Below are 57,671 nucleotides of genomic sequence, written 5' to 3' on the forward strand. Positions count from 1 at the left end.
GACAGCACCTTGTTCAGGCGGGAAACTTCGTTGTAGAAGTCGCCAGGAGGATCTTTCTTGTCATTTGCCGCAAAGGGGCTCGTAGTGATGCAAAGAGCCGAAAGACCGGCTACAAGGAGGGTTCGAAAATTCAGCGTATTGAAATTCATGCCTTAAAAATACAATTTCATTTGTTTGCCGGGACGCCAAAAACGGAAAAAACCGGTCAAAAAGACCGGTTTTTTTAATTATAAGGAGAGAGAGAAAAAAAGGTCAAAATTAGGCGGCGTCGTTCAGAACGCGGGCGAGCTGTTCATTCCGGAGCTTTTCAAGAGCGGAATCCTTGAGCTGGCGGGTGCGTTCCTTGGAAAGGCCGACCATGGGGGCGATTTCTTTCAGGTTCAGGTCGGAATCCATCTTGAAGCCGAAATAGAGCTTGATGATTTCCTTTTCCTGAGCGGAAAGGCTATTGTTCATCGCCTTGTCAAAAAGCTTGGTGCGGTTGTTCTTTTCGGCGAGTTCGTCGGTGCGGAATTCCTTGGCCGCAATGGTGTCGCCGAGAGTCATGTCGCCATCTTCGCCAACAGGGGTGTCCAAAGAGGTAGACTTGTTGCCCATCATCAAGATCTTTTCGATGTCGTCGGCTTTGTACTTGCTGACGCCTTCGAGGCTCTTGGGGTCGAGCATAAGGCCACCGCCCACAACCTGGTGCATTTGGCCACCCTTTTTGGCGAAGCGACGGAGAATCAATTCCTTTTCTGCGCTGATGCGGACCAAACGGCCGCGTTCAGCGATGGCGCGGGTGATGTTCTGGCGAACCCACCAGACTGCGTAGCTGATAAACTTGATTTTCTGGGAGTGGTCAAAGCGGCGAGCGGCTTCGATAAGGCCCATATTGCCTTCGTTGATGAGCTCGTTCACGTCGATGCCCTGACCCTTGTAAAGGTTTGCAATGTTCACTACAAAGCGGAGGTTGCTTTTGACCAGCAGGTCCATGGCTTCGCGGCTGCCTTCGCGGACTTTGGCGAGAACAACCTTTTCCTGTTCCTTGGTAAGCAGCGGATATTTAGAAATATCGTTCAGGTACTGGAAATAAACATCCCTGTCATCACGAACGTGTGTATTCTTAATCATATCATCCTCGTTGCTTGTTGTTTCGTTTACATCCGTAAATCTACCTCCATTTTCAATTTGAAGTGTCACAGATTAAGCTTTAGTTCGCAAAAGTTGTTTATGAATTTCGTCAAGGAAAACCCGACTTTTGTCACGTTTTTGTCATAAACCCCTTTTTTTTGCCAAAATAAGACCTATTTTTGTGTCTGCGAGAGGAAAATCATGACAACTAAATATGCAAAATCCGCTTTTAGGGCCTTTTTACGCCGCAATTATGAACGTTTTGCGGAGTTGCAGGAGGCCCAATTTGAAAAAAATGAGCGGGAATTGATCGAAATCATGGGCGACGAGAACGATGTCCAGTATCCGATTCCGACTATTGCGTTGATGATCCTGATTTGGATGTTTGTTTTGTTATTCCCGCTGATATTGTTGCTTGATCCGACATATCCGATGACGCAGGTGTCATTTATCAACCTTGCTACTTACTATTTGCCGCTTTTGGCAACTTTCTTGACATTCTTAGTGAACCAGCGTTACCTTGTTCCTAAGTGCTTTTTTAGAAAACGCTACGTGGTGTTCTTTTTCGGTAACGCCCTGTTGCTATTTATTTCGTTGCTTGGTCGCGAAGTTTTTTATTTCTTGATTCAGCGCAAGGCGGGCGAAGGTATCGTTGAGTTCTTTAGCAACTATTGCTTTAGTGCTGGGGCCGTGCGTGGGCATTTTTCTGTTTGGACGGTGCTGGTGTTTGTGATAGTGCTTGCGCTAATCTGCTTTGTGTGCATTTTGATTTCAATGTTCACGAGGCTGATTATCAGGGCGTTTATCTTGCGCGAAAAGAAACGTTCGACATTGGAATACGAACTTAAATTCTTGAAGAACCAGCTTTCATCGCACTTTTTGTTCAACACCTTGAACAATATTACCAGTTTGATCCGCATAGACCCCGACCTTGCGGAAACCAGCATGACAAAACTTTCGCAACTGATTCGCGTGATGCTTTACCAGACCAGCGACAAGTATATTTCGCTTAAGGAAGAAGTGGGCATTCTGGAAAAGTATGCGGAACTTGAAAAGCTGAGACATGACGATTCCTTCGACTTCAAGTTTGAATACGAACTTGAAAATCCTGATTGCCAGGTGGAACCCTTGTTGATGATGCCCCTGATGGAAAACGCCATGAAGCATTGCGTGAACCCCGACGGAAAAAGTTTTGCTCATATCAGGATTGTGCAAAAGGGCGATGAGCTTAGCTTTGTGAGCGAGAACAGCAACTTTCCGCGCAAGGCGAAGCCGAATGCTAGCGGCCTTGGACTTTCTACTTTCAAGAAACGCCTGGAACTTATGTATAGCGGGCGCTACCAGTATAAGGCTGGCGTAGAGGGCGATGCCTATAAGACGGAATTGAAGATTGTGTTGAAAAAGGATTCCGTGTAAACGCTGTATACACTTTCTTCAGAAAATCTTGCGGGTTGTCTTTACAAGAAAAATATCATTATCTATAATTCCCCGCGGAGCAATAAATAGTTTTTAGATACATCTGTTAACCACAGGTGTATTTTTTTATCTGTTTTGCGCTTCTGTTTTTATATGGCTTTTTATATCCTGCCTGGCGAACGCTAGGGAGCATCATAAACATCATTTAATTTGGAGGTCCTATGAAAAGTAGGATGTCAAGGTGTGCAGCCTTGATCGGGACCGTATTGTCCCTTTCGAGCTTTGCACAGGTATGTAACGATGTTTCGCTGTATAAAAATGGCGAAGCAGGTAAAATGGAAACTGCTGGCATGACGTTCCCGGAAGCGCCGGAATGGAGCGCCAACTGGGGAGAATTTCAACAGGGCGGAAATGTCCCGGGCGAAATGGAGGCGCTTACCCCGCCTTATATCCGATGGTCTGGCATGAAGGACAAGGCGGGGGACTGGACGGGTATGCTGGTCCTGAACAAGATGCCGGTAACCGTCCAGGGCGGGAACCTAGCTTTCAAGGTGCGCACTACGCAGAAAGGCAAGTTCGGTATTTGGCTCGCAGGAACGTTCGGCAATAGCGCTGCCAAGTTCTTTGATCTTGAAGCCAACAAGACCTATTCGCTGAAAGTGCCGGTAGAAGAACTTGTCGGCGGGTCCGCGAAAACGGTTGAAAAAATCGGTATCGGCCTCTTTGACGTTCCTGCCCGCCAGTATACGACGCTCCTTGTTGACGACGTTTCTTTTAGCTGTGCCACGTCAGGTCAAATTTCCTCTGTTGAAGAAGAGCGGTACCCCTACAGCGATTTGAACCCTAAGGCATCGCATAGAAACGGCAAGTTCCTGGAGACGCCTACGGCTATGACTTCTGCGGCCTATTCCGAAGAAATGCGACGCAAGATGGCGGCTTCTACACAGGTCGACTTTGTTCTGAGCGAAAATGAACATCGCCAGATTGAAGCGTTTACGGGCCGGACAGACTTGACTCCGCAAAAGTCCCGGAATGGTTGGTTCCGCAACATGTATCTTGTTGACAGGAACCGCCTGCGGGATAGCGTTATTGCCAATCCGAAGGGTCTGTTTTACGAGGCGGGGGAGGCTGCCGCCGAAATGGATAAGCGGGAAATGCCCCTGTTGATTGGCAATGTGGACTACGCCTACCGTATGTGTAACGACAGCGCATGCAATAGCGCGCAGCTGGTGAATGCAAGAATCTTGCAGGCGGGGCTCCCGTCGGCAAGTGTGAACGGGTCCCTGTTAAAGATTTTCTATGATCCCTATTTTGTTTCCACAAACAGGGATGTTCTACCCAAGGTTGAGATCTTTGCAAATAAGAAATGGCAGACTCTCGAGCCGAAATCTGAATTGCTGGTTGAGTTTGAATCGGCTGGGGTTCAACCCATAAACATTCGGCTTTTTGAAGGTGGCGTAAACATTAACCAGACTTTATATGTGGAGGTGAAGTAATGAAATATCTGTCATTTTTCTTGGCACTGTTGGTGGGCGCGTCGGTTTCTGCTGCAAGGGAACATACGGATATGTTCTTTTCTAAGGGAAAGGAACAGAATGCAGAAAACTTGTGCATTGTAACGGTGGTTAGGAATTCTTTGGCGTATGTGGATGCGACAGGCAAGAGTTGCTCCCCTGTACAGGGTAAGGCCCGTCTCAGGGTATTGAATCCCCAGATAGACGAATCCCAAAGGCTTGGATTCAATCTGGTTCGCCCGTTCTTGATTATAGACGGTATTTACCTTGGCACGGACGAGGCTCGTTCTTTGGGGGATCTGGAAGAAGAAGTGGAACGCTTCGGTATCGTTGATCCGCTTGTAGAATTGGGCTATACGCCGATTCTTGTACAGTTTGCGGAGACGGTGAAGATGTCCTTGCAAGAGAATGCGAAGACGCTGGCCTCAATTTTGCGGATTATGAACTCGAATGCACTTTTCGGTTTTGAAAACAAGCTGACCGATGGCATTGTGGTGTTGGGCGTGAGCCAGGGCGGTATTCTGGGGCGCTATGCATCGTACTTGTACGATAGCAAGCGCAATAAGAAGACCGATGCCCCCATCCGTCTGTATGCATCCTTGGATTCTCCGCACCAGGGAGCGATTATGCCGCTATCTCTGTACTATACGATTAATTTCTGGGCCGAGGAAGGTGGCTCTGCCGATGCGGAAGCCTTTAAGGACTTGATTGACGGTCCGGGTGCAAGCGGCCTGTTGCTGCACCAGAAAAAGTGTGAAGATTCAAAGTGCAAAAAGTACACGTACGAAGTCGATACGTCTACAAAGCGATTCCTTTTTGGCGAATACCGCAAGTCTGCTGAATATAAAGGATTTCCGTCGGTACTTGTGGCCCAGGGACAGCTAAAGGGTAAAAGTCCGACGCATTCGAACACCTATTTTAAGTTGAATAGGTATGCTAAAAAATACGGCTCTATATTTGGCCGAGCCGAAAGCATGCTCTATTCCTATGCCGACGGCAAAAAGGAAATAGCCAAGAATAGGGTGTATCAGTTCCCTGGAGATATTGAAGAAGAAAAGCCCAGTGGCGCCGCAACGTATGACTTTGTTCAGGGGAGTACCTATCCTTTTGCCGAAACCATGTACAATGGCTTGCGAGAAGGGATGCTTGATGCCATGCCTAATGGCATGACTGAAAAGATTGCTTTTATTCCGATAGACCTTTCCACGGGTTGGGACGAAGACACCCTGATGCAAAAGAACAGTACCTTTATTCCGACGGCAAGCGCCATGGACTTGAATTGTAATGGAAAACTCGCCATGACGGACAATTGCGCTTTTACGCAGAGCCAATCCGGTTTCCCGTTTACTAATCCAGGTTCCAAGAGTTCTGCCAATGCAGCTTATGCCGTAGATGCGACTCACCCGCGTTACAAGGAATCCATTAGCGGTAGGCATATTGAATTGCCGGCGGCCAAGACGCTTAAATCGGATTCCTTGATTGTGGGCGGTTTGCAGGTTGACATGTGGCGAGTTCTTTGTGAATTGGCCAATTATGACTACGATGATTCTAGAAAGGGGTTCCGCAATGAAAATCTTTCCTGGTATTTTACACCGGGAACCAATTGCATGGACCAGACGAAAATGCCGAAATTCTTGAGAAAGGACGGCTATGTCCAAAAGAAGTATTTTGCCTACGGTCGCTACGACTATAAGGCGGATGCTACTGAACAGAGCAAAAACGTGACTTTCGATGTGCCGGCGGGTTGGCATAAGGTGGCTGTTTTCGACTATGGTGAACAGCTGCCGGAAGGCTCTGATTTCCAGGTGGACATTAAGGTTAACAAGTCCAATGGAAATTGGATGAAGGCTGAACTTCTCCTGATGAAGTCCAAGTCCGGTGCAGGCCAGTTGCAGCTGCAGGAAATTCCGGTTACGGTAGACGGTAAGAACAATCATCTCCATTGGAAGTTCCCTGCAGGCGAGGGGGCGCTTAAAAGCTATCGCTGGATCCGTTTGGTGCTCAATTCGGATGGCGGCAATGTGACCGTTTCTAAGCCGGTGATGACGAAAACCGTTGAAAATACGAACAAGAAGTTCGATACCCTTCAAGAAAACCTGTACCCCAATATCCGTAATACGTTTGTTCCTTGGACCTCTTCGACGTCTGCGACTCCTTATACGGATGCGCTGGGCTCTGGCATGGCCCTGGATTACAGGAACATCAATGGCGGTGTTTATCTGGACCTGGATGGAGAAAAAAGTGCAGATTCTTACACCAAGTTGCGTGTCTACTATTGGCCCGGAACTTGCCAAGGCACGGGTATTTATTTTGATTCCTATGCGACATCGATGCAGCTGTTGAGCGAAAATCCGGTGTTTGACGGACAGTTCCTTATAAAGGAGGTCCCTATTTCAGACATTATAAACACGGGAGTATCCCATAATCATCGAAAGATCGTCTCTAGGCTGGTGTTCAGGAGCCTTGGAGGCAATGAAAAGTGTCTTGTGTACAGAATTTTGGCAAAATAGTTTCCTTTTTCTACAAGATAATCGTATTTTTGCGGTATGAGTTGGTCATACCGCTTTTTAGGAGTAATGATATGAAGAAAGAATTGATTCTGTTGGCAGCCATGTCGTTGGCGCTTACGGGATGTCTCCAACCGAATGCCCGTTCAATGGGGGCTACGTTGATGTCTGCTCCACTCATGCACCGCAGTTCTCCTGACAGTACTTCCCAGGAAGTTTCGGTGGCTGCGTCCGGTTTTTATGGACATACCGGTGATGCCTACAATGTGGAGGACTTGAATGCGGGTGGCGGAAACGTGAGTGTGACCTACCGCTTGGGTGGAGTGTATTCACCATTGTTTATGAATGTAGCTGTTGCGGCATTGGGCGGTTCGCTTCGGTTTGGCTGCGATAGGGACAGCGACTGCGATAAAAACAGTCCGGTTGACAAAAAGTATATCGATTGGCTAGAATCTGATGAAGGCTCGGAAAGCTATAGTTTCTGGAATGGCCAACAACGACTCCTTGTGGGCGTCGACTTGAGCTTTGGCTATGCGATTGTCGGAGCCGGTGCGGGCGTTCAGCTGTTCCAGGGCGGTTCCGATTATGACGACATGCGTGAAAAGCTGGATGAAGCCGGCCTTGTCGACAATCTTGACAATGAGAGCGGATTCGGTGTTGTTTCTTCCGTATGGCTTGGCTCGTACCTAGGGTGCCATGGCCAATATGGAAACCTGGTTGCCGAGATGAATGTCTTGAACAAGGGCGGATTCAACAATTGGGTGTCGTCTATCAAGTGGACCTATACTCACCCGACCGGATTCTTCGGCGGGGCAGCCTACGGGAACTTGATGGAGATGACCTTGTTCGCGGGAAAAGAATTCGTGTTCTAGATTCCGCCTAAAGGTGGCCATGCGCACTAGGCAACAAGTTGCCATGTGCTGTCCGCCGGGGCAAGCCCGGGATGGCAAGAAACTGCGTCTGTTGACATGAAAAAAGAGCCCCGGCGATTTGCCGGAGGCTCTTCTTAATTTGTTTTGAACAAATTACTTGAGGGTCTGAACCTGCACGTCCCAGCTCTGGTTGCCAAGAGCGATACGGTAGGTGCTTGCAGCGCCGGCCTTCATGTTCTTGGTGTCCACTGCCGGAGCAGCATTCGGGTCCTTCTTCGGCACGCCAATGTGGCGGTTGCCCTTGAGGAATTCGATACCCTTGTTGCCAGCCTTCGTCTGGAGGCAGCCCGTGATGAAGATGGTTTCGTCGGTAACCGGCAGACCATTTTCTTCGAGGAGAGCCTTGGCCTTCGGAATGCCCGGTTCGAGAATTTCTTCTGCGCACTGGACGCCCGGATAGGCTTCCTTGAACGGCTTCATGTTGAACTGGTCGGCAGCGATCTTCACGAGTTCCGGATCCGGTTCGCAAGGAGTCTTGCCCTGGTAACCGAGGAGCATCTTGCCGTAGCCTTCGGTCATCTTGAACCAAGTACCGCGACCGGCAGCCTGGTTCAGGGTGTTCATGTAAGCCTGCTGGAAGTAGAACTGAGAAACCGGCGTCACGGAAGAAGCAAAGCCACCGCGGCGGACGCATTCACTCATGTTCTCGATAACCTTCGGGAACAGGTGGAAGGTCTTGGTTTCACGCATCATGAGGGTGTTGGCGGTAAGAGCGCCACCCGGCATGGGGCTGAAGATCACGTCGGTAGTGATCTGACGAGCTTCAGGCGGGAAGTTGTAGTCCTTGAGGCATTCAACGGCGACGTTGTTGGCTTCCATGAGTTCCGGAATGTGATCATCGACGATGCTGTCTTCACCGAGGGCGAGCTTGTAGTCCGTACCCTTGAGGGCGTGGAACATGGAGAACAGGTCGGGCTGAGCCGTACCGCCGGAAAGCGGCTTGCGGCCGAGGTCGACGCCATCAGCGCCACCTTCGATAGCAGCCTTGTACTGGGCCACACCGGTACCGCAAGTGTCATGGCTATGAATGCGGAGTTCCACATTGTCGCCGAGGAGCTTACGGGCGCGCTTGAAGGTTTCATAAACCTTGGTCGGGTTCGTGGTACCGGAAGCGTCCTTGAAGCAGACGGAGGCGAACGGAACACCTGCGTCCAGGATGCTGCGGAGAATGCGTTCGTAGAATTCCGGGTTGTGGGCGGCGTTGAGGTCGCATCCCGGAGGAAGTTCCATCATGGTCACGACGACTTCGTGTTCAAGTCCTGCGTCGTGAATGCACTTACCGGAGTAAATGAGGTTGTTGACGTCGTTGAGTGCGTCGAAGTTACGAATACGGGTCATGCCGTGCTTCTTGAACATGTCGGCATGGAGCTTGATCATATCGCGCGGCTGCGGGGCGAGGGCCACCACGTTGATACCGCGGGCGAGGGTCTGCAGACGGACGTTCGGGCCCACCACGCGGCGGAATTCGTCCATCATGTCGAATGCGTCTTCACCGCAGTTCTGGTAAAGGGCCTGGAAACGGGCGCCGCCACCAGCTTCAAAGTGGGTGATGCCGGCCTTGCAGGCAGCTTCGACAGCGGGCATAAAGTCCTTAGCGAAGACACGAGCACCGAAAATAGATTGGAAACCATCGCGGAACGAGGTATCCTGGAACTTGATCTTTTTCATAGTGTTTTCCTGTGGGATAAATCCCTTGTTTTTTACTGTACAATAAAATACGGGCGTAAAGATAGTAAAAGGCGAATGCCGCGACAAAGCAATTTGTTGCTTTAGCATGGCTGAGCCGTACTATCGGCGCTCTGTAAGAGCGCCAAATCGAAAAAACGGGGAAATACCCCTTTTTTTATCTATTAGAGGTTATCCAGCGGTCTAAAAACTGCATTTGTTCGTCCGTATGGAACCAGTGCTCGCCGCCGTTCATCACGGTTATGGTTGCCCCGACCTTGTTCGCGAATTCCTGCATGGTTTCCAAGGACGTTAGGTTGTCCGTTGAACCGTAAAGAATCTGCGTCGGGATTTTCCACTCGATGGAATTTTCGCGTACGTAGCAAAGGTATTCCCACGATAGGGTTTCGCCGAAATCCGTGGCGATTTCTTTCTTTTCGCGGAGGGTGTCTTCGGAGATGCCAGCCCACATCATCATGTTGCAAATCAGCTTTTCCAAGTTGACCATGGGCGAGATAAAGTAGGCCTTTTTGAAGGGCTTTTGGCTGAGCGCGTTCATCGAAAAGAATGCGCCGATGCTGTTGGCGATGAGGCAGACTTCGTCGTAGCCGTTTGCGACAGAATTGAAATAGTCGGAGAATTCTTTCTTTGCGTCCCAAGGGGTGTTTGACTTGTAATCAAAACCGATGACGTCGCAATCAGGGAACAGGCTTTTATAATGCAGCGCTTCGTCTGCGTTGCCGCCTTTCCCGTGAATATAAATGATAAGGCTTTTCATGCTGAACACTCCGAAGGGAAAGATAGAAAAGTATTTGCCTCTTGACTTTATGTCAAATCTGATATATATTTTGTTAAGGAGTTGTATATGGAAAAGGCGAAAAAAGAAAAGCTACAGAAGAAAGGCTGGAAAGTCGGTGATATTGATGAATACCTAGGGCTGAGTCCGGCTGAAATGGCGATTGTTGAAATGAAAGTCGCTTTGGCGAAGGCTTTGGTCGAAAAACGAAAGGCTTGTGGTGAAACGCAGGTCTCTGCTGCGATTTTGGCAAAGACTAGTCAATCGCGGTATGCGAAAGTGGAACATGCTGATTCCAGTGTTTCTCTAGAATTGATGATTAAGATGTTCTTTGCCTTGGGCGCGAATAAGAAAGAATTGATTAAAGTTCTTGCGGATTGATGTGCTGCTTCGGATCAAAATGGTTAATCAACGGAGACTTTTATCCATTCTGTGATCTGGTTTGCTATTGAGCGGACTTCGTCAATGGTAAGACATTCTTTTGTATTTGCAAAAAACTTTGGGAAACTATTTTCATTTAAAATCCAATAATTGGAAAATTCATTTTGAGGGTTTTCAATGTAAGCGCCGATGATAATCGCTACTTTCTGAATGGGGTAGTCGCGTCCACAAAGTGCGTTCAATTTTTCATGAATGAAATTGGCTTCACCGTCCATTTGGTTTAAAAGTGTTGCGCATTGATGTCCGTTAAACATTAATTTGCCGTTTTGAAATAAGAACTTATATCCCTTCTTTCGGTCGTAATGTTTGGTCTCAATAGTGAAAATGCCTTTGGTACTAATAATAAGATGGTCTACATTGAAACAATCTCCGCATATGTCGTGGAAAACTCTAATGGAGTCGTTGCTCAATTTGTTCAGCATTTCTCCGACGAGCCTTTCGCCTTCCATTCCTTTATAGCAATTACGGATGTGCCTTAATAATTTGATGGACTTACGAATGCCGTAAATGAAAATTATACTTGTAACTATGGAAAATGTTATGGCCATGGCCATAGTTATTTCCCATACTTTGAAATAGAAAAGCCAAACATATAGAGTTAAAACAAAGAATGCAATAAACATTCCCCAAATGGTGAAATATTTCTCGTAGTCGGCATCGATTTTCTTTTGGAGAGATTCTCCTTGGACATGTGTACGAAATTTCTTTCCCATTAGAATTTCCTATGGTTTATACATCTGTGTTTTCTTTATTCAAATTTTACTTCGGAGTCTCTTTTCTTTGGGCGAACAACGACTGTTCCTGCTATTTTATCGTGCCATCCCTGTTTTCTAGAATCGAATGCGACCCAAATGAAACCTAAACACAACGGTATGGTTGATAAGAAATACGCAAGATATCGGATGATGCATTGACCAATAGAAGGTTCGCCGCCTGTTTTTGCGTCAACAATTTTAGCGGAAATAGCGAACTTTCCTGGCGTAGCTTGCTTCATAAGCCAAAAGGCAATTATTGCAACCATCGGGAAAATATAAGTTAATAGAAAATCCATTGGACCTTCAACTATGTTTTCGCTCTCCCAATACGCAGTTCCGTAAAAAGCTGTGAGAATAGGGAATATGATAATCAGAATTAATATACTGTCAATTATTGTTGCTCCAACACGAGCCCAAAAACCAACGTATTCTAGTTTTTCTTGAACTTCTGCCATGATTCTATTCCTTTTTTACTTTTAATGGATTGTACAATTTGATCCATGAACACCGATTATGTTGCCGCCATCAACAATTGTGCAGTCAACAGCGAGGCGTTGCCCTTTATTTAATGCAGCCAATTTGTTCTTCTGATGTCCGGGAAATTCTGCTATAACATAATCAAGATCTAGTAAACCTCCGCAAGAATTTATGGATACGGTCAAAACTCCAAAAGAGTTGTCTATGTCTGCTGCACAACCGAGGATTGTAATTCGCTTGCCGTTATATTTTTCTCCTGCACGAATTTCGTTGTTCTTGAATTCGCTTAAAATTTGAGATGCTGCTACTTGTATAGAAGCCTTTTGTGGTTCTTTGTTGGAATAGTTAAAATCTCTGTTGTTGCCTAATTGATGGCTATTTGATGGTTTTTCAAGTAGAGCAGTGATTACTACAGCTAGTACAACAAGAACCAAAGCTCCAGTGACAAACACAGTTTTTGATGAGTTGCTATTTGGAGAAGGTGTATATTCTTGTTTTTGCGATTTGTTTTGTGGCGTTCCGCAATATGGACAATAATCATGCCCTTCTCCAATTTCTTTAGCACATCTTATACAATACTTCATTACTAGTCTCCTTCTGTCTCCGATTTGAGTATGGGATAACCATCGTTTACATCGGCGTCGTATATGAATTCATCGCCCAGGAGTTCTGTGAACTTTTCGGATTTCATTTCTTTGGATGATTTGGGTGTGGCAACTCCGCCGCCGTTGTTCAGACCGAATGGTTCTTGTTCGCCTTGTTCAAGGTAGTAGTAATCGGCCATGGTGGTATTGTAGTTGTAACCAATCATCAAGCCAACTAAAGAATCTCCGTCAACTTTGCCGGTGCTATAGGCTGCGCTGGTGACACCTTCTTTATTGTAGCTGAATATTCCGCCGACATAATTTCCCCCATAAATATTGCCGGTGTTATAAATATTGGCTGAGGTGATATACGCGACTGAACCGATGATGCCTGCTGTTCCATATACTCCTTCTATGTCTGCAATGTTGCTTAGAGAGGAAATTGTTCCTGAACATGCCATCCCAGAAATTCCTCCTACATAATCTTTACCTGTAACTCTTCCTTGATTATGAGAATTTGTAAAGGATCCACAGTTAAAAGAATTTTTTGAACATGAATAGGAACTGCTTCCATTACTATAAAGTAAAGCGTTTCCTCCGCAATGTCCTGATATTCCGCCTACAAAATGCGTACCATTGATGTTTCCAGTGTTTCTTAAGTTTTTAACATCATTTTTTGAAGTTGAACCGATGCCTCCAAATATTCCGCCGACATGGTCGTTACCCTCAATAGAAGCTGAATTTTCTGCGCCGTCTACGGTTACATAGGTTGCACAACCGGCGACACCACCGACATTCTTGTTGCCGATAATGATTCCTTCGTTTACAGCTTTTTTTACGACAGAATTACTTTTGTAATCCTTTTGGTTGGAACTTCCCATCACACCGCCAATACAATCTTCTTTTCCTGATACACTAGCGAGGTTGGTTAGATTTTCTACCGTGCCGACGTTGTAGCCGATGATTCCCCCAGTATATTTTCCGCCATAAACCCAAGCGTTACTTAGAGTCAAATTTTGAATTATTCCACGACTATTTCCAAACAGACCGTTGTTGCTGCTTGTTGTATTGATGAACATTCCACTGATGGAGTGGTTGTCGCCGTCAAATGTACCGTCAAAGGCGACACTTGAATTTCCTATAGGAGTCCACTTGTGAAGCTTGGCAGAGTCTGCTACAAAGCCGCCTTTGTCATCAATGATTTTACCTTTGTTGAGAAGGATGTCGGCGCCTAATTTAAAGTATTTGCCTTTGTAGTCCTTGTCGTTTGATCCCACAATAAAAGAAAGGTATGCGAGTTGCTCGGCTGTTAAAATCATATAGGGGCTTAGTTTGGTTCCGCTTCCGCAAGCAAATGATTTTGCGGTTGTACCATCCCAAGGATTGCCGCTTTCTCCAGAGCATTCTTCTTCGGATTCATTAACAGAACTACTGGATTTTCCTTTTTTGGAAGTGCTGCTGGAACTGATTTTTTTGTTGGAAATGTTTTTTTCAGAGATGATTTCGTCATCGTCTGAGGAAACTGTACTGGAACAGGCTCCTAAAAGTGCGGCACAACCCAAAGCTACAATATATTTCGCCAAAATCATTATGAACCTCAAACAAATTTCGTTACAAATATATCCTCTTTTGAAAGAAAAAAGAAGTCTTTTCGCCAAAAATGGCCCGAATTAAAATAGTGGTGGTCAAAAATTAGGCTATAAAAAATGCTTTTGCAAAATTTCTATATTATGGGCATGAGTTTGATTAATACCATAGTCGTTGCAGGTGGTACCCACGGTAACGAGCGGACTGGCGTTCGCCTTGTCCAGAAATGGATGGAACACCCAGAGTGTTATAATTCGCTCTGTAGCGCCAAGGTGGATTTGGTGCTTGCAAACCCCGAAGCGGTGCGCCTGAATCGCCGCTATCGCGATCATGACCTGAATCGCGCTTTTTCGCAGACTTGTTTGGATGTGACTGTTGATTCGCGCTTGTACGAATTCCGCCGCGCGAAGGAACTGAATGCTTTGTATGGCCCGAAGGGTGCGAACACCAAGACGGATTTGATTCTGGATGTGCACAATACGGGTTCGAATATGGGCTATTGCCTGATTCTGTCGACGCGTGACCCGTTTACGATGCGCGCCTCGGCGGTGTTGACTCAAGAATTCAAGAACGCCTGGATTTACTACCAACCCGAAGAACGTTCGGCGTCGCCTTATTTTGGAACGGTGGCGAAGGCGGATGTTTGCATCGAGATTGGCCCGCAACAGCACGGGACAATTGATGCTGCGATTTTCGAAGAATCGGAACGCCTGGTGAAGCGTTATTTGGAATTGGCCGAGGAATGGAACCGTGGCGAATTGCAGAAACGCCCGCTGATCAAGGTGGAAGTATACACGCAGTTCAAGGATTTGGGTTACCCCAAGCCGCAGGGCGGTGGCCCGATTCAGGCGATGATTCATCCGGATTTGATGGGTCGCGACTATCGCGAGCTCAAGGATGGCGACAAGTTGTTCCGCACGTTCGATGGCGAAGACATTTTGTACCATGGCGAATCTCCGGTGTATCCGATTTTCATTAGCGAGCCTGCGTACTACGAAAAGGATATCGCGATGAGCCTCACCAAGAAAACAGTGGAGGAGTGGTAAGTATGGCAGACGAAAATGAAGAATTGAAGGAAATCTCGGGCGAAGAACGCCTGAAGAATTTCATGGAACTGGTGCAGAACCAGAAGAACGAACCTTGGGATTCCAGACTTTCGGATATTCTGGATGCGTTCGAGGACTTTTTGACGCTCCGTCCGGAACCGCCGCAGGAATGGCAGGATACTTACGCCAAGAGCGGTAAGGAATTCGACTATTACCAGGTGGTGCTGCCTCAGGATTTCCAGGATCCATATGAAGACGACTTGGGCAATATCCGCAGACTCCGCAACGAATTCGAGCGTACGCCTTCGACGATGGCGCTTGAACACGAGCTGGTGAGCCGCAACTACTTTATTTTTGAAAATGGCCACGCTGAACCGATTCCGGCTCCGCGCCCGATGCTGATGCTTGAAAGCAAGGACCGCGAAGACGACGAAGAGGAACAGGAAGGCGACATTACATGGGATTGCTGCATTTCGATTTTCCCGGACGGCAGCTACATTGCCTACAACTTGAATCACGATGACGAAGAAGAATTGGGCGAAGACTTTAAGGCCGAATTCGACAAGCATATCGATGTTCTTTCGAAGTTGCAGTTGGTGATTCCGGTGGAAGGCCGCGACTACGGTATTTTGAATAGCCGCTGCTAGCCCTAATGGAAGCTTTAGAGACTGAAATCTATCTGCGATATAAGCAGGTGCTGAAGGAGCAGGGGGCGAGCGTTCCGCAACCCTCTTCTTGTGATGTCCGCGAGGGGGGCGAGTCGCCTGCGCCGCGTTACACGCACATGGAAGATTTGCTGGACCGTTACGATGCGTTTTGCTTTGACGGATACGGCACGCTTTATAACCGCGGGAGCTTTGTTTACGACGGGGCGCAGGATTGGTATACAATGCTGCGCGCCGCGGGCAAGCAGATGCGCCTGATTACGAATGCCGCGTCTGATGTGGATTCGGTGCTGGCGGCTGATGCGGCGAAGCGAGGCTTCGCGTTTAGCGAGGCCGAGACGATTTCTTCGGGAAGCTTGCTGAAGGATTTGTGCGTTGAATTGCGCAGCCGCAAGATTGGGGCTGGTCTTGGCACGCATCGGGATTTGCGAGAAGTCTATTACATCGGTCGCGAAACGGGTAAGCATGTGCTTGAAAGTTGCGGCATTAAGGCTGTGGCTCCGGCGGCAGAACCTGTGGAGCCGATTGTGGCGATTTCGTCGGCGAAGGATACGCCTGAAACTTATGAGCAGGCGGTTAAGATTCTGAAGCGCCCGGGAGCGATTCTTCTGGTGCTGAATTCCGATGCGTGGGCACCCAAGATTCCGGGTGACGATGGCGTGACGGTTCGCGAGCCGGTATCGGGTGCTTTGAGCGAGCGCTTGCGGCGCGATTCTGTTTGCGAGGCGAACGGAATGGCGGGCTGCGAGACTTTTTATTTGGGCAAGCCTTTCCCCGCGATTTGGGATAAGGTGAAGTCGACGCTTGCGCCGGATGCCCGCGTGCTGATGGTGGGCGATACCTTGGGCACGGATGTGCTGGGAGCCCGTGTGGCCGGGTTTGATTCAGCCCTTGTGGTGGGTAGGAATGTGCCGGCGGATGAACTCGAGGCGGACGAGAAGGCTTTGGGAATTAGGCCGGATTGGTATTTATAGGGATTTAAAGAATAGGGTTTGTGTGAACGAGAAAAGGGTTTGTTTAATCGCAATATTCCTTGCTTGCGCAAGGTTGCGATTAAACCCTCCGGGCTTGCACTCGCTGCGCTCGTGTCAAGCTCATAATTTGTCCCTTCGCGCTTTGCGCATGGGGCAAATTATGTCGAACCCTCTTCGAGGGTTCTAGAAACCCATCTCCTTCTCTTGTAAAACAAAAAGACCAGACTGTTAGTCTGGTCCTTTTGTTTTAGAGCGGGAAAAGGGTTTCGAACCCTCGACATCGACCTTGGGAAGGTCGCGCTCTACCAACTGAGCTACTCCCGCGATGGGTTGTAATTTAGAAAAAATGCGGTGTTTGTAAAGGGGCAGGGGGCTTTGTGTGTGTTCTTTTGCCTGATTTTTCTATCATTGTGGCATGCTTAAGTTTAAATTGATGATTGCGTGCGCGGTGACTGTGCTTGTTTCTGCAGGATATGCCGAAGAAAAATCTACATGGCAAAAGTTTGTAGAATTCTTCAGTCCTTCGTCGTCTGTGGAGGGCGAGGGGCCGCTGTACGATCAGGTTCGTGAACTGGACCGCAAGATCAATCGCGTAGAAGGCAAGTATGCCCGTGAACGTCGTCCGATGACTAAGGACCGCTACAAGAAAGAGCTTATTCAGTTGCGCGAAGAACGCGAAGCCTTGATGAAAAAGATTGAGGCGGAAGAAAAGAACAAGGGTAAATCCTCGGCTGTAGCAAAGTCCAGTTCTTCTGTGAAGGTCGCAAGTTCGTCTTCCCAGGCTGCTTCTTCTGCGGCTCAGTCTTCTTCAAGTGTTGCAAGCTCGGCGTCTGAGATAATCGCTGTTGATGGCTGCAAGCCGGATACGGTTTATGTCCGCGACACAGTGGTGGTGCATGACACGCTGTATGTGATGCTTGCGCCGAAGCCGGAATCTGCTCCGAAAGCGGATTCTAGCGCCGCCCCAGAAAAGAAGTAATCATGCGTTACGCCAATATCGTTAAGGGACGGTTTATTTCTCGGCCAAACCGTTTTATTGCACATGTAGAAATCGATGGCGTCGATACGGTTGTCCATGTCAAGAACACGGGCCGATGCAAGGAACTGTTGGTGCCTGGGTGTACGGTGTATTTGGAAAAATCGACGAATCCGGCCCGCAAGACCCCTTACGATTTAATAACGGTAGAAAAGAAGATTAAACGCAATGGCCGCATCAAGTCGATGCTGGTCAATATGGACAGCCAAGCTCCCAACAAGGTGGCGGGGGAGTGGATTCGAGCACACGAGGAATTGTTCCCGAAGCTGTCTGTTGTAAAGCCGGAATACACCTTCGGAAATTCCCGTTTCGACTTTTATATCGAGTTCGGAAAACACAAGATGTTCATCGAAGTGAAGGGGTGTACCTTGGAATTCGATGGCCATGCCTATTTTCCGGATGCTCCTACGGAACGTGGGGTGAAACACCTGACGGAACTGACGGAAATTCTGCGGGAAAAACGTTGTGCCGATGACGGGACTCCCTATGAATGCGGCATTCTGTTCTTGATCCAGATGAAGGAATGCCACTCGTTTTCTCCTTACGATGCGGCTCAGCCGGAATTTGGCGAAGCCTTGCGCAAGGCACGAGATGCCGGTGTCAAGGTGTTTGTTTATGACTGCAAAGTAACGCCCCGGACATTGATTGCCGACGCGCCTGTAGCACAGGAATTGTAGTTCCCGTTAATTGTTGATTGTAAAGCCCCGGCGGAAATTCTCGATGAGGCAACAGCTGATGCTGACATCGGTTTCGTATTCGGGAATGTCTTCGCGCTTGACCCACATGGCTTCGGAAAGTTCTTCTTGCTGCATGCGGATGGTGTCGTCGCCGTCGAGTTCTGCGGTAAAGCCTGCGATGAGTGAATCGCTGAAGGGCCACGGTTGCGAACCGAAATAGCGGATGTTTTTCACGCGCAGGCCGGCTTCTTCCATGACTTCGCGGTGCACGGCTTGCTCCAGGCTTTCACCGACTTCGACAAATCCGGAAATCAAGAAGAGTCTCGGGTTCGGATTGTCAATGTTGTGGGCCATCAAGAGCTTGTCGCCGTTATGCACGGCCACAATGACTACGGGCGAAATTCTCGGATATACCACGTTGCCGCACTTGGGGCAAATGATGGAACGTTCGTGATCGCTGCGAATGGTGACGTTCCCACAGCGGCCACAGAACTTGTTCAAGGATTCCCAGTGGGCAATGTGGACTGCCGTAGCGCCACCCATACGTTCTACGGGATTCATGCCGCGGAAGGTGCGACTGCCCATGAATTCGTAGCCTTCGGGAGCTTCTACGGTGCGATTGTCCAAGAAAAATGCGGTATCGTCGATGCAGAAAAGGTAATGGCCTTCAAAGTCATCGAGAGACTTCCCTTGGAGTTCAAGCAGTTCGCCTACGCGAGGAATCGCGTAGCCGTCGCCACTCTTTTTGAGGAGTGTCTTGGAACCGTCGTAACAGATTAAAAAGTCTGTTGGCTTCGGGTCGCAAACCTTGAATTCGTTGTTTAACTTATGAGGCAGAATCTCGTGAATCATAGGACTGGATTGCTTCACCCCTTTCGGGGTTCGCAATGACGTTTACGTTACTCTAGGTAAGTATACCCGTACAGGCCGCCGCGATAGATGTTCAAGAATTCTTTGCCTTCTTGCAGGGTAATCTTGCCTTCCTTCACGGAGCGGGAAACCCAGTTTTCCATGGTGCGCACAAGAGCCTTGTCGCTGAAGTTCACGTAGTCGAGCACGTCTTCCACGGATTCACCATCAATCACCTTGTCGATTTCGTAGCCGCCCTTGTCGTTGCAAACGATATGGACTGCATTGGTATCGCCAAAGAGGTTGTGCAAGTCGCCGAGGATTTCCTGGTAGGCACCCACGAGGTAGACTGCAATGTAATACGGTTCTCCGTTCTTGAGTTCATGCAACGGGAGCGTGCGGCTTACATCGCCACCGCGAACGAACATGTCGATTTTACCGTCGGAGTCGCAAGTGACATCCTGCAGTGTGGTTTCGACAGTCGGCTCTTCGTTCAGACGCTGAATCGGCATGAGGGGGAAGACTTGGTCTACGCCCCAGCTGTCCGGCAGACTCTGGAACAAACTGAAGTTGCAGAAATACTTCTGGGCCAAAAGGCGCGGAAGTTCGCTCAGTTCATAAGGCGGATGGCGAAGGTCCTTGGCGAGCAAGTCAACCTTGCGCACGATGCTCCAGAACAAGCGTTCGCACATGGCGCGAGTGGGCAAGTCGTAATCGCCCACCTTGAAACCGTTGAGCACGTCGTCGTTCAGCTGAATGGCATCGTGCCAGCTTTCCAGCAGGTTCTTGGGAGTGAGTCCCTTGTAGATGCCGTAAAGGTCCTTCAGTGCATCAGGAGCGTCGTCGTCGATTTCGTGAATGTTTTCGTCGAAGAAAGCCTGGCCGGCAGTTTCAAGAACGTTGAACACCAGGATGGAATGGTGTGCTGCGAGCGCACGGCCAGATTCCGCGATGATATTCGGGTGTTCGACTCCGCCGTTTTCGCAAGCTTCGAACATGGCGTAAACCACGTCGTTGGCGTATTCCTGAATGGAGTAGTTCACCGAGCTGGCGTTAGAGCTGCGGGTGCCGTCGTAATCGACGCCGAGACCGCCGCCCACGTCTACGAATTCCAGGGCCATGCCCATCTTCTTAATTTGCACGTAGAACTGCGAAACTTCGCGAAGGCCGCTCTTGATGTGGCGAATGTTGGTAATCTGGCTACCCAGGTGGAAATGGATGAGCTTCATGCAGTCTTCCATTTTCTCTTCCTTGATGTAGTCCAGGGCTTCCAACAATTCGGAACTGTTCAGACCGAACTTGCTGTGGTATCCGCCGGATTCTTCCCACTTGCCGCTACCGGAGCTGGCCAGCTTGATGCGGATGCCAATGTTCGGGCGCACGCCGATGCGACGGGAAAGTTCCACCACCAGGTGGAGTTCGTTCATCTTTTCGACGACGATGAAAATCTTCTTGCCCATCTTCTGTGCAAGGAGAGCCAGTTCGATAAAGTCTTCGTCCTTGTAGCCGTTGCAGATAATCAGCGAATCCGGATTGTCCATGTTCGCAAGTACGGCATGGAGTTCCGGCTTGGAACCGGCTTCGAGACCGATGTTGTACTTTTTACCGTGGCTGACGATTTCTTCCAAGACCGCGCGCTGCTGGTTCACCTTGATGGGGAAGATGCTGTAATAGCTTCCGTTGAAACCATATTCCTTGCGGGACTTGTTGAAGCATTCGTTGATCTTTTCGATGCGGCTGTCCAGGATGTCCGGGAAACGCAGCAGCATAGGAGTCGAAACATCGCGGAGCGAAAGTTCCTGCACCAGTTCGTAAAGGTCGATGTCCGGACCGCCATCCTTGAGCGGATGTACGGTGGCATGACCCTTTTCGTTGATGTCAAAGTAGTTTACGCCCCAACCCTTGACGTTGTACAAGTCACGGGAGTCGTCAATGCGCCATTTTTTCATTTCAGGTCTCTCTAGTCAACGAGGACGGGATTGAAGTTTTCCTGCCAGGGGAGGCCGTACTTGGTGAGGGCTTCCATGAACGGATCCGGGTCGAATTCTTCGACGGTATGCACGCCCGGCTTGTTCCACTTGCCAGTAAGCACCATCATGGCGCCGCACATAGCGGGCACGCCGGTGGTGTAGGCGATAGCCTGGCTGCCGAGTTCCTTGTAGCATTCCTGGTGGTCGCAAACGTTGTACAGATAGTAGGTCTTGTCCTTGCCGTCCTTCTTGCCCTTGAAAATGCAACCGATGTTGGTCTTGCCAACGGTGCGGGGACCGAGGCTTGCCGGGTCCGGAAGGAGAGCCTTGAGGAACTGGATAGGAACGATGTCCTGACCCTGGAACTTGATGGGCTGGGTGCTGAGCATGCCCACGTCTTCGAGGCAGCGCATGTGGTCGAGGTAGCTCTGACCAAAGGTCATGAAGAAGCGGATGCGCTTCACGCCCGGAATGTTCTGGGCGAGGGATTCAATTTCTTCGTGGTGCAAGAGGTACATGTCCTTCTGACCGACCTGGTCGAAGTTGTACACGCGCTTGATGCTCATAGCCGGAATTTCAACCCAGTGACCCTTGCCGTTTTCGTCGGTGTCCCAGTAGCTACCCGGAGCAGAGACTTCGCGGAGGTTGATTTCGGGGTTGAAGTTGGTTGCGAACTTGTAACCGTGATCGCCACCGTTGCAGTCGAGAATGTCGATTTCTTCGATGGTGTCGAACTGGTGCTTCAAAGCATAGGCGCAGTATGCCTGAGATACACCCGGGTCAAAGCCCGAACCGAGCAGAGCCGTGAGACCGGCCTTTTCAAACTTTTCTTTGTATGCCCACTGCCAGCTGTAGTCGAAGTAGGCGCTGAAACCCTGTTCCTTGCAGCGCTTGTCGTAGACCTTGCGCCACTGCGGATCGTCAATGTTTTCGGGTTCGTAGTTTGCCGTGTCCATGTAGTTCACGCCGCATTCCAGACAGGCATCCATAATGGCCAAGTCCTGGTAGGGGAGTGCGATGTTCATCACGAGGTCCGGCTTGTATTCCTTGATGAGAGCAGAGACATTCTCGGCCTTGTCGGCGTCAACGGCTGCAGTCGTAATGACCGTCTTTGTGTTCGGGCGGAGTTCCTGGGCCAGCTTTTCGCAGTTTTCGCGATGGCGGCTTGCGATACAGATTTCGCTAAAAACTTCGCTGCAGGTGCAGCACTTCTTGATAGCAACTGTGGCAACGGCGCCACAACCGATAATCAATGCTCTTGCCATTTTTTGTTTGTTCCTCATTTGTTGAGAGTTAATCCATCGGGATGGCGATCCCGGTAGAGTATGTTGATACCATAAATGTAGTAAAAGACGAGTGCTGCAAAAATGAGCTTGCTCATTTTTATAGTCGAGTCAAACTACATGCACACCCGAAGGGTGTGCCAATTTAGGAACTTTTGCGTAAGGTGAGTGAAACAAAAAAAATTCACTTGGAAAAAATCCCTAAATTGCATTTAAACGGAATTTTTTTTATTATATTTGGCTTGCACGGAGCTTTAGCTCAATTGGTTAGAGCAGCGGACTCATAACCCGCGGGTTCCGGGTTCAAGTCCCGGAGGCTCCACGAAAGCCCTTGGTTTAAAGCCAAGGGCTTTTTCGTATTTACTATTATTTTGCTATTCGGAAAGGAGATTTTATATGGAACAGCAAGCTGTAGAAGCGGCGTCCTACTTTCATGGAACTTTTTGGGCGTTGGTTCCTTCACTAGTGGCTATTGTCCTTGCTCTTATCACCAAGGAGGCTTATTCGTCTCTGTTTGTGGGTGTCTTGATTGGCGGGCTCTTTATAAGCCAGGGGAATTTTTCTGGATTCTTGGATGCGGTTTTTAAAAACGGCATGGTCAAGCAGGTGTCCGATCCATGGAATGTGGGCATATTGTTTTTCTTGGTAATGCTTGGGACGATGGTTGCCCTGATGAATAAATCGGGTGGCGCAGCGGCCTTTGGTAACTGGGCGAAAAAGCACATCAAGTCTAAGGTTGGGGCACAGCTGGTGACTATTGTGCTTGGCATTTTGATTTTTGTGGATGACTACTTTAACTGCCTTACGGTGGGTAGCGTGATGCGCCCTGTTACAGACAAGTTTAAAATCAGCCATGAAAAGCTCGCTTATTTGATTGATGCGACTGCGGCCCCTATTTGCATTATTGCTCCGGTCAGTTCATGGGCGGCTGCTGTGACGGGCTTTGTCGAAGGCGAAGATGGCTTGGGGCTTTTCATGAAGGCAATCCCCTTTAATTTTTATGCATTGTTGACGATTGTTGCCCTTTTTGCGTTGGTGCTTTTGAAGGTGGATTTTGGGCCGATGAAAAAGTACGAATCTGTTGCGGACATGATTAGTGCAAAGACGCAGAAAGTGAATGTGGAAAATGATCGTGGAACGGTGCTGGATTTGGTATTCCCCATTGTGGCGCTGATTTTCTTTTGCGTGTTGAGCTTGGTTTATACAGGTGGCTTCTTTGCGAGCGGAGAGGCGCATAAGGGTTTTGTGGATGCCTTTGGTGGAAGTGACGCTTCTGTCGGCCTTGTTCTCGGTAGCTTTGCCGCCTTTATTGCGACTGTAATTTGGTATTTGGGCCGTCGAGTCCTGAAACTGCGCAAGTGTCTAGAATGCTTGCCCGAGGGCTTTAAAGCGATGGTCCCTGCAATTATTATTCTGGTGCTTGCCTGGAGCCTGAAGGGAGTTACCGATACCCTTGGCGCGAAGGATTTTGTGGCGGGCCTTGTTTCTGGAAGCGCTACGAGCTTGATGAATTTTATGCCGGCACTTATTTTCTTGGTTGGAGTTGGTCTTGCTTTTGCGACGGGAACCTCTTGGGGAACCTTTGGCATTCTGATTCCGATTGTGGTGGCTGCGTTCTCGAGTATCGATCCGAACTTGATGATTATTTCGATTTCGGCTTGCATGGCGGGAGCTGTTTGTGGCGACCACATTTCGCCGATTTCGGATACGACGGTTATGGCAAGTGCCGGTGCCGAGTGTAACCACGTGAACCATGTGAATACTCAGCTGCCGTATGCCTTGTATGTGGCATCCATCAGTTTTGTGAGCTACATTATTGCGGGCACAACGCGCAGTGCGCTGCTTTCGCTTTTTGTTGGAATCATTCTAGTTGTGGGTGGTCTTCTGTTTATCAAGAAACGGAAACCATTTATGAGAAAGCGTAGAAAAGTGAAAATTAGTTAGGCTTGATTTGCGCGGCGATAATCGCCGTCATCATAATAGCACAGCCAAGCAATTCGCGGGTGGAAAGCTGTTCTCCTAAAACGGCCCACCCGGCAAATACGGCGAAAACTGATTCAAGGCTCATCGTTAGCGACGCTATGGTGGGCCTTACTTTGTCTTGGGCGACAATTTGCAATGTGTAGGCTATTCCGCTGGAGCAGAATGCGGCAAAGCAGAGTCCTGCAATTGCCCGCGGGTTTGTAAAAGCGGCTGCGATGGTGCTGAAATCCATTGCCGGAAATTTAAGGTCGAAAATAATCATCAGGGGTGCTGTCAGTACGCCGATGGTCAAAAACTGGATGCTTGAAACTCGAATGGGGTCCACATAGTTCACGAATTTATCAATGACCAGGATGTGGATCGAAAAGGCGAGTGCGCAAAGGAGTGAAACGCCGTCCGAAAGTTCAAGCGAAAATCCGTCCTTGATGCAGAGCAGGTAAAGGCCGATGGTAGTGATGAATACGCAAATCCAGGTCTTTGCCGAAATGCGGTGGCCAAGTATCAATCTTACGACGGGAACAAGCACGATATAGCATGCTGTCAAGAAACCCGATTTCCCGGCAGAGGTGCCGAGATACATTCCGACTTGCTGCAAGTTCATGGCGATAAACAAGGCGAGCCCGCAAAAGAATCCGGCTTTCCAAAGGAGTCTTGTTTCGGCGGGGGTATGTGGCCTGCGTGGGCTTTTTCCGAAAAAATCAAGCAGCTTGAAAATTAGGGCAAGAAATCCGGCTGCTATAAAACAGCGAATGGTCGAAAATGCGAATGGACCGAAAGCGTTGCCTTCGATTTGCGCAACAAAACCTGAACCCCAGATGAATGCGGTGAAAACGAGTAAAAGACTGTAACCGAGACTAGCCATAGGACGATATATAGAAAACTTTTTCTATCTTTTTTTACGTGAAAAAGAATTTGAAAAAGTCGGATACGTTCTCGTTTGTGGTAGATGTGGGCAATACCCACACGGTTTTGGGCATTTTTAAGGGCGACAAGGTGGTAGACCACTGGAGGCTCACGACCCGCAAAGAAACCACCAGTGACGAAGTGATGAACCGCATCGGCGGTCTCGTCCGTTTTTCCGATATCAAGCCTTCGGATATTACCCATGTGGGTCTTTCTACGGTGGTACCCGTTCTGGAACGTCCGTGGATCAAGGCTTTGCAGACCCTTTTGAAGCGCCCGGTGCAGGTGGTGAGCTCCAAGAACTGCCTGGATTGCCCGATTGCCTACCCGAACCCAGCGACGCTGGGTGCCGACCGTTTGTGCAACGTGATCGCCATGCGCGACCTTGGCTACAAAGATGCCATTGTCGTGGATATGGGGACGGCGACCACGTTCGATGTCATGAAAGACGGCGGTTTTGCAGGCGGTGTCATTATCCCGGGCATTAGTGCCAGTTTGGACGTGTTGACCGAAAAGGCCGCGCGTCTTTTGCCGGTGAGCATTGAATGGCCTGACCATGTGATTGCCAATAATACCGACGATGCTATTCGTGCGGGTCTGTTGTATGGTTTCTTGGCTCAGCTGGATTTCTTGATTGGAAAGATTAAAAAGGAAATGGGCCGTAAAGACATGCCTGTTTATGCGACTGGTGGTTGGGGAAGAACCATCGCTCGCAGAACATCCTTGATAGACAAGTATGACCCATTCTTGACCCTGCGAGGGATTCGGCTTGTGGCTGTGAACGGAACCGCAACTACAGCCTACGGCGAGGAATCGAGAGATTCAGAAGAAGAATAAATTTTCTCAATTAAGAAGGGGAAAAATAAATGGAAAAAAATCTTCTAAATATGCTCTCGGAGCATAAGACCTTAATTTTCTTAATTATGTGTCTGTGCGTTCACGTTTTTAACGTGTTCCTCTTTTGGGAATTTGGACTGTATCCATTGGTAATTCTGAATGCCCTTAGCTCTGTGGTGTATGTGATATTCTTGACACTTTTTAAGAACGAGAACCTCAGAATTTCATTCGCCTACTTCGAAATTATTCTTTTCTCCGCCGCAACAGAATTGATTTCTGGCGGCCATTTTGGTACTTTGAATTTCGTCATTGGCATGATGGCTGTGATTTTCTTTATGCTGCCTTATTCCAACAGGAAAAAGCATGTGTACCAATTAATTGGTGCTGTGTCTGCCGTTGCCATAAGTCTGATTTCTGTTTATGGCTATTCCCTTTATCCGGAATTGGTTGGTACGGCTCTGCAACACAAAGCTTTTGTGAAAAGCATGAACTTGGTGATTACGTTGTTTTCTCTGTTCTACTTGTCCAACCTTTATTTGGTGGAACTAAGAACCACTCGTGAAAAGCTGGACTACAACAGCAATCATGATATGCTGACGGGCCTTTATAATCGTCGATTCTTTGAAGGCATCATGAAACGCAGCAAAGAAGAAAAGGAAACGTCTTTTTCTGTCGCCATGCTGGATGTGGATGACTTCAAGAAGATTAACGACACCTACGGCCATGAAACCGGTGATAGGGTTCTGGCTGCGGTAAGTAAGTGTGTTGAAGCTAGCCTGCCCCAGGATGCCGTGGCGGTCCGTTGGGGTGGTGAAGAATTTGTGCTGTACTTGCCTCAGGTAGATGAAGCCCAGGCTCTAGATATCTTGAACAATTTCCGAGCAAAACTTTCGGAACAGGCTGTTTATTACAGGGGAACTCGGGTGACCATTACGGTGACTATTGGCCTTTGTACTGGCGAAAGTATCGCAGACTACCAAGAATATATCCGTCAAGCAGACGAAAAACTGTATTGGGGCAAGAAGCACGGTAAGAACCAGATTGTTAAATAGCTATATTATGCCCGTATAATTGGAGCTTAATATGCGCTGTTTAGTTACTGGTGGTGCAGGATTTCTGGGAAGTCACTTGTGCGAACGTCTTTTGAATGACGGGCACGAGGTGATTTGCCTTGACAACTACTTTACTGGTCGCCTGATGAATGTTGACCATTTGCGCGACAACCATCGCTTCGAGTTAATCCGCCACGATGTGACTGAACCGATTCTTTTGGAAGTAGACCGCATTTTTAATCTGGCGTGCCCTGCAAGCCCTATTCATTACCAGTTTAATCCGGTAAAGACCATCAAGACGAGCGTCATGGGCGCTATTAACATGCTCGGCATGGCGAAGCGCGTGAAGGCCCGTATTCTGCAGGCTTCTACAAGCGAAGTCTATGGTGATCCCGCAATTCACCCGCAGACCGAAGATTATTGGGGAAACGTGAACCCCATCGGTATCCGCAGCTGCTACGACGAAGGCAAGCGTGTGGCCGAAACCCTCTTTATGGATTACCACCGCCAGAATAACGTGGATATCCGTATTGTGCGTATCTTTAATACTTACGGCCCCCGTATGCTCATGAACGACGGCCGCGTGGTCAGCAACTTTATTGTACAGGCTCTCAAGGGCGACGACATTACCATTTACGGTGATGGCAGCCAGACCCGTAGCTTCTGCTATGTGGACGACTTGATTGAAGGCTTTGTCCGCATGATGAACCAGGACAAGATTATTGGCCCGGTGAATATCGGTAACCCCGGTGAATTCACCATGCTGGAGCTTGCGAAGGAAGTGCTCAACCTTACGGGCTCCAAGAGCAAGATCGTGTACAAGCCGCTGCCGGGTGATGACCCAAAGATGCGCCGCCCCAACATTGAACTTGCAAAGTCTGCCCTCGGCTGGGAACCGACGATTCCGCTGCGCCAGGGCCTCGAAAAGACGATTGTGTATTTCGACAAACTTTTAAAAGAATCCAAACAATAAACCCTAGAATCGTTCCATGAAAAAAATTTCCCTTACGGGCATCAAGCCCACCGGCACTCCTCACTTGGGTAACTACCTGGGCGCAATCCGCCCGGCTCTCGAACTTTCGAAGACCTACGATACGGTTTACTTCATTGCCGACTATCATGCTCTTACGACAGTGCAGAACGGCGCCGAAATGCGTGCCAACATCTACAAGATTGCGGCTACCTGGCTTGCCCTCGGCTTGAACCCCGAAGAAGGTCTGTTCTACAAGCAGAGCGACATTCCCGAAATTTTTGAACTGAGCTGGGCTTTGAGCTGCTTTACGCCCAAGGGTTTCATGAACCGTGCCCACGCCTACAAGGACAAGGTGGCCAAGAACGAAGCCGCCGGTGAAGATCCGGATGCAAACGTGAACATGGGTCTCTATTGCTACCCCTGCTTGATGGATGCCGATATTCTCATGTTCGGTGCGGACATCGTGCCGGTCGGCAAGGACCAGAAGCAGCACGTGGAATTTGCCCGCGATATCGCCATCAAGTTCAACAAGCATTTTGGCGAAGACGTGTTCACCATTCCGGAACCGGTGTTCCAGGAAACCACGGGTATTATCCCGGGTCTCGATGGCCGCAAGATGAGCAAGTCCTACGACAACGTGATTGATATCTTCCTGGAAAGCAAGGCTTTGAAGAAGAAGATTGGCAAGATCGTGACGAACTCCCAGGGTATCGAAGAACCCAAGGATCCGGACACTTGCAACGTGTTCAAACTGTACAAGCTCTTTGCTACTCCGGAACAGACCGAAGCTTTGGCAGCCCGCTACCGCGCTGGCGGCATGGGCTGGGGCCACGCCAAGCAGGAACTCCAGAACGTTCTCGAAGAACACCTGGGTGAAGCTCGCGAAAAGTACTTCTACCTGCTCAGCCATACCGAAGAAATCGACAAGATTCTTGCCTACGGTAAGGAAAAAGCTCGCGTGAAGTCTAAGGCGATGATGGAAAAAGTTAGAAGCTTGCTCGGAACGTACTAAGAGCTCTCACGGGATTAATTCCCGCGGCTACCTTCAATAATCCAACGACACAACTCCTCGATACTATCGTAATCGGGGAGTGTTTTTATAAAGTTCGGCGATTTGCTGCGCTCGATGAACTTGCTCCAGGTCTGTTCGTTCTTGGCTTCGAGACCTAAATGCTCTTCGATGGCACCGCGGGTCCACACCCAAATTCCCTGGTTGCGGAGCTTGGCGTGAATGCTGCGGATGGGTTGCTGCGCTTCTTCCATATCGGCCATCATGGCGTAGGCGGTGGAAGCGCTGATGTTGCTGTGCTTGTTGACGGGGAGTCCGTTCACCAAGCGCAAGTGATTATGGAAGGCCAGTTCGCGGAACAGGTCGCGACAGTACTTGATGTCGGGATCGTTGGGCTCCAGGAATCCGTCGCGGGTGGCAGTGGTGAAGGCGTAATCCAAGTCCACGATGGCGCGCACGGGCATGTCCATGGCGTCGAGCACTTGCATGCTCTTGCGGGTGTTGCTTACGCCGCCCTGGCGGACCAGCGCGCATTTAATGAGGGCGAAGGACTGTCCGGTAATGCGCTCGAAAAGGGCCGGGAGCACGCGCCATTCCGTCTTGCCTTCGGTCAAAAGTACATAGTCGGCGAACAGGAGCTCGTTGCTGTTGCTGAGGCTGAACAGCATCTGCAACTGGCTGGGTGCATCTTGCACCACCTGGTGCACGGCGTCTTCCATTCGCTTGCGCATGTAGGTGCCGCGTTCCTTGTTCTTGCGAATCAGCAGGGAAGTGCTGACGTCTTCGCTGGTAACCATTTGGGCGCTGTGGGTGGCGAATACCACCTGGTAGCCTTCATTCGAAAGATTCTTGAGCGCCACACGCACAAGTTCAACAGCTTGCGGGTGCAAGTAGAGTTCTGGCGAATCGATGAGCAACAGGGTGCGGCTTAGGTAATGATTGTGATGATGCTTCTTGACATCAGCCAGGTAACGCACTAAAGCCATTTGGATGGCGCGCTTGCTGCCTTCGCCCATGCGGCTGATGTCGCGTTCAAAGCCGTCGTCTTCATCGATGACTTTGAGGCTTGCGCTCTTGAGGAACGTCTCGAGTGTGGGCATGGGAATGTCGAATTCCACTTTGACGCTGGGGAACAGCGGCGAAAGCTTTTCGTTGACTTCCCGGTCAAAAATCTTGATTTCTGCGGCGCGGTTTTCGCTTTCGGGCGAAAGCAGGTCGCTGAATTTGTTCAAAAGCGTATTGATCTCGTTGCCGAAACGACGTTCCAGGGGCTTGAAAATTTCGTGCAGGAGCTTGGTGAACGCCTGATTCCCTTCGAAATCCCAAATGGCGATGGATTCAGGGAACATGCGGTGATAGGCGAACTTGAAAGCTTCATTGGGTCTAATCCATTCGCGTTTGTCGCCACGGCGGTGATTGCTCGGTACGAATACAAAAAGTTCTAGGCTCTCTGGATTTTCGTTGGGAATGCGTTGCACCTTTTTTACCCGCAGGCGGCCAGGGCCTTGGGGGGTATTCTGCAAGAACGGGCGCACTTCGGCGGCGTATTCTTCGCCCAAACGGTTGAGAACTTGCTCTGTAATACCGTCAAAGACCCCAATGACTTCTACGGGGCGGTTGGGGTCGTCAAAGTACGAAATATCCAGTGAAAATTTGGACAAAAGCCAGCGAATGCCCATCAAAATGTTGGTTTTGCCGGCATTGTTGTAGCCAATGAGCGCGGTAAAGCTACTGAGCGGAAACGTCTGCCTCTGAATGGAACGCAGATTCGAAATAGTGATCTCAGATAATCTCAGTGCTTGCGGTGTCATACACTGAATGTATATAAAAACTTTAGGGCGAGAACACTAAAAATGCCGTTTTTTTACTTTTTGGCAAGTTTTGCGCGGGTCTCCCGCTTGTAACTTTTGTATTTTTGTCCCGAATTTTGTTTATAGGTAGGTTTATTCTGCGCTTCCGCTGGCTGTTTTTTCTTGCTGTTTTTGTAGGGCTTGCTCAGGCCCAGCTTTTGGACATGTCCGAAATGTCCGAGAGCTATATGGTCGAAAATAAGATCCATAAGGTCAAGGTCGAAGGAACCGTCCACATGGACGATCGCGCTGTCCTTAGCCGTATCGGTATTCGCGATGGTCAAAGCTATTCTCCGACGGCTTTGACCGAAAAGGTGCAGTCCTCGGTGACCTCCCTTTATAAGTCCGGCCTCTTTGACGACGTGACGGCTTGGATTGACTACGTGGGCGATGGCACCGATGTAGACCTCATTTTTAAGATTAAGGAACTCCCGGCGCTGGATACTACGGTGTTCGAAGGTCCTGATGAAGTTTCTGAAGAAGATTTGAAGCTGAAAGTCCGCCTGATTCCTGGCCAGGTTTACAGCAAGAGCCAGTTGGAACGTGACCGCCAGGCTATTTTGGAATACTACCGCGCCGAAGGCTACTTACTTGCCGAAGTGGGTTACCGCGAAACTCCGGTAGACGAAAACAAGAATATGGTGACCTTCATTGTCCGCGAAGGCGAAAAGGTGAAGGTCCGTCAGTTCGATATTCAGGGTAACGACCATGTGCCTGCCGAAGATATCATGGAACACATGGTGACCAAGCTGGACCAGTGGTGGGGCGGCGGCGAATTCAAGGAAAACATCTTTGAAGCGGACCGCGACACGGTGTTGAATGCCATTCGCCATTTCGGTTACCTGGATGCAGAACTTACCGAATATAGCGCCGAATACCTGCCGGACTCCTCCTGCCTGTTCTACATGGGCCGCATGGTGCCGCTGGGCGAAAACCTGGAAGTTCTTTACAAGCAGTTGAACCTGGCCTTGGGTGATTCTGCCACGCCGCTTTACAAGATGGCCGGCAAACCGACCATGCAGGTGACTCACGTCTTTAGACAGCACCGCGAAGTGGGTGCGATGCCCTGGGTGACTAGACCTAAGGTCATGGTCAAGACCGAAGAAGACGCCTGGAAGATGCTGAACGACATTATCCGTTACGAAAGCGCCCGCAAGGAACTTCTGGAAATCGTGGACGGTCGCAAGTGGAACAATCCGAAGATTAACGAACTTCGCAAGATCAAGAAGCGTTCTACTTACGAAGAAAAGCTTATGGTCCGTTACATGATCGAAGACATGTTCCCGGCCCTCAACAAGTACGACAATATCAAGACTTCCAGCGCCATTCTGGTTCATATCCACATGAACGAAGGCCGCCGGTACTACATGGGCTCGCTGCACTTCTCGGGTAACGAGGTGCTGAACGACAAGATGCTCAAGTACGCCTTCCGCCTCGATAGCGGTGAAGTCTTCGACCAGTACAAGTACGATGCCTCTCGCAAGGCCCTTCTGGATTCTTACCGCGAAGACGGTTACCTGTTTGCCCAGTACGAAGAAACCCGTACGTTCGAAAACGATTCTATCGTGAACCTGTCTTACAAGATGACTGAAGGCCTGCCGGCCCAGATTCACAAGGTCCATATCCACGGTAACACCAAGACTAACGAAAAGGTGATCCGCCGCGAAGTGCGCCTGTATCCGGGTGACACCTACCGTCAGTCTGCCCTGGAACGTAGCTTCCGTGAAATCATGCAGTTGAACTACTTCGACATGGTCGTGCCCGACATCAAGGTGGTGGGCGAACAGGAAGTGGATCTCGACTTTACCGTGCAAGAAAAGGAAGCCGGTACCGGCCAGTTCAGCTTGGGCGTTTCTTATAGCGAAAGCGATGGTGTCGTGGGTACGGCAAGCGTATCGATTCCGAACTGCTGTATGGGTGATGGCCAGGCAGCCTCCTTCAGCGTGGAATACGGTGCCGACAAGAAGAGCGCTGCTATTAGCTTCCAGGAACCCTGGTTCCTCGACAAGCCCATTACCTTGGGTACAAGCCTCAGCTATTCTTGGTGGAACATGTCCAAGTACGACGACCCCGACATTACCCGTTACGGTGGTTCTGTGTACCTGGGTAAGCGCCTTAAGTGGCCTGATGACTACTTCTATGGCCAGATCGGTTACAGCTGGCTCATGAACAAGCAGGGCCCGAACATTGACGACAGCTACGTTGTCTATACCGGTGTGGAATCCGCCTTGAACTTCCGCCTGTTGCGCGACGACAAGAACCTGCCGCAGTTCCCCACCGAAGGTTCCCGCTATGTGCTGGATATCCAGTGGGCTGACGATGCCTTGTTCAGCGACTTTAACTTCGTGAAGACGGAACTTACCATCAAGTGGTGGTTCCCGCTGTTCCGCGACCGTTTGGCAATCGCCCTTACCAACCAGTACGGTGTGATTGTGGGTGACCAGTTGCAGTACCGTACCCTTTACACCATGGGCGGTGTCATGGGTTACGAAGGCATGATGCGTGGTTACAGCTCGGGCTCTATCGGCTACCGTCGTTTGGGCCGCAGCTACCAGTACACCGGTGCTGAACTCCAGCTTGGCCTTGTGCCCCAGACCTTCTACTTGTTGCCCTTCTTCTTTGATGCCGGTAACGTGTTCGGTGAACGCTACAACCCGCGTACCAAGGTTCCCAAGCCGAGCCGCAATCCGCTTAGCGAATGGGATCCCACCAGCCTCAAGAAGGATATCGGTTTCGGTTTCCGCGTGATTGTGCCGATGCTCGGTATTATCGGATTCGACTTTGCCTGGCCGCTTGATGTGGGCGAAACCTATAGTGGTACCCAGCGCACCGAAGTGGGCGATATGCAGTTCAACTTTGTGATTGGTCAGGGATTCTAAGGAGGCTCTATGCTTAAGCGTCTGCTGATAGTTTTGGTTCTTGCCTTTGCGACCGTCTCGTTTGCCGAAGACGGACTGCGCATTGCGCATGTGGATTCCAAGCTGATTTTTGACGGCTATAAGGGCACCAAGAAGGCCCAGGAAGAATATGACCGTCAGGTGGCTAAGTGGGAACAGCAGGGTAACTTGCTGCAGAAGGAACTCGCTGCTATCAAGGAAAAGCTGGACAAGCAGGTGCTGATGCTCAGCGACGAAAAGAAGCGCGAGCTGGAAGCCGAGTACAACAAGAAGGATATGGAACTCAAGAACTTTATTGACCGCGTTTATGGTCGTAAGGGCGAACTGATTTCTGAAAACGAGAAGGTGAGCGGCCCGATTATCCAGCTGATTCGCAAGGCCATTAACGAAATCGCTTTGCAGGAAGGCTACGACATGGTGGTGGACCGTGCTACCGGTGCCGTGGTGTTCTGGAAGAAAGAAAACGACCTGACCCAGAAGGTTCTGGATTACTTGAACAATCGATAGTTTTCGAAAGGTTCGAAAAATTTTAAACCCCCGCGGTGAGCGGGGTTTTCTTTTATGCATTTGAAAGTCGCAGGATTAGTACGCGCCTTCGCCTTTAAATACGACCTTGAAGGTTTTCAGAATCAGGGAGAAGTCGTCGCCCAATTTTCCGTTGCGCTTGATGTAGTCGTTGTCCAGGCGCATCTGGCCTTCGAAGCTGATGTTGCTGCGGCCGCTGACCTGCCAAATGCAGGTGAGACCTGGTGTTACGGAAAGACGCATGCGGTGCCAGGGCTCGTATTCCGCCACTTCGGACGGAATCGGCGGGCGCGGGCCCACGATAGACATGTCGCCCTTGAGAATGTTGAAGAACTGCGGAAGTTCGTCGAGGCTGAACTTGCGGAGTACGTGGCCGAAGGGGTAGATGCGCGGGTCGTTCTTCATCTTGAAGGTCTTGCCGCCCGTCTCGTTCTGGGCCAACAGTTCTTTCTTGCGCTCTTCGGCGTCTGCGTACATGCTGCGGAACTTGTACATGGTGAACAGCTTGCCGTTCTTGCCTACGCGGGTCTGCTTGAAGATGACAGGACCCTTGGGGTCGCTGATCTTGACTGCTGCGGCGCAGAAGAGAAGCAGGGGAGAGCAGAGCACAATCGCGATGCTCGTGCAGGTCACGTCCACAAGTCGCTTGACCATGTGGCGGTAGCGAATGGTGTGGGGGTGTTCCCAGATATGGTCCAAGTTCAAGCGTGTGAGCGAGAAGAATCGCCCGTTGGCGCTGTTAAAGTCTTTAATCTTGTCTTCCAGTTCCAGGTTTTCTTTTTCTTGGAGCCCCGTATAGATGTAGGCCTCGAAGATGGGCTTCTTGGGGTTGATGCGCAATGTCTGGATCAGACCTGCATCGTTCAGCTTGTGCAAGATTTCTTTGCGGATGGATTCCAGAACCGAGAGGTCGGAATTCAGCAGGATGATGCCGAGACCGCTACCGTCAGAAAGGTAGCCCAGCACATCGATAAAGCGCAAGTGCGAAAACATGGTCAAAATGCTGATTCGCCAGGTGTTTTCGACGGTCTTGTTGGGGCTGCCCCAACCAAAGAAGTCGTACTGGTGCGAATACATCTTGATGTACAGGAATGGCTTACGGGTGCGGTTCGCCCTCATAAACTCTTCATTCAAACGCGTTCTAAAGAGCTTTGCCGGATAGACAATGTTCTTCAGTTTCTGCTCGTCGAGAATTGAGCCAATAGCTGGATTGACGGATTCCTGTTCCATGCAGCCAAATATAGCAAAAAGAAAATTGCTATCTTTACGCCCGTAAAAATTTAAAATGGAGACGCCCTATGTTGCGTATTGGCTTAATTGGTACTGGAACCGTCGGTGGCGGTGTTATTCAGATTCTGGAACAGAAGATTGCTGAATACAAGGAAAAGCTCGGTGTTGAACTGGAATTGGCTTGCATTTGCGCCAAGTCCGAAGAAGAAGTTGCCCCGTACAAGGCAAAGGGCTACAAGGTTTCGACCAACGCCGACGAAATGATCGCCGGTAATGATATCGACGTGCTCGTGGAACTTGCCGGTGGCTACAACATGCCCCGCAAGTGGATTCTCGCTGCTCTCGAAAGCGGCAAGCACGTGGTGACTGCCAACAAGGCTCTCCTCGCCAAGTACGGTCATGAAATTTTCCCGCTCGCAGCCAAGAACGGTCTGCATGTGCTGTTCGAAGCAGCCGTGGGCGGTGGCATTCCTATCATCCGTAGCTTGCAGGAAGGCCTGCTCGGCTCTACTGTCGAACACCTGAGTTGCATCATCAACGGTACCTGTAACTACATCCTCTCCCGCATGGCCGACGAAGGCCTGGACTTCGACGTGGTTCTTAAGGATGCCCAGAAGCTCGGCTTTGCCGAAGCTGACCCGACTTTCGATATCGAAGGTATCGACTCTGCCCACAAGACGGCCTTGCTCGCCAGCCTTTGCAGCGGCAAGCGCGTGGACTTCGAAAAGATTCACGTGACGGGTATTTCCAAGATTACCGCCCAGGATATCGCGTTTGCCAAGGAACTTGGCTGCTGCGTGAAGCTCCTCGGCATCTATCACCGTGACGGTGACCGCGTGGACGCCCGTGTCCATCCGTGCTTCGTTTCTAACGAAAACCTGCTTTCTAACGTGAACGGTGTCATCAACGCCGTGTACCTCAAGTGCGACAACCTGGGCGAAACGGTCCAGACTGGCGCCGGTGCTGGCCGCCTCCCGACCGCTTCCGCTGTCGTAGCCGACCTCGTTTCCTTGGCCCGCTCCGTGGATCAGGGCAGCCGCAAGGCTCTCCCCATGGGCTGGTTCAACGTGGACAACTCTGCAACGTTGGTGCCGATTTCCGAAACCACCGCCCGCTATTACCTGCGCTTCACTTCTCGTGACGCTTGCGGCGTGCTTGCCAAGATTACCAGCATCCTGGCCGAAAACAAGATTTCCATCGAAACCATTATCCAGAAGAACGTGAACGATCCGGGTAAGGTTTCTGTGGTGGTCATCACCGAAAAGACCCAGGATTGCAAGGCTTCTAAGGCTGTGGATGCCATCGACGCCTTGCCCGAAATCGTGGAAAAGAGCCAGGTTATCCGTTTCCTTGCTTAACGGATAGCCTTTTAGGCTTCAATTTTGTAGTTTAAGGTCGATATGATTCGCGCTGCTACATTGGAACGTATCCTCGTTGTCCTGTCGGACTTCGTGGCGTTGTCGATTTGTTTTGTACTCGCTTTCTGGGTACAGTTCCACAGTGGTTGGATTGTCGATAAGTTCGATCCGAGTAAGGCGTTTGCCGATTACGCTCACATGGGCCTTGTGCTGAATGTGGGCTGGATCTTCCTGTTTGTTTGTGCGGGACTTTACCGTTCGTGGTTGCTCATGTCGAGAACGCACCAGATTTTGCGCGTGTTACGCGCGGTGCTGATTGGCATTGTGCTGATTATTGCGGTTCTGTTCGGCGCAGAATTTATTGGCAAGGTCATGGTGAACGAACCGCTCAATAGTGGTTATCTGTACGGATCTCGATTCCCCTGGATCTTTATTTACGGCGGCTTTGCGCTGTTCTTGGTGGTTATCTTTAGAATGCTTATTTACCGTTGCCTGCGCAGGCTCTTGAGCCTTGGCTTTGGTGCGAATAACATTCTTGTGCTGGGTGCCACCGAGGCCGGCAAGAAAATTGCCGAAGCGCTTGCAAAGACTCCTGAACGCGGCCAGCGCGTGGTGGGCTTTGTGGATGAACGCTTCCAGGTGATGGAGCATGAATTTGCAGGCGTCCCGGTTCTTGGCAAGTATGCGGATTTGGCGACCCTCATCAAGAAATACAAGGTAACGGGCATTATTATTGCGCACGAAAGTTCTTCTCCGCAAGAAATCATGCGCGTGCTTGTTTGGGTGTGCGACCAGCCGGTACACATTTACCTGGTGCCCGAACTTTATAGCGTGATTAACGGCCAGTTCAAGGCCAACCTGGTTTATGGTTTTGAACTTCAGGAACTGTTTGCGTTTACCATGCCGCTTTGGCAGGTCCGCGTGAAGCGCGTTATCGATATTCTGTTTGGCGCCTTCTTGGGAATTATTTCTTTCCCGGTTTGTGTGCTGGCTGCCATTGCCATTAAGCTTGAAGACCATGGCCCGGTGTTTTATTCCCAGGAACGCATTGGCCTTTATGGCAAGCCCTTTACGGTATTCAAGTTCCGCACCATGCGTACCGATGCCGAAAAGTTTGGCGCCCAGTGGGCCACCAAGGATGACCCCCGCATTACCAAGGTGGGCAAGTTCTTGCGCAAGACCCGTATCGATGAACTTCCGCAGATTTTGTGTGTGCTTAAAGGCGACATGAGCATGGTGGGCCCCCGCCCGGAACGTGCCGTGTTTATCGCCAAGCTTCGTGAAGAGATTCCGTTCTATATTAGCCGCCTGAAAATGAAGCCGGGTCTGACCGGTTGGGCTCAGGTGTGCCACCATTATGATACCAGTACCGAAGACGTGAAAATCAAGTTGCAGTACGACATGTATTACTTTGAAAACATGAGTCTGCTCTTGGATTTCCAGATTCTGGTAAGAACTGTTTATGTTGTTTTGACTGGAAAGGGAGCGCAGTAATGTACGGCGACAATTCTACCCCGGTTTTTCCGACTGAAGATGCTTTGACCATGATTCGCTTGGCTTTGGCCGAGGATGTTCGCACTGGTGACGTGACCAGCGAATGGACCATTCCCGCCGACCAGAAGCAACATGCTCGCCTGATTGCCAAAGAAGACGGCGTGCTCGCAGGCCTCCCGGTGATTGAACTTGTGTTCCAGGAACTCAAGGCCAACGTGAAGGTGACGCTCCACAAGAAAGATGGCGATGTCGTGAAGAAGGGTGACCTGATTGCCGAAATGGACGGCACCACGCACGAACTCTTGACGGGCGAACGTACGCTTTTGAATTTTATCCAGCAGCTTTCCGGTGTGGCTACCGTTGCTCATACTTTCCAGGAAGCTTTGAAGGCTGGCAAGACTAAGGTTCTTGACACTCGTAAGACGGTTCCCGGTTTCCGCACTTTGCAGAAGTATGCCGTTCGCGTGGGTGGCGGTTCTAACCACCGCATGGGTCTCTTTGACATGGTGCTGGTAAAGGACAACCACATTGCAGCTGCAGGTGGCGTTCTCGAAGCTCTCGAAGTCGTGAAGAAGAACAACAAGCAGAACTTGATGGTTGAAATGGAAGTGGAAAACTTCGATCAGCTCCGCGCACTCCTGAACAAGGGTGTGGATGTCATCATGCTCGACAACATGAGCAACGAAATGATGGCCGAAGCTTTGAAGATTATCAAGGAAAGCGGCGACAAGGTGTTGGTGGAAGGCTCCGGCAACATGACTCTCGAACGCGCCAAGGAAATCGCGACGCTCGGTTTGGACTATATCTCGGTGGGAGCTCTTACACATAGTGTAAAGGCCCTCGATATTTCCATGCGTATTTAATACTAAAAAATGGCCTAAAAAGGGTGTTTTAGCTCTCTTTGGATGGCTGAAAAATACATCTTTCTTAAATGGGTATTGAAATCTTTACAATGCCCATTGCTTTTTTTATATTTGGCCCCGAAAATTGAACTTTCGCGGCCTTGGATGCCGGTGAAAACAAGGAGAAAATCATGAGCAAGGATTTAAAAGAAAAAGCTCTCGAATACCACGCCATGGGCAAGCCCGGCAAAATCGAAATTGTGCCGACCAAGCCGCATAGCACGCAGACCGACTTGGGTCTTGCATACACTCCGGGTGTAGCTGCTCCTTGTTTGGAAATCGAAAAGGACAATAACCTCGCTTACGAATACACGGGCAAGGGTAACTTGGTGGCCGTGATTTCTAATGGCACGGCAGTGCTCGGCCTCGGTGACATTGGCGCCCTCGCCGGTAAGCCGGTGATGGAAGGTAAGGCGCTCCTCTTTAAGATCTATGCCGGTATCGATGTGTTCGACATCGAAATCAACGAAAAGGACCCGAAGAAGTTTATCGAAATCGTGAAGGGTATCGCCCCGACTTTCGGCGGCATCAACCTGGAAGACATCAAGGCTCCGGAATGCTTCGAAATTGAAGACACCTTGAAGGCCGAACTCGACATCCCCGTGATGCACGATGACCAGCACGGTACGGCCATCATTTCTTCTGCAGGCCTCTTGAACGCCATCGAAGTGGCAGGCAAGAGCATTCGCAACGTGAAGATGGTGGTGAACGGTGCGGGTGCAGCCGCTTGCGCCTGCACGCGACTCTACTTGTCGCTCGGTCTCAAGAAAGAAAACTTGGTGATGTGCGACAGTAAGGGTGTCATTCGTAAGGACCGCAAGGGCCTTACCGAAGCGAAGGCTTTCTTTGCGACCGACCGCACCGATATCGAAACGCTCGAAGACGCCATGAAGGGCGCCGATGTGTTCGTCGGCCTTTCCAAGGCTAACGTCCTGACTCGCGAAATGGTCCGCAGCATGGCTGACCAGCCGATCGTTTTCGCTCTCGCCAACCCGAACCCCGAAATCAGCTACGAAGAAGCCATGGCAAGCCGTGGCGACCTGATTTTTGCAACGGGCCGCAGCGACTATCCGAACCAGGTGAACAATGTGATCGGTTTCCCGTACATTTTCCGCGGAGCCCTCGACGTTCGCGCTACTTGCATCAACGAACACATGAAGCACGCCGCTGTGCGCGCCATTGCTGCCCTTGCTCACAAGCCGGTTCCGGATGTGGTGAACATTGCCTACAACTCCCAGCGCTTTACCTTCGGTAAGGAATACTTGATTCCGAAGCCGCTGGATCCGCGCCTGTTGACCGATGTGTCAATCGCTGTGGCTAAGGCCGCTATCGAAAGTGGTGTGGCTCGCAAGCCCATTACCGATTGGGATGCTTACTACGACCGTCTGCGTGACATGATGGGTTACGACAACAAGCTTATCCGTCAGTTTAGCGATACGGCTCGTAGCAACCCGAAGCGCGTGGTGTTTGCCGAAAGCAACCTCAACATGCTCAAGGCTGCGGTGCAGGCCAAGACCGAAGGCGTTGCACACCCGATTCTGCTTGGCAACCCCGAACGCATCCAGATGATCGCTCAGCGCGAACAGCTGGACCTCACGGGCATCAAGATTGTGAACCCGCGTTCTCCGGAAGAATTCGAACGCCGTCGCAAGTATGCTGAAATCTACGCCGAAGAAAACGGTCGTAACGGTGTGACGCTCGATGAAGCTCGCGATGATATGTTCGAACCCAACCACTTCGGTATGATGATGGTGAAGGTCGGCGACGCTGACGCCCTTATTTCTGGCGGTTACTCCAAGTATTCAGAAACCATTGAACTGGCTAAGGAAATCATCGGTATTCGCGAAGAATACAAGCACTTCGGCGCTATGCACATTTTGAGCACTCGCAAGGGTACGTTCTTCCTGGCCGATACGCTGGTGAACCGCGACCCCGATGCAGAAACCCTCGTGGATATTGTCAAGCTCACTCACGACGCCGTGCGCTTCTTTGCTCATGAACCGGTGATGGCCATGCTGAGCTACGCTAACTTCGGTTCTGACAAGGGTGCTCCGCGCGGAACGTCCAACACCGCCCGCGAAGCGGTGCGCTTGATTCACGAACAGTATCCGGATTACGTGATCGACGGCGAAATGCAGGTGAACGTGGCGCTCGACAAGGATCTTCGCGATACGAAGTATCCGTTCAACAAGATCAAGGGCCAGACGGTCAATACGCTCATCTTCCCGTGCCTCTCTTCTGCAAATACCACTTGCAAGATGCTCTTGGAAATGGGCGTGGGCGAATCTATCGGTCCTGTGCAGATGGGCCTGAACAAGCCGGTTCACTTTACCGACTCCGACGCCTCTGTTCACGATATCTTCAACCTGACGGTTGCCGCCGTGATCGACGCTATCGTTCAGGAAAAGAAGGACGAAGAAAAGAGCCGCAAAAAGTTCGACAAGATGTGGTAGAATAAATCTACTTCTTTTTACTCTTTTTAGCCTTCGTTTTTGCGGAGGCTTTTTTCTTTGTAGTAGATTTTTTGGAAGCCTTTTTCTTTTCCTTGGCGTTTTTCGGCTGCACGGCGGCTGGCTCGGGTTCAGCCGTTTCTTCAGAAGAAATTTCTGCAGGCTTGTTTTCTGTAGAAATTGCCGCTGGCGGTTCCGCCTCTACAGGCTGCATAGGTTCTGTGGCTTTAGTAGAATCGGCTACCTGTTCGGGGGCGACGCTTTCTGCTATAGCGGACGTGCTTTCGCTATCATCGCTGTCGTCGTCAAAAGGTTCTTCCTGTACAGCGGATTCGTCCCTCTTTTCGATTCGGTCGTGGGGGTTGTAAATTTTTTCACGAGAAAGTTCGAAACCGATGGATAGGCGTGCGCCGAATTTGCCTGCCGAAATGCGAAAGTCTTGGTCGCTGCTTTCGTAGGACTTGAGTACGGAGGCGTATTCGTAGTTGACTTCGACGCCAATTCGGTAGGGGAGTATGACACCGAGGCCTCCGGCGACAAAGAAGTCGAAGGGGCGTTCCCACCAGTCGCCGTTACCTGTGATGAGGGGGAGAATACCTGCGCGGCTCACGGCATAAGGTGAAAAGATAGCGTCGGTGTTGATGCGGCCGAAAGCGAAGGTTCCCCATACGGGAATAGAGGCGGGGACAATTTTGGTGTGGTCTTCTTTCAGCGGACTCTTGTAGCCTACGCCGAAACCATAGCGGATGGGACTAAATTCGGCGGCGAAGTTCATTTCGAGCCCTGCGGAGAACTGCTTTTCGCTGTCCCAGTCCCTTTCGGATTTTACGCTTTTCTGGTGGGTAACGATAGATGCGTTGCTGGGAGCATAGCCGTTGAAAAAGGGCCTGAGTTCCGTGGCAAAAGCATTGCTGATTAGGCAACAAATACAAGCGAGAATGAATTTCCTCAACATAAACCCCGTAGATCAAGAAATTTGTGAACAAAATATAAAATTTTTTCTAACTTTCTTGTAGGGATAGCCCCCTGTAAAACAGGTCATGTTGGGAGAACATCGATGATTCGAGCATATATTGCATTGTGCATTTTTTTTGCTTTTAGTTATGCGCAGGCTGTACAAGTTTCCATAGAAGATAATGGTAATATTTACCTTGGTTCTACAAAAGGGACTAGGGATTATTCTGCCGGCGATACCATTCGACTCGACGCGACTACCAAAGATGGCTATGCCTTCGATGAATGGAAAATGGATAATGGTGGTAATTGCGTTATTGACGACGCTCATTCTAGATCGACCTTTGCCACGGCGTATGAAGGCGGCCTTTGCCGTTTTAGACCTTACGCTAAAGAACAAAGCTTTTATTATGAGCTGACTCCTGGTGGAAGTCCCACTGTGCTGGACTTCAAAAAATATTCGACCACGACGGGGTATAGCGCTTATGGGGTCCGAATAAAAGTCAAGCAGGGGGGCAAGAGGTTAGTTCTAGCCATTTCGAACTATTCCAAAAAAAGTTTCTCATATGCATATAAAAGCCATATGGGTTTTGATAGCGGAATGAGCTCGGCTGGAGATTATTCAGATGGTCGACTCTATTTTTATAGTGACGGGTACGGCTCTACTCCTTATGATTACTATATCGCTATTCCCGAAGAAAACATTGATAGCGAAGACAAAACGGCTACGGTTCAGGCGTTTTTAGCCTATTATTTGTCAACTGAAGTTGAGGGGGGTGGTTCTGCTAAACTGGGTTCCACCACTGGAAGAGTCCTTATTGAAGGAGATACACAAACAGTTTTCGCCACTCCGAGTAAGGGCTACCGCTTTGGCAATTGGAAAACGACCGGTGGATGCTCCGTTGACGATAAAAATTCTCCTACGGCTACCGTTACCATGGGGGCAAACGATTGCGTTGTCACGGCTGTGTTCAATACGGGTGAAGTTTATGAACTTTCTTCGACGCCGAAGTCTTTCAACTTCGCCAAAGATGCTTTCTTGGTAGACGGCTATTATGATTTGCGAACCAAGTTTACCGCCCCCGCAACTGGCCCTTATGTGATTGAAGTATATACTAATAGAACTATCAAGTACATTGACAATGGACAAAACTCCTCATTTAACTCTACCACGGAAAAGACGCTTGCATATAATGGACAAATCCCTTTGAGCATGAATGCGGGAAAGTCCTACTACATCTTGTTCCGCCAAGCAGAAGGCTACGGCACAGATGATATTCAACTGGTGGTGAAGCGAAAATATGTTTTAAGCTATGACATCTCTGGTTCAGGATATAGCACGAAGAATTGTGACCCCGATTCTTCTTACTCGATTAGTGCGGCATCTAAGTTTGGAAAGATGTTTGACAAATGGAACGTTGTGTCGGGTACCTGCAAAATAGACGATGCGTACCTTGCGACTACAAAGGTTCAACTTTCTACGAATTGCTCTGTCAAGGCTCTATTTAAAGATGCTCCCATTCTGCCCATTACCGAAACTCCCGTCACATACAAGCTTAGTGCCGATGGCTATGTCAGCGGTTCCAACTACAGAATAAATACGGGTTTTGTCCCGACGGACTCCGGTACCTACAGGCTCACGATTAAGCCGAGTGCCTCGACAACTATTTATTTGTATGATGAGGGCTCCGACAACACGTTCCCTTCTACAACCAGTAAAACTTATAGCGGAACGACGACCAAACAGGTTTTCTTAGGATCCGTCAATACAGACGGCCGGTACCTTCTTTTTAGCACTGGTAGCTCGCAATCCTTAACGCTCAATGTCGACCGTACTTATCATATAGAACTTGAAGGTGACGAATATGTTTCTGCCAAGTTTGAAAACGGTTCTTCCCACGACACGACACACATTAATGGTGAATCCGTTCAAATTACCGCCAGTGTATCTGGTGGAAAGAGATTCTCATACATGAAGGTGACTTCGGGTAACTGCACCTTGAACGACACTGCTGCACAGAATGCAAAAGTGACTGTCAAGGGCGATTGTAAAATAACCGTATTCTCAGAAGACGAGGGTGGTGTTTATCCGATTTCTACAACGCCTTCGGAATTCAACTATGGCATGCACCGCTCTGAAATCGGCTCAAGTTTTGGCATCAGGACCGTGTTTACGGCACCTGAAGACGGCCGGTACACTATTTTCGTAAAAAGCAACCAGTCGAACAAAGTTTGGGCTTATGACGAAACCTTTACCACAACGAGCAGTCTCTCTTCCAATGCTTTTAGTGCCACTGAAGGTGAAAAATATTATTTCTACTTGCAAAGCACCAATTCCTCCTATTCCCCGGACCAGAATGATACTCTCTCGGTATGGGTTGTCAAAAACGTGAACGTGACTTCTACAGTTTCGGGTGCGGGAACCGTTAAAGTCAATAGTAAATTGGGCTCTAGTGACGATAAACTTGCCGGTGATTCCATTTCAATTGTGGCTACTGCAGATGGTGGGTCGCGTTTTGACCATTGGGAGAAAGTTTCTGGTTCCTGTACGATTCGCGATACAACAAAGAATAGCACCTTTGTGGCACTCGCTGGAGATTGCAAGGTAAAGGCTTTCTTTGTAGAAGGCAAAATTTTTGAAATTAGCGAAACTCCCAAATGGTTCAATTTCCTTAAAGACGGCGTCATTCGCGACGGTTATATGGGAATACAGACTTATTTCGATGCTCCGACTGCAGGAACCTATAAGTTTGTTACGTATTCTAACACGACCAGTTATTATCGTTACCTTTATTCCGATGAAACTTTTGAAACGTCGGGGCTCTACAAGTCTTCTAATGTTGATGCCATTGAGGAGGCCGGTAAGCATTATTATGTGTTCCGTGATTATCATAGTGTCCCGCAGGTCACGTCTGCCGATTCCATATTGATTTCGGTGAAACGTACTTACCCGGTTCATATAGATACCTTGGGAGAGGGCTATGTCACAATCAATGGCTATACCCGTTATGACGATTCTACGGCCACTGCAGGGGATACCCTTCGACTTGTTGCTTCTCCAAACACTGGTTATAAGTTCAAAAAGTGGGACGTTGTTTCGGGTTCTTGCACCTTGTCCGATAAGGCGTCGGCTACGACAACAGTTACGGTCAAGGGAAACTGCAACCTTAAAGCCCACTTTGTTGCAGGTGAAATCTATAGCGTTACCGATACGCCCAAGGAATACACCTTCAAAGACCATTATTACAGCGGCTCTGCAACTAATGGCGTTCGTTTCTCTTTCGCGGCACCGGCCGACGGTAAGTACGGCATTGTGGTAAAACTTAAAAATCGAGCTAACTATGTTACATATTACAAATGTGCTAATGTTGGTTGCACAAGTTACTCTACTTACAAAAGTTACGTTACCTCTTATATAGACTCTGTAACGGTTTCAAAGGACACCGTGGTAAACTTCAAAGTGTTGCCCTACAGTACCATCGAGGATACCATTTCGGTCCATTATGTAGATTTGAATGAAAAACGCCTTGTTATAAAACTCCTGGCTGATTCCTTGGGAACTGTTACTCCTAGCGCAGGCTATACAGATGTGATTCCCGGTATGGACTATAGTATTAACGCTGCGGCGACTCGCTTTGGTTACCGATTTGATCAATGGAGTGTGATGTCCGGTAAAGCGACCATTGCGAATAAAGATACTAGCTATACATTTGTAAGCACGACCAACAATGCTACCATTCAAGCCCACTTTAGAAAAGGTGACGTCTATGAAATAGACAAAACGGTAAAGTCTTTTGTTTTTAGCACTGACTACTATTCTGATTCTGTTTATCGCAGTAAATATGAAGTGGCGTTGAAATGGACTCCTGCTGATACGGGAACCTTCTTCTTGGATATTGTGTCTCCGCAGACAAGTGGCTATGTGTATGTTATGGGCAGCAATTCTACGTTCAGGTCTTATAATACCTATGAGTATTTTAGCAATAAGTTGAGTCTCCCTATTGTCGTAAAAAATAAGGGCGAAACACTGTATTGGACTGTTGTTCCCTATAGCTCCAGCTATTATAACAGTTCGTTTACGGTAACTATACGGGGCGCGGTTTCCCTGAAGGTTGTCGCTGGCAGCAATGGAGTTCTATCGACCAATTCGGTAATAAAACTTGGCGCTGGTCAAGATACTACCGTTACCGCCTATGGAAATATGGGCTATGTCTTTGACAAGTGGCGAGTGGTTTCGGGCAGTGCGTCTATAAAGAATTTGACTTCGCGCTCTACCAAAGTGACTGTCAACAATGACGCTGTTATTGAAGCCTCGTTCCGCAAGGGTCCCATTCAGGATATCGGTTATGTCGAAAGCGAGTTTACATTCAATAAGGACAAGTATACCGACAATAGCAGATTCAACAACTATGTATTCATGACCTGGACCGCTCCCGATTCTGGTATGTACTTTGTTGATTTCGATATTTCGGATTACAGCTATCTCTATAGTTTTGGTACGGATTCTACGTTCTCGAGAAGTTCTTCGAAGTATTACTATTCTGGTAACAACAGCGTCGTTTTCACGGGAGCCTCGGGCGTTCCACAATATTGGGCCTTGGGACCTTATTATACTAGCGACAGCTCTGATTCCTATAGCGTAAAAATAAGCAGGGGATATGAACTTTCCATTAATGTCGATGCTTCTATGGGAACTATCAATACGGATAGCAAGATTGCTCTGCATAAAGGACGCGATACAACCATTACGGCCAGCAGCAAGGCGGGGTATTTCTTTGACGGGTGGAGTAAAGTTTCTGGAAGTGTGACGATTGGCGATTCAACCGTGCGTTCGGCAAAGGTATCTATCGAAAGTGATGCTACGATAAAGGCTAAGTTCCACAAGGGACCTGTTCAGGAAATTGGAACAACTGCAAAGACCTTTACCTTAAATAAGGACGTTTTTACGGACCATGCGAGCCATCTGTATGATGTTGCCTTGACATGGACCGCTCCTGATTCCGGCTGGTATTACTTGGAAATTGAAAGCCCCGATAGTAATATTACCCGTGGCTACCTCTGGAAATATGGTACGGATTCTACCTTTAGTGGTTCCTATAGTTCCTATACCCTGCCAATCAGTTATCTGTTCCAGGGGACTGCCGGGGTACCCCAGTATTGGTCTTTCCAGCGGTATTATGATGCGGATTCCAGTAAACGCTTTACGGCGAAAATCGTAAAGTCCGCTGAAATCATAGTTGTCTCGGATGGTCATGGAACTGTGACGCCCACAACTCCGAAACCTGCAAGCCCAACGAGCTCGGTAAGCATTACCGCAACATCGGAATTCGGATACAAGTTCAAGGAGTGGACCGTTACAGCCGGCACTCCGGATATCGGAAACGCTGAGAGTGCAAATACTACGGTAACTTCTGCGGACAATGCCACCGTCAAGGCGACCTTTAGTAAGGGTACTATAAACACCATAGGCGACACCTCCAAGGACTTTGTCTTTGCAAAAGACTACTATACCGACACCACTGGGTTCAAAAACCTTGTGTTCATGTCTTGGACCGCGCCCGATACCAACTGGTACTTTATAGAAGTCACCGCTGATTCCGTCATTGACCTCAATTTTTACAGTTACGGAACCGACTTGAAAAACAGGGGTGGCCGTTTGACAAAAGTGAAGGGGAAAAATATTTTGTCCTTCCAGGGAACAAAGGGGTCTACACATTACTGGTCGCTTGGCCCCGCGTACGCTCGCGATAGCCTTGTTGGATTTTCTGCAAGGATTGCCGTTCCGTATGTGCTTACCGTCGAGTCTGACGATCACGGTACGGTTCATCCCGACGGGGCCGTCGTTTTGCCTTCGGGCGGCGACACTACCGTCATGGCTATTCCGTACGGCGGATATGTTTTCAGCAAGTGGACCGTAACCAAGGGGAATGTAATCATCACAAACCCCATAAGCGAACAAACGAAAGTAAGCCCCATCGACAGCATTTGTTCCATAAAGGCAAATTATGTAGTGGACTTGACCACCGTTCCGAAAGTTGACATCCAAGGTGTCAACACTTCCGGTCATCCTGAAATTTGCAGCATCGTTTCTGTGGTGGACTCCAACAGCGGGAAATCGATTTTCGATTTGGATTCATCTGATTTCGTGTTATTCGAAGATGGAAAATCCCTCCCCGCAACCGTCACAAGCCCGGGAAATATTAGGGGCGTATCCGTCGTATTTGTTGTTGACGAAAGCGGCTCCATCGGTGCCATTCAAGATGCGGCCAGAGAATATGTAACCCGTTTTGTGAACGAAATGGAGGAGTTCGATAGGGTTGCCATTATCGGCTACGTAGATACCGTTCGAGTGGTGCAGGGCTACACGGCCAATAAGGACAGCCTCTTAGGTGCCGTGGAACGGCTAAGGTTTACCGGGGCGTACGAAGACATCGCCCTCGGTGCCTACACAGGTGTGGAACTCGGGGCCAATTTAGGCGGACCCAAGGCAATCATCGTATTTTCGGACGGTAGATCCGACCATAAAAAATACACAGCCTCTACCGTTGTAGAACTTGCCGAGAGATACGCGACTTCCATCTATACTATCGCGTTCAAAAAAAGCGCAGAATATTCCACCTCGTATTTCAACTACGGTTTCGACATCTTGCAGGACATGTCCGCAGGAACGGGAGGCCGCTATTACGAAACGGCGGGCATTACGGAAACGAGGGAAATTCTCGCCCAAATCCGTCACGACATGCAAACCCGTTACACGGTATGCTACACGACGCCGGATACGATCATCGATGGCGACATTCACCACATTAAAATCGATGTCAGCTACCGCGGCAAAAAGGCTTCCGATACGGCGAGCTGGCGAGAGGATTTCTTGCCGCCTAAGGTGACCTTGACTAAGGCGACCGCAAACCTTGTGGGTAAGGAACTCAATTCGGATTCCTTGAATATCGGCGTACTCGTTTCGTCTAGACTTTCCATGAAATTCGTGAAGGCGTTTGTTCGTACGCATGGGGATACGTTGTCTGCATATAGGCAACTTACCATGAAAAAGCTGAAGGATAGCACTTGGACGGTTACGGTTCCTGAAAGCTATCTGGTTTCTCCGGGTATTGATTTTTATGTGACAGCGACGGATTCCCTGGGACGTGAGGGAAGCGCTCCTTCTGGCGCTTTCCCTGGACAAAATTCGTATACCATTTATGTCAAGAACCTTGAATCTAGCATAGCGCTTTTGACAGAAGGCTGTGTGGATACGGTTGAAACCGAGGTGAAGTTGAGTTTCGAAGTACACGACATTGAAGGCGTCGACTCGGTAAAGCTTTATTATAGGAACAGTGACAAAGTGCCTTTCGATACTTTGCCTATGCTGCGTCGCAGCAGAACCAGCGATTATTGGGACGTGATGGTGCCCTCAAAGGCGTTTGGCGGAAAAAAGCTGCAAATCAATGCCGAGGCGTGGGATGTTCTGGGCGAAAAGACCACCTGGCTTACCACAGAGAAAACCTATGTTGAGGGCTGCGAACCTCCGCCCGCTCCAGATGAAACGGACTATATCCATATCGTAAACGGGGATTCTTCCGGAAAGTCTATCAAAAGAACGACGGAAAAAATCAGGCTGACACTGGAAAGCCAGGATTTCACGCCGGGAAAGGATACCCTTACGGTTTCGCTTTCTTGCTTCTATTCTGGCGATATTGAAAGTAACCTGAAAGTTGCCGAAAAGAAGCCCGGCTATTACGAGATTACAAAAGACGTCGAGAAAAATGAATATGCGCCGAAACGCGGCGACGGAAAGATTTCTTGCGATGCTTCGGATATCCTTGTGGCGGAATTCAAGGACCCTGTATACAAGACCCTCGCCAGCAAAAGGGTTGTGGTGTCCGATAACATCGATACCACTTACCGTTTCTTGAAAAAGAAAACCGATGTGGAATTGGATTCTGTAGAAACCACTGACAGCGTGGCGTTTGTACTCCGTGTTACGGCCGAAAGTAAGTCGCTGTATGCTCGCGATACTATCAAGGTCATCCTGTTCACCAATACCGGCGATACCATTAGGCTTAAGGCTGTAGAAACCGATGTGTATTCTTCGGAATTTGAAACGACATCGGCGTTCTACTTTGTCGATGGCGAGAAGGAACTGAAAAGTAAGCGCCTTGATGCTGTTTTCAACTACAAGAGTACCAGGAACCGCGTCAAGATTTATGCCGAGGTAGATGGCGATGAGTCTGCACTAAGTTTCCGCAACTCGCTGATTGTTTATTCCAATTATGCTGCCGCAGACTATGCCGAAATTTACGACAGCGACAAGGATGGCCGCGCCGATTCCGTTCGCGTCCACTTTATCGAGCGCCTTTCCGAAAATATCCTAAGCATCGATACAGTCTTCTGGAATGCTGCTGGAAAGACGTGGAAGAAGGCGTCCAAGAGCAAAATGCACTTGAGTGAAGATTCCCGCTGGGTGGAATCCGTTATCAAGGAACCGTTTGATTACGGCGTGACCTTTGCTGATAAGGACAAGGCCCCCTATTTGCGTATGACAAAGACTGCTGCCGACCGCCCGCAAAAGGTGGAACTCCGAGATAAGATTGGCCCGGTTCCCGTGAAGGCGGAAAAGCATCCTGGTCGCGTCCCGACAGTGGAATACATTGAGGATTCCTATGGCATTCCGCCTGACACCTTGTTCGTAGAAATGTCCGAACCGATTTCCACCAAGGAAAAGAATGAACCCTGGAAAAACTTGTTCCGCTATTCCGCTCGCTGCTCCGATACGGTGAGCATGGCGCTGCGCGTTCAAGGGGAACCGAAGATAAGCGAATCTGGCAAGGAATTGACGATTGTCCTTAAGGACAACAACTTGCTGGTGGACAACTGCATTCGCACAAACCCCGCCTCTGGTTATGTTGACGACCACAAGAATGCCGTTGGAATTGGAGGCGTGTCGGTGGGCGGCAAGAACAGCGATATTTACCTTTACGAGGTGTCATCCAATATTCGCCTTATAAAGAATGACAAGAAGCCGAAGTGGATTCCCCCTGGAGAAAAGAAATGGGAACATGTTCCTGATTCCCTGCAGACGATCCGCATTTCGTCTATTGCCCCGTACAAGGCCCGCGTCATTATTTACGATAACTATTCCAATGTGGTAACATCGTTCAACCAAACCTTTACCAAGGAAGAAATGGAAATGGATTCCCGCGGTAATGAAAATGACCATTCCAAGCTAGGATTCCTCTATTGGAACGAGCGTAGCTCCGAAGGTCGCAAGGTGGGTGACGGCGTGTACATCTGGAGAATTGACTTCAAGTTTAACGATGGCCACAAGGAATATCGACTGATTAAGACCGGCGTGAAACGCCGCAAGTAATACGATAAAATTGGTAGTTTGGGGGCTTAATGCCTAATCTGATCGCCGCAGGTAACACTGCGGCGATTTTTACGCTTGAATTCATGCACAAATGAGCAATTTTTGCCAAAGAAAATTGCTATATTTGGGCGACTATGGATTATGGTGTTTATGGAAGTACCTGGTGGAGCAAAAAGTGGCTGGACCACTTGCTTGCTGGTGCATCCGGAAGGGATATTGATTACGCCTTTAAGTATGTGACGCGGGGGCAGGTTCAGCCGTTTACGGTGGCTGATAACCGCGTCATGGCGTCGGTCAAGGGCCCTAATGGAGGACTCCATAATGTGTACCTGGTTTTCCCGAAGTTCGACAAGGAACGGGCCGAAGTCTTTGTGGGACTTTTGAAACAGCAGCCTGTAGAATTGGCGGCACTTGCCAACGGGGCTATCAATCCTTCCATTGAATTGATTGTCGGAAAGAGCGGGCTTGAGCTTTTTGAATCCTGCGACCGCGTGAACATGAATTGCGATTGCAAGGATCCGCTGCCGTGCCGTTACGTGATTTCGGTGTTCTTGAAGCTTGCCGAAATGATGTCTGCCGATCCGTTTGTACTTTTCAAGATTCATGGCTTGGACATTGCCTACCTGAAGGATTACAAGCCGGAACCCATTGAATCGGATGTGCCCAGTGAACCGACGCTGGTGCGAATTTTGCCGGTGAACAACCGGGTGGCGTCGCCCCGAATCCCGATGTTCAAGTTTGGGGAATGGCGGGACTATTCCCATATTCTGCCGGCGATGCTTGCGAATTTCCCGGAGTTTTGCCCGGCGGGAAACTTCAAGAAAAGTTTTGTAGACGAACTGGAACGTTGTCGCGCTTTCTATAATCATTACGAAAAATTTGAACAGTTTGCCCAGGACTTTGGCATTTACCACGCCCATACTTTCTTGATGGAAAAGGAGCGCCTGCAGATTGTGCATGGGCGCGGGTGGCAGTGGACTTTTAACCAGCTCGAAGACGAACGTGAAGTGGCGACGGGTCTTTCGGTCGAAAATGTGATGGGAGCCCTTTGCCGCCTGAACCAGGATTGCGTGTGGCATAACCATGTGACGGTGCGCTTTGTGCATCAGTTGCTGCAAGTGGCGTATTACCTGGTGCGTTGCGGTGCGATTTACCCGCAGGTGTTCTGGTTGAATAACGTGACGGCGCAGATGCGCTGGTTGCCTGCGGAAATGTTGCCGGATGTGTTGGCTGTGGTGGCGGAGCTTGAAAAATCCGTCCCCGATGACTTTGCCTTTACGGTGCGTGAACAGATCCGCGAAGACTTGGATAGCGCTGCCGAGCATATTCTCTCGGTGTTTATTGGCAAGTTGTTGCGTTTTGCTCGTACGGCCCAGAGCTATAAGAAAGGCCCTCACGAAAACCTGCTGGGATTTTTCTTTGATTGCAAGTCGGGGCGCCTTGCTGCCAATGGCCTCAAGATTCCCTCGAAGATACAGGCTTGGTTCTCGGTCTACAATTCGCTGGAATTTAACCACAAGATTATTTTCCATTGCTCGGAGCTGGGCAAGGAAATTGCGCTGAATGTTCTGGTGGAATCTTCGGCGGGGCGCGAAACGCTGGAGACGCTTTTTGAAAATAGCGACCCGAGACTTTTGTCGCTGATGAACGTGCTGAATTGCGTTGCCGAAACCTTCAAGCCGCTGAAGGGTTATCTGGAACGCCGCGCCGTGGAGCCGTTGGTGATGCATGGCGCGGAACTCAAGGAATTCGTGACTTATTCAGTCAAGAAATTCGAAGTGTTCGGTATCGTGACGGAAATGCCCCGATCCTTAAGGGAAATGGCGCGGCCCAAGACGCAGATGAAGCTGAAGGGAAGCCTCGGTATCGGCGCCTTTACGGCGGGAGATCTGCTGGACTTTGACTGGGAAGTGGCTCTCGGCGACGAGAATGTTTCTGCCGAAGAATTCTTGCGGCTGGCGAAGGATGCGGGCGGTCTCTTGAAGTATAAGGACCGCTACATCGAATACACGTCGGATGACTTGGCGCTTTTGCAGCAGCGCTTGGATGAACACGAAAAGAAGAAGGACGCGCCTGCCGCTGACGCCGCGGCGGATTCTGCGGAGAATGCCGAAGGCGACGCGGAGGGTAGCGAAGGCGATTCCGAAGCAGAAAACTTTATTCCCTCGACGGCGAAACTGATTCAGGCCTGCCTCACGGGCAAATGCGACGACATTCCCGTGAACATGACCGACGGCTTGAAACAACAGTTTGATTCTTGGCGCGGCGAAACCGAAATCGCCTTGCCGCAGAACTTGAATGCGACACTTCGCCCCTATCAGGAACGCGGCTATTCCTGGATGTACAAGAACCTGGAAATGGGCTTTGGCTGCATTCTGGCCGATGACATGGGCCTCGGTAAAACGCTTCAGGTAATTGCCTTCTTGCTGAAGATGAAGCAGGACGGTCGCTTGAATGAAGGCCGCGCGCTGGTGGTGGTACCGGCGGGTCTTTTGTGCAACTGGCAGATGGAGGTCAAGAAGTTTGCGCCGGAGCTGACCGTGTTTACTTACCATGGGGCTTCGAGAAAGCTGGACAAGTTCAATGCGGACTTGCTGATTACGACTTATTCCACTTGCCGCTTGGACTTCAAGAAGCTGGAAAAGCTGAACTGGCAGGTGGTGGTTATAGACGAAGCCCAGAACATCAAGAATGCCGACAGCGAGCAGAGCCGAAAGATTCGTGCCTTCAGGGCGCCCATGAAAATTGCCATGAGCGGTACTCCGGTAGAAAACCGCCTTATGGAATTCTGGACCATTATGGATTTCTGCAACCGCGGCTTTTTGCCTTCGGCCAATGAATTCCGCGACAAGTACGAGACGCCTATCCAGAAAAATGCGAACCAGGCTGTCGCCGACCGTTTCAAGAAAATTACCGGCCCCTTCATGCTACGCCGCATGAAGACGGACAAGAGCATTATCAGTGACTTGCCCGATAAAATCCAGCAGAACGAATATGCGGCCCTCACGCGCTCTCAGGCGGCCTTGTACAAGCGTACGCTCGACGAGTTCATGAAGGAACTGCAAATGCTTGAAGAAGGCGCTTCTATTGATATTAATGAAGAGGTGCTGGCTGAAGTTGCAAATACTTCTGGCGCGTCGAATGCAGCGGGCGATTCCCATAGTCTCTTTAAGCGTAAGGGCTTGATTCTCCAGATGATTTTGTCGCTGAAGCAGATTTGCAACCACCCGCGTACTTACCTGAAGGCGGGGGAGGCGAAGGTCGAAGATTCCGGGAAGCTTTCCATGCTTCTGGATTTGCTGCGCTCGATTCAGGATCAAGGTGAAAAGGCTATTATCTTTACGCAGTTCCGCGAAATGGGCGAACTCTTGAAAGAAACTCTGGATCGCGAACTTGGCATTACGGCGGATTTTTATCACGGCGGCTGTACGCAGAACCAGCGCAACGAAATGGTGCGCAAGTTCCAGGAAGACCCTGAAACGAAGGTGCTGATTCTTTCGCTGAAGGCGGCCGGCACGGGCCTTAATTTGACCGCCGCTTCCCAGGTGATTCATTACGACCTTTGGTGGAACCCGGCGATTGAGGCGCAGGCCACTGACCGTGCCTTCCGTATCGGGCAGACGAAGAATGTGCAGGTGCACCGCTTTATTACCAAGGGAACCTTCGAAGAAAAAATCGATGCCCTGCTGGAAGCCAAGAAGGCTGTTGCCCAGATGACGGTGAATGCCGGTGAAACCTGGCTCGCCGACATGGACGATAAACAACTGGGCGAAATCTTTGCCTTAGATTCCGCCCCGGTTTTATAAGCTGTATTTATATCGCTTTATTTAATATTTGCCTTAATCGACTGTATGCCGCTCTTGCTCTTGACGCGGATAATATAGTGCCCGTCGGTGATGTTCTGGAGCGAAACGTCGTTTGTATTTGCAGACTTAATCGTTTTCATGACCATATTGCCCATGATATCGAAAACCTGTATGCTTGCGACTTCGTTCGTGGCGATGTAAAGATGCTTGTCTTCGACGCTTAGGCCAAATGCTGGCTTTTGGATGGTTGCGATAGCCTCGGTACCATTGCTGAGTTTGTAATTCGATAAGGTAACTGCGTCGTCGGTTCCAGAAACGGCTATGGTTAATGTGGCCGATGAGCCTGTTGCCGTGAAATCGCATGTAATGGTTGTGGTCTTTTTGGAAATGTCGAAGGCATCGGAGCAAAGTTTTTGATCTCCGCTTGTAACCTTAACCGAAATGGCTGCTTCTTCATTCTCGGTTGCAACTTCGAAACTGATGACATAGTCTTCTCTCTTGGTAAGAGAAATGTCGCGTGTGATAATGCGCTTCTTGCCAGAAAGAGATGTGCCCAAGATGACACCATCGGCGGTGTTGTTGGACAATACGGTGTTTTCGGAATTCCAATCGGCGTTTACAACAGTGTTTTGACTGGAACTGCTTGCGATTGTTTTGCTGGAGCTGCTTATGGTCGGAATGATTATGGCTGAAGAGCTACTGACGATGGCTTTGCTCGAACTGCTGACAATTTTTTGACTAGAGCTGCTGAGTGCCTTGCTGGAGCTGGATGTCGGTTTGGAACTGGAGCTCGGAATGATTGTAGAACTGCTGGAGGATTTCGGTGTGACGGTCCCGGCGCATGCAGTGTAATCGCTGTAGCCCGGAAGGTTGTCAAATACGTTGGTGTTTAACCATGTGCCGCTCTTGGAATAGTTCCAGGTTGTAGAAGTCGGTCTTGTGGTTGCGCTGAAGTATGAACCGCCCTGGCCGTCGCCCCCATAAAGTCCGCTCACGTCTTCGGTCAAGTTGGTGAGTGACCAGTTTGCAGACGAAAGCTTGTGGGTGTTCATCCAGGTTTGCCAAGTTGTATTGGAGCTTGCGACGGCGCCTTTCCCGTCGGCATTTATCGTTCCCCATTCGCTAACGAAAACGGACAAACCGGCGTTCATTGCCTTGACGGCGTTTGCACCTTCAACGGATGTGGAATGGGAACCGGCATAATAGTGGAATGCGTAGGCAGTGTTGTTGTATTTGTCGGTAACCTTTGAATTGATTGCTGCGTTTGGCTGTTGATCCCACATTGGGGTGCCTACGATAATCAAGTTGTCAGAATATTCTCGAATGACGGATATGACCTGGTTCGCATAGGTTCTGATGCTGCCCCATCCCAGGTATCCGCCACCAAATTCGATTTCCGAACAATCTCCGGTTCCGCCTGTGATGCAGGCAGGTTCGTTAAAAATTTCGAAAATCACGTTGTCGTATTCGCCCCATTTACTTGCCATGCGGGTAAAGAATTCTTTGGCGTTGGTAACGTCTTCGTGGGCTCTGTGGCTATGATAGTCGATGATTACGTAAATGTCGTTGTCGATTGCGGCTTGAACCACTTCGTCCATCAAATTTTGGTAGTAGCGAGTGCTGGTAAAGTAGTTCCCGTCACCCCATTCTTCATCGACGCCCATTGCAGCGCGGATGAGCTGGATGTTGTGCTCCTTGACCATTCGTGTAATGACGTCTGCGTCCCAGAATGCGGCCGAAGCGTCGTTGATGCTCCAGAAGAGGCTCATGCCCTTGACTTGTACTTCTTTTCCG

The 57,671-nt window shown here is 49.5% G+C and carries 40 protein-coding genes and 2 tRNA genes (2 of these 42 only partly in view); 24 read left to right on the plus strand and 18 right to left on the minus strand.

Annotated features, from left to right (window positions below; translation table 11 throughout):
• On the minus strand, positions 1-149 hold the 5' portion of the coding sequence (locus ACJMNB_RS03910) for a S41 family peptidase (protein WP_405339193.1). Its footprint begins 1,651 nt before the window's first position; only the first 149 of its 1,800 coding nucleotides appear in the window; the start codon lies at positions 147-149; the stop codon falls past the left edge of the window.
• A 109-nt stretch (positions 150-258) separates the two neighbouring features.
• Positions 259-1,113, minus strand: a complete 855-nt coding sequence (locus tag ACJMNB_RS03915) for an RNA polymerase sigma factor RpoD/SigA (RefSeq protein ID WP_405339195.1) — start codon at positions 1,111-1,113, stop codon at positions 259-261.
• A gap of 201 nt (positions 1,114-1,314) precedes the next feature.
• On the opposite strand from ACJMNB_RS03915, the gene ACJMNB_RS03920 reads away from it, so the two are divergent.
• The 4 genes from ACJMNB_RS03920 to ACJMNB_RS03935 all read left to right on the plus strand — a co-directional run bounded on the left by ACJMNB_RS03920 (position 1,315) and on the right by ACJMNB_RS03935 (position 7,422).
• Complete coding sequence (locus ACJMNB_RS03920; RefSeq protein WP_405339197.1) at positions 1,315-2,529, plus strand: sensor histidine kinase; 1,215 nt, start codon at positions 1,315-1,317, stop codon at positions 2,527-2,529.
• Between the two features lie 221 nt (positions 2,530-2,750).
• A complete protein-coding gene (locus ACJMNB_RS03925; protein WP_405339199.1) occupies positions 2,751-4,025 on the plus strand; it encodes a hypothetical protein in 1,275 nt (424 codons plus the stop codon).
• On the plus strand, positions 4,025-6,553 hold the full coding sequence (locus ACJMNB_RS03930; protein ID WP_405339201.1) for a hypothetical protein: 2,529 nt from the start codon (positions 4,025-4,027) through the stop codon (positions 6,551-6,553). The genes ACJMNB_RS03925 and ACJMNB_RS03930 overlap by 1 nt, the downstream gene beginning before the upstream one ends.
• Positions 6,554-6,624: 71 nt before the next feature.
• Positions 6,625-7,422 carry a hypothetical protein gene (locus ACJMNB_RS03935; RefSeq protein WP_405339203.1) on the plus strand — a complete coding sequence of 266 codons (798 nt, stop codon included), beginning with the start codon at positions 6,625-6,627 and terminating at the stop codon, positions 7,420-7,422.
• 153 nt (positions 7,423-7,575) lie between these two features.
• Here the strand turns inward: ACJMNB_RS03935 and ACJMNB_RS03940 are convergent, their stop codons facing one another.
• The gene (locus ACJMNB_RS03940) at positions 7,576-9,150 is read right to left on the minus strand and encodes a biotin attachment protein (protein WP_405339205.1); all 1,575 of its coding nucleotides are present in this window, start codon (positions 9,148-9,150) and stop codon (positions 7,576-7,578) included.
• A 175-nt stretch (positions 9,151-9,325) separates the two neighbouring features.
• Positions 9,326-9,925, minus strand: coding sequence for an alpha/beta hydrolase (locus ACJMNB_RS03945; RefSeq protein WP_405339207.1), 600 nt, complete (start codon positions 9,923-9,925; stop codon positions 9,326-9,328).
• Between the two features lie 87 nt (positions 9,926-10,012).
• Here ACJMNB_RS03945 and ACJMNB_RS03950 point away from each other — a divergent pair, with 87 nt between their 5' ends.
• On the plus strand, positions 10,013-10,324 hold the full coding sequence (locus tag ACJMNB_RS03950; protein ID WP_405339209.1) for a transcriptional regulator: 312 nt from the start codon (positions 10,013-10,015) through the stop codon (positions 10,322-10,324).
• 23 nt (positions 10,325-10,347) lie between these two features.
• On the opposite strand, the gene ACJMNB_RS03955 is transcribed toward ACJMNB_RS03950, so the two are convergent.
• The 4 genes from ACJMNB_RS03955 to ACJMNB_RS03970 are packed head-to-tail and all read right to left on the minus strand — an operon-like array spanning position 10,348 to position 13,789.
• Positions 10,348-11,097 (minus strand): nuclease-related domain-containing protein, encoded by a 750-nt coding sequence (locus tag ACJMNB_RS03955; RefSeq protein ID WP_405339211.1) that lies wholly within the window; start codon positions 11,095-11,097, stop codon positions 10,348-10,350.
• A 35-nt stretch (positions 11,098-11,132) separates the two neighbouring features.
• The gene (locus ACJMNB_RS03960) at positions 11,133-11,594 is read right to left on the minus strand and encodes an RDD family protein (RefSeq protein WP_405339213.1); all 462 of its coding nucleotides are present in this window, start codon (positions 11,592-11,594) and stop codon (positions 11,133-11,135) included.
• A 21-nt stretch (positions 11,595-11,615) separates the two neighbouring features.
• Positions 11,616-12,200, minus strand: coding sequence for an OB-fold protein (locus ACJMNB_RS03965; RefSeq protein ID WP_405339215.1), 585 nt, complete (start codon positions 12,198-12,200; stop codon positions 11,616-11,618).
• A gap of 2 nt (positions 12,201-12,202) precedes the next feature.
• Positions 12,203-13,789 (minus strand): hypothetical protein, encoded by a 1,587-nt coding sequence (locus tag ACJMNB_RS03970; RefSeq protein ID WP_405339217.1) that lies wholly within the window; start codon positions 13,787-13,789, stop codon positions 12,203-12,205.
• Between the two features lie 147 nt (positions 13,790-13,936).
• Between ACJMNB_RS03970 and ACJMNB_RS03975 the strand changes: the two genes are divergently transcribed.
• The 3 genes from ACJMNB_RS03975 to ACJMNB_RS03985 are packed head-to-tail and all read left to right on the plus strand — an operon-like array spanning position 13,937 to position 16,472.
• Complete coding sequence (locus tag ACJMNB_RS03975; RefSeq protein WP_405339219.1) at positions 13,937-14,833, plus strand: aspartoacylase; 897 nt, start codon at positions 13,937-13,939, stop codon at positions 14,831-14,833.
• 2 nt (positions 14,834-14,835) lie between these two features.
• Positions 14,836-15,480: a hypothetical protein gene (locus tag ACJMNB_RS03980; protein WP_405339221.1), complete on the plus strand. Its 645-nt coding sequence runs from the start codon at positions 14,836-14,838 to the stop codon at positions 15,478-15,480.
• Between the two features lie 5 nt (positions 15,481-15,485).
• Positions 15,486-16,472 carry an HAD-IIA family hydrolase gene (locus ACJMNB_RS03985; RefSeq protein ID WP_405339223.1) on the plus strand — a complete coding sequence of 329 codons (987 nt, stop codon included), beginning with the start codon at positions 15,486-15,488 and terminating at the stop codon, positions 16,470-16,472.
• Between the two features lie 251 nt (positions 16,473-16,723).
• On the opposite strand, the gene ACJMNB_RS03990 is transcribed toward ACJMNB_RS03985, so the two are convergent.
• A tRNA-Gly gene (locus ACJMNB_RS03990) sits at positions 16,724-16,796 on the minus strand.
• A gap of 91 nt (positions 16,797-16,887) precedes the next feature.
• Between ACJMNB_RS03990 and ACJMNB_RS03995 the strand changes: the two genes are divergently transcribed.
• Positions 16,888-17,451 (plus strand): hypothetical protein, encoded by a 564-nt coding sequence (locus ACJMNB_RS03995; protein WP_405339225.1) that lies wholly within the window; start codon positions 16,888-16,890, stop codon positions 17,449-17,451.
• Between the two features lie 2 nt (positions 17,452-17,453).
• Positions 17,454-18,185, plus strand: a complete 732-nt coding sequence (sfsA, locus tag ACJMNB_RS04000; protein ID WP_405339227.1) for a DNA/RNA nuclease SfsA — start codon at positions 17,454-17,456, stop codon at positions 18,183-18,185.
• 6 nt (positions 18,186-18,191) lie between these two features.
• On the opposite strand, the gene nudC is transcribed toward sfsA, so the two are convergent.
• From nudC to ACJMNB_RS04015, 3 genes are read right to left on the minus strand one after another with little or no spacing between them, the layout of a single operon-like run.
• Entirely contained in the window at positions 18,192-19,037 is an 846-nt protein-coding gene (nudC, locus tag ACJMNB_RS04005; protein WP_405339229.1) for an NAD(+) diphosphatase, read from the minus strand.
• Between the two features lie 47 nt (positions 19,038-19,084).
• Entirely contained in the window at positions 19,085-20,983 is a 1,899-nt protein-coding gene (gene speA, locus ACJMNB_RS04010; RefSeq protein WP_405339231.1) for a biosynthetic arginine decarboxylase, read from the minus strand.
• 11 nt (positions 20,984-20,994) lie between these two features.
• On the minus strand, positions 20,995-22,269 hold the full coding sequence (locus ACJMNB_RS04015; protein WP_405339233.1) for a saccharopine dehydrogenase family protein: 1,275 nt from the start codon (positions 22,267-22,269) through the stop codon (positions 20,995-20,997).
• Between the two features lie 266 nt (positions 22,270-22,535).
• On the opposite strand from ACJMNB_RS04015, the gene ACJMNB_RS04020 reads away from it, so the two are divergent.
• Positions 22,536-22,609, plus strand: a tRNA-Ile gene (locus ACJMNB_RS04020).
• Between the two features lie 74 nt (positions 22,610-22,683).
• Positions 22,684-24,231, plus strand: coding sequence for a Na+/H+ antiporter NhaC family protein (locus tag ACJMNB_RS04025; protein WP_405339235.1), 1,548 nt, complete (start codon positions 22,684-22,686; stop codon positions 24,229-24,231).
• Here the strand turns inward: ACJMNB_RS04025 and ACJMNB_RS04030 are convergent.
• Complete coding sequence (locus ACJMNB_RS04030) at positions 24,224-25,132, minus strand: DMT family transporter (RefSeq protein ID WP_405339237.1); 909 nt, start codon at positions 25,130-25,132, stop codon at positions 24,224-24,226. The two genes, ACJMNB_RS04025 and ACJMNB_RS04030, sit on opposite strands and share 8 nt — an antisense overlap.
• Positions 25,133-25,170: 38 nt before the next feature.
• Here ACJMNB_RS04030 and ACJMNB_RS04035 point away from each other — a divergent pair, with 38 nt between their 5' ends.
• From ACJMNB_RS04035 to trpS, 4 genes are all read left to right on the plus strand, one after another.
• On the plus strand, positions 25,171-26,010 hold the full coding sequence (locus tag ACJMNB_RS04035) for a type III pantothenate kinase (protein WP_405339239.1): 840 nt from the start codon (positions 25,171-25,173) through the stop codon (positions 26,008-26,010).
• A gap of 86 nt (positions 26,011-26,096) precedes the next feature.
• The gene (locus tag ACJMNB_RS04040; RefSeq protein WP_405339241.1) at positions 26,097-27,062 is read left to right on the plus strand and encodes a GGDEF domain-containing protein; all 966 of its coding nucleotides are present in this window, start codon (positions 26,097-26,099) and stop codon (positions 27,060-27,062) included.
• A 31-nt stretch (positions 27,063-27,093) separates the two neighbouring features.
• Complete coding sequence (locus ACJMNB_RS04045; protein WP_405339243.1) at positions 27,094-28,035, plus strand: UDP-glucuronic acid decarboxylase family protein; 942 nt, start codon at positions 27,094-27,096, stop codon at positions 28,033-28,035.
• A 16-nt stretch (positions 28,036-28,051) separates the two neighbouring features.
• Positions 28,052-29,047 (plus strand): tryptophan--tRNA ligase, encoded by a 996-nt coding sequence (gene trpS / locus ACJMNB_RS04050; protein ID WP_405339245.1) that lies wholly within the window; start codon positions 28,052-28,054, stop codon positions 29,045-29,047.
• 14 nt (positions 29,048-29,061) lie between these two features.
• On the opposite strand, the gene ACJMNB_RS04055 is transcribed toward trpS, so the two are convergent.
• A complete protein-coding gene (locus ACJMNB_RS04055) occupies positions 29,062-30,855 on the minus strand; it encodes an ATP-dependent nuclease (RefSeq protein ID WP_405339247.1) in 1,794 nt (597 codons plus the stop codon).
• 53 nt (positions 30,856-30,908) lie between these two features.
• Entirely contained in the window at positions 30,909-31,103 is a 195-nt protein-coding gene (locus tag ACJMNB_RS04060; RefSeq protein ID WP_405339249.1) for a hypothetical protein, read from the minus strand.
• On the opposite strand from ACJMNB_RS04060, the gene ACJMNB_RS04065 reads away from it, so the two are divergent.
• Complete coding sequence (locus ACJMNB_RS04065; protein WP_405339251.1) at positions 31,083-33,773, plus strand: outer membrane protein assembly factor; 2,691 nt, start codon at positions 31,083-31,085, stop codon at positions 33,771-33,773. The genes ACJMNB_RS04060 and ACJMNB_RS04065 overlap by 21 nt on opposite strands.
• Before the next feature lie 9 nt (positions 33,774-33,782).
• Positions 33,783-34,298, plus strand: coding sequence for an OmpH family outer membrane protein (locus ACJMNB_RS04070; RefSeq protein ID WP_405339253.1), 516 nt, complete (start codon positions 33,783-33,785; stop codon positions 34,296-34,298).
• Between the two features lie 75 nt (positions 34,299-34,373).
• On the opposite strand, the gene ACJMNB_RS04075 is transcribed toward ACJMNB_RS04070, so the two are convergent.
• Positions 34,374-35,546: a sugar transferase gene (locus ACJMNB_RS04075; protein ID WP_405339255.1), complete on the minus strand. Its 1,173-nt coding sequence runs from the start codon at positions 35,544-35,546 to the stop codon at positions 34,374-34,376.
• Positions 35,547-35,614: 68 nt separating this feature from the next.
• Here ACJMNB_RS04075 and ACJMNB_RS04080 point away from each other — a divergent pair, with 68 nt between their 5' ends.
• The 4 genes from ACJMNB_RS04080 to ACJMNB_RS04095 all read left to right on the plus strand — a co-directional run bounded on the left by ACJMNB_RS04080 (position 35,615) and on the right by ACJMNB_RS04095 (position 41,753).
• Complete coding sequence (locus tag ACJMNB_RS04080; RefSeq protein ID WP_405339257.1) at positions 35,615-36,904, plus strand: homoserine dehydrogenase; 1,290 nt, start codon at positions 35,615-35,617, stop codon at positions 36,902-36,904.
• Between the two features lie 42 nt (positions 36,905-36,946).
• The gene (locus ACJMNB_RS04085; protein ID WP_405339259.1) at positions 36,947-38,398 is read left to right on the plus strand and encodes a sugar transferase; all 1,452 of its coding nucleotides are present in this window, start codon (positions 36,947-36,949) and stop codon (positions 38,396-38,398) included.
• The gene (nadC, locus tag ACJMNB_RS04090) at positions 38,398-39,261 is read left to right on the plus strand and encodes a carboxylating nicotinate-nucleotide diphosphorylase (protein ID WP_405339261.1); all 864 of its coding nucleotides are present in this window, start codon (positions 38,398-38,400) and stop codon (positions 39,259-39,261) included. Before ACJMNB_RS04085 ends, nadC begins: the two co-directional genes overlap by 1 nt.
• A 170-nt stretch (positions 39,262-39,431) precedes the next feature.
• A complete protein-coding gene (locus tag ACJMNB_RS04095; protein WP_405339263.1) occupies positions 39,432-41,753 on the plus strand; it encodes an NADP-dependent malic enzyme in 2,322 nt (773 codons plus the stop codon).
• A 7-nt stretch (positions 41,754-41,760) separates the two neighbouring features.
• Here the strand turns inward: ACJMNB_RS04095 and ACJMNB_RS04100 are convergent, their stop codons facing one another.
• Complete coding sequence (locus ACJMNB_RS04100) at positions 41,761-42,705, minus strand: hypothetical protein (protein ID WP_405339265.1); 945 nt, start codon at positions 42,703-42,705, stop codon at positions 41,761-41,763.
• Between the two features lie 102 nt (positions 42,706-42,807).
• On the opposite strand from ACJMNB_RS04100, the gene ACJMNB_RS04105 reads away from it, so the two are divergent.
• Both ACJMNB_RS04105 and ACJMNB_RS04110 read left to right on the plus strand, forming a co-directional pair.
• On the plus strand, positions 42,808-52,071 hold the full coding sequence (locus ACJMNB_RS04105; protein ID WP_405339267.1) for a VWA domain-containing protein: 9,264 nt from the start codon (positions 42,808-42,810) through the stop codon (positions 52,069-52,071).
• Positions 52,072-52,205: 134 nt separating this feature from the next.
• The gene (locus tag ACJMNB_RS04110; protein WP_405339269.1) at positions 52,206-55,877 is read left to right on the plus strand and encodes an SNF2-related protein; all 3,672 of its coding nucleotides are present in this window, start codon (positions 52,206-52,208) and stop codon (positions 55,875-55,877) included.
• A gap of 17 nt (positions 55,878-55,894) precedes the next feature.
• Here the strand turns inward: ACJMNB_RS04110 and ACJMNB_RS04115 are convergent, their stop codons facing one another.
• Positions 55,895-57,671, minus strand: the 3' portion of a protein-coding gene (locus ACJMNB_RS04115) for a cellulase family glycosylhydrolase (RefSeq protein ID WP_405339271.1). Its footprint extends 758 nt past the window's final position; the window shows 1,777 of its 2,535 coding nt (coding positions 759-2,535); the start codon falls outside the window, past its right edge; its stop codon occupies positions 55,895-55,897.

This window comes from Fibrobacter sp. (assembly GCF_045131395.1).
GTDB lineage: Bacteria > Fibrobacterota > Fibrobacteria > Fibrobacterales > Fibrobacteraceae > Fibrobacter.

Excerpts from the sequence above, each read along its gene's own strand:
- nadC (WP_405339261.1), top strand. The coding sequence starts at position 38,398 with ATGTACGGCGACAATTCTACCCCGGTTTTTCCGACTGAAGATGCTTTG.
- ACJMNB_RS04105 (WP_405339267.1), top strand. The coding sequence starts at position 42,808 with ATGATTCGAGCATATATTGCATTGTGCATTTTTTTTGCTTTTAGTTAT.
- ACJMNB_RS03985 (WP_405339223.1), top strand. The coding sequence starts at position 15,486 with ATGGAAGCTTTAGAGACTGAAATCTATCTGCGATATAAGCAGGTGCTG.
- ACJMNB_RS03960 (WP_405339213.1), bottom strand. The coding sequence starts at position 11,594 with ATGGCAGAAGTTCAAGAAAAACTAGAATACGTTGGTTTTTGGGCTCGT.
- ACJMNB_RS04065 (WP_405339251.1), top strand. The coding sequence starts at position 31,083 with ATGGTCGAAAATAAGATCCATAAGGTCAAGGTCGAAGGAACCGTCCAC.
- ACJMNB_RS03940 (WP_405339205.1), bottom strand. The coding sequence starts at position 9,150 with ATGAAAAAGATCAAGTTCCAGGATACCTCGTTCCGCGATGGTTTCCAA.
- ACJMNB_RS03920 (WP_405339197.1), top strand. The coding sequence starts at position 1,315 with ATGACAACTAAATATGCAAAATCCGCTTTTAGGGCCTTTTTACGCCGC.
- ACJMNB_RS03945 (WP_405339207.1), bottom strand. The coding sequence starts at position 9,925 with ATGAAAAGCCTTATCATTTATATTCACGGGAAAGGCGGCAACGCAGAC.
- trpS (WP_405339245.1), top strand. The coding sequence starts at position 28,052 with ATGAAAAAAATTTCCCTTACGGGCATCAAGCCCACCGGCACTCCTCAC.
- ACJMNB_RS03925 (WP_405339199.1), top strand. The coding sequence starts at position 2,751 with ATGAAAAGTAGGATGTCAAGGTGTGCAGCCTTGATCGGGACCGTATTG.
- ACJMNB_RS03980 (WP_405339221.1), top strand. The coding sequence starts at position 14,836 with ATGGCAGACGAAAATGAAGAATTGAAGGAAATCTCGGGCGAAGAACGC.
- ACJMNB_RS03950 (WP_405339209.1), top strand. The coding sequence starts at position 10,013 with ATGGAAAAGGCGAAAAAAGAAAAGCTACAGAAGAAAGGCTGGAAAGTC.
- ACJMNB_RS04070 (WP_405339253.1), top strand. The coding sequence starts at position 33,783 with ATGCTTAAGCGTCTGCTGATAGTTTTGGTTCTTGCCTTTGCGACCGTC.
- ACJMNB_RS03995 (WP_405339225.1), top strand. The coding sequence starts at position 16,888 with ATGCTTAAGTTTAAATTGATGATTGCGTGCGCGGTGACTGTGCTTGTT.
- ACJMNB_RS03970 (WP_405339217.1), bottom strand. The coding sequence starts at position 13,789 with ATGATTTTGGCGAAATATATTGTAGCTTTGGGTTGTGCCGCACTTTTA.
- ACJMNB_RS03975 (WP_405339219.1), top strand. The coding sequence starts at position 13,937 with ATGAGTTTGATTAATACCATAGTCGTTGCAGGTGGTACCCACGGTAAC.
- ACJMNB_RS04080 (WP_405339257.1), top strand. The coding sequence starts at position 35,615 with ATGTTGCGTATTGGCTTAATTGGTACTGGAACCGTCGGTGGCGGTGTT.
- ACJMNB_RS04095 (WP_405339263.1), top strand. The coding sequence starts at position 39,432 with ATGAGCAAGGATTTAAAAGAAAAAGCTCTCGAATACCACGCCATGGGC.
- ACJMNB_RS04055 (WP_405339247.1), bottom strand. The coding sequence starts at position 30,855 with ATGACACCGCAAGCACTGAGATTATCTGAGATCACTATTTCGAATCTG.
- ACJMNB_RS04045 (WP_405339243.1), top strand. The coding sequence starts at position 27,094 with ATGCGCTGTTTAGTTACTGGTGGTGCAGGATTTCTGGGAAGTCACTTG.
- sfsA (WP_405339227.1), top strand. The coding sequence starts at position 17,454 with ATGCGTTACGCCAATATCGTTAAGGGACGGTTTATTTCTCGGCCAAAC.
- ACJMNB_RS03935 (WP_405339203.1), top strand. The coding sequence starts at position 6,625 with ATGAAGAAAGAATTGATTCTGTTGGCAGCCATGTCGTTGGCGCTTACG.
- ACJMNB_RS04100 (WP_405339265.1), bottom strand. The coding sequence starts at position 42,705 with ATGTTGAGGAAATTCATTCTCGCTTGTATTTGTTGCCTAATCAGCAAT.
- ACJMNB_RS04085 (WP_405339259.1), top strand. The coding sequence starts at position 36,947 with ATGATTCGCGCTGCTACATTGGAACGTATCCTCGTTGTCCTGTCGGAC.
- ACJMNB_RS04025 (WP_405339235.1), top strand. The coding sequence starts at position 22,684 with ATGGAACAGCAAGCTGTAGAAGCGGCGTCCTACTTTCATGGAACTTTT.
- ACJMNB_RS03955 (WP_405339211.1), bottom strand. The coding sequence starts at position 11,097 with ATGGGAAAGAAATTTCGTACACATGTCCAAGGAGAATCTCTCCAAAAG.
- ACJMNB_RS04110 (WP_405339269.1), top strand. The coding sequence starts at position 52,206 with ATGGATTATGGTGTTTATGGAAGTACCTGGTGGAGCAAAAAGTGGCTG.
- speA (WP_405339231.1), bottom strand. The coding sequence starts at position 20,983 with ATGAAAAAATGGCGCATTGACGACTCCCGTGACTTGTACAACGTCAAG.
- ACJMNB_RS03930 (WP_405339201.1), top strand. The coding sequence starts at position 4,025 with ATGAAATATCTGTCATTTTTCTTGGCACTGTTGGTGGGCGCGTCGGTT.
- ACJMNB_RS04040 (WP_405339241.1), top strand. The coding sequence starts at position 26,097 with ATGTGTCTGTGCGTTCACGTTTTTAACGTGTTCCTCTTTTGGGAATTT.
- nudC (WP_405339229.1), bottom strand. The coding sequence starts at position 19,037 with ATGATTCACGAGATTCTGCCTCATAAGTTAAACAACGAATTCAAGGTT.
- ACJMNB_RS04060 (WP_405339249.1), bottom strand. The coding sequence starts at position 31,103 with ATGGATCTTATTTTCGACCATATAGCTCTCGGACATTTCGGACATGTC.
- ACJMNB_RS04015 (WP_405339233.1), bottom strand. The coding sequence starts at position 22,269 with ATGGCAAGAGCATTGATTATCGGTTGTGGCGCCGTTGCCACAGTTGCT.
- ACJMNB_RS04075 (WP_405339255.1), bottom strand. The coding sequence starts at position 35,546 with ATGGAACAGGAATCCGTCAATCCAGCTATTGGCTCAATTCTCGACGAG.
- ACJMNB_RS04030 (WP_405339237.1), bottom strand. The coding sequence starts at position 25,132 with ATGGCTAGTCTCGGTTACAGTCTTTTACTCGTTTTCACCGCATTCATC.
- ACJMNB_RS03965 (WP_405339215.1), bottom strand. The coding sequence starts at position 12,200 with ATGAAGTATTGTATAAGATGTGCTAAAGAAATTGGAGAAGGGCATGAT.
- ACJMNB_RS03915 (WP_405339195.1), bottom strand. The coding sequence starts at position 1,113 with ATGATTAAGAATACACACGTTCGTGATGACAGGGATGTTTATTTCCAG.